Below are 55360 nucleotides of genomic sequence, written 5' to 3' on the forward strand. Positions count from 1 at the left end.
GGTACCTGGGACTGCCCGTCGCCATGGGGGAGGCGGGGTTCACGCCCGCGGAGTTCGGCATGGCGATCGCCGTCAACGGCGTGCTGATCGTCGTGCTCCAACTGCCCGTCACGCGGTTCATCGAGCACCGGGACCCGCGGTACCTGCTCGTCGCCTCGTCCCTGCTGGCGGGGTACGGGTTCGGGCTGACCGCGTTCGCCGATTCGGTCGCCGTCTTCGCGCTCACCGTGTGCGTGTGGACGCTGGCCGAGATCGTCAACGCGCCGACGCAGACGGGGCTGGTCGTCCTGCTTTCCCCGGTGCACGGGCGCGGGCGCTACCAGGGCATGTACACCATGTCCTGGGCGGTCGCCGCCCTCGCCGCGCCGCTGATGTCCGGATTCGTCATCGACCGCTGGGGCGCCGAGTGGCTGTGGGGGATCTGCGCCGTCGTCGGTACGGTCGCCGGCCTCGGGTACGCGCTGCTGATGCGCGGGCTGCCGACGGGGGCGGTCGCGGGGGCGGCTGTCGAGAAGCGGGGCGAGGCGGAGCCCGAGGGGGTTGTCGGTTCGCCGGTGGCCTGAGTGAGTGGGTGCGTGCGGTCGGACGGGCGGCCGTCGAAGACCCCGGCGTCGGTGCCGGGTCGCCGGGGTCTTCGCGCGTGGCTCAGATGCCGAGTTGTCGCGTAGGTGCTGACTCAGCCGCACTGGCACGGGGCGCCCGACTGGCACCCGCAGCCGCAGCCCGAGCCGCAGCCGCAGGCCGCTATCAGGGTGAGGTTCCTGATCTCGGCGGGCTGCTCCGTCTCGCGCTCCTGCGTCGGGTCGTCGGACGTCGTGCCGGGGGTTTCGGCCATGGGTCCCTCCTCTGGGCTGGGGCCTGCGCACACCTCTCACCATGGGATGCCCGGCCCGCCGGCACCGGCAACCGCGCAACAACGGCGCATCGAGGGCCGTGGAGGCTCGTCCGCGCCTCGGACCCGCCCCGCGCACGCCTGCAGTCCCGCGCACGCCGCGTCCCGCGCACGCCGCGTCCCGCGCACGCCGGGTCCCGGGCATGCCGGGTCCCGGGCATGCCGCGTCCCGGGCAGGCCGCGTCCCGCGCACGCCCGCAGCCCCCGATCACGCCCGCCCCGGCCGGGGTCAGGCGCCCTTGTCCCCCGGCACCGTCTGGATCTCCGTCGGGAGGTCCGCCTGGATCTCGTCCGCGTGTTCGCCGGTGACCAGGTAGACCACCCGCTTGGCGACCGAGACCGCGTGGTCGGCGAAGCGCTCGTAGTAGCGGCCCAGCAGCGTGACGTCGACGGCCGTCTCGATGCCGTGCTTCCAGCGGTCGTCCATCAGGTGCTGGAAGAGCGTGCGGTGGAGAAGGTCCATCGCGTCGTCGTCCTGCTCCAGCTGGAGGGCCAGGTCCACGTCCTTGGTGATGATCACCTCGGCCGCCTTCGCCATCAGGCGCTGCGCCAGCTGTCCCATCTCGAGGATCGTCGCGTGCAGATCGCGCGGGACCGCGCGCTCCGGGTAACGCAGCCGCGCGAGCTTCGCCACATGCTGCGCCAGGTCGCCGGAGCGCTCCAGGTCCGCCGACATCCGCAGCGAGGTGACGACTATGCGCAGGTCCGTCGCCACCGGCTGCTGGCGCGCCAGCAGGGCGATGGCCCGGGCCTCCAGGTCGTGCTGGAGTTCGTCGACCTTCTGGTCGGCCTCGATCACGCTCTCCGCCAGCTTCAGATCGGCGTCCAGCATCGCGGTCGTGGCGCGCCCGATCGCCGACCCGACCAGCCGGGCCATCTCCACCAGACCGTCGCCGATCGAATCCAGTTCCTCGTGGTACGCGTCCCGCATCAGGGTTCCTCTCGTGCGTCCGTCCGGGCTTCGTGGGCCCGGGCTCCTGCCCACGCTCCCACGTTGCGTCCGCCACGCGTCCGGTTCCGTCATCCCAAATGAACCATCCCTGGCTCCGAGGTGAACTCTGGGCGACGAGTGTCCGAGCTCGCCCGCCGACGGCTGTGGGCACCGGCCGCCCCATGCCTAACCTGGACGCATGGACGTGAACGCGGCGGTCGCCGCAGTGGCCGCGATCGCCGGAGTGCTCACCGGCGTCATCGCGACGCTCGCGTTCCGCTTCAGTGAGCGCGAACAACGGCGCCCCACGCGCACCTCCCTGCACACCGACCCGGTGCTTCCCCCGGGTGTGGACACCGTGCTGTCCGTGCTGCGCTCGTCCGCCGTCGTCCTGGACGAGGCCGACGGCGTCGTCAAGGCCAGCTCCGCCGCGTACGCCCTCGGACTGGTGCGCGGCGGCAAGCTCACCGTGGAGGCCATGCTGAAGATGGCCCGCGACACCCGGCGCGACGGCGAGATACGCCAGGTCGAGCTGGACCTGCCCCGCCGGGGGACCGGGCGCGGCGAGGCCCTCGCGGTGTCCGCGCGGGTGGCGCCGCTCGGCTCCCGGCTCGTTCTGCTGCTCGTGGAGGACCTCACCGAGGCGCGCCGCATCGAAGCCGTACGACGCGACTTCGTAGCCAACGTCAGCCACGAGCTCAAGACCCCCGTGGGCGCGCTGTCGCTGCTGTCCGAGGCCGTGACGGACGCCTCCGACGACCCCGAGGCCGTGGAGCGCTTCGCCGGGCGGATGCAGGTCGAGGCCACCCGGCTGACCAACCTGGTGCAGGAACTCATCGACCTCTCCCGGGTGCAGAACGACGACCCGCTGGAGGACGCCGAACCCGTCCGCGTCGACGAACTGGTCGCCGAGGCCATCGACCGCTGCCGGCACCAGGCGGGCACCAAGGAGATCACCATGGCCGCGGGAGGCGCCGCCGACCTGCGGGTGTGGGGCAATCGCGGCCAGCTCGCCGCCGCCCTCGGCAACCTCGTCGAGAACGCGGTCAACTACTCGCCCGCCCGCACCCGCGTGGGCATCGCGGCCCGTTCGGTGGCCCAGCCCGGCGGGGACCTGATCGAGATCGCCGTGACCGACCAGGGCATCGGCATCTCCGACAAGGACAAGGAGCGCATCTTCGAGCGCTTCTACCGCGTCGACCCCGCACGCTCCCGTGCCACCGGCGGTACGGGACTGGGCCTCGCGATCGTGAAGCACGTGGCCGCCTCGCACGGCGGGGAAGTCACGGTGTGGAGCGCCGAGGGCCAGGGTTCCACCTTCACCCTGCGGTTGCCGGAGGCCCGAGCGGCCCGCGACCGCGCCCACAGGATGTCCGACCGGGACGACGACACCGACGGCCTCGACGGCGAGGCCCGACGGGCGTCCCACTCACCCCACTCTTCCGATTCAACCGCGTACGAAACGCTTCCCTCCCCGGAGGTCCTTCCGTGACCCGTGTGCTCGTCGTCGAGGACGAGGAGTCCTTCTCCGACGCCCTGTCGTACATGCTCCGCAAGGAGGGCTTCGAGGTCGCCGTCGCGACCACCGGGCCCGATGGACTCGACGAGTTCGAGCGCAATGGCGCCGACCTCGTACTGCTGGACCTGATGCTGCCCGGGCTGCCGGGCACCGAGGTGTGCCGTCAGCTGCGCGGCCGCTCGAATGTTCCCGTCATCATGGTGACGGCGAAGGACAGTGAGATCGACAAGGTTGTCGGCCTGGAGATAGGGGCCGACGACTATGTGACCAAGCCGTTCTCCTCGCGTGAGCTGGTCGCCCGGATCCGGGCGGTGCTGCGGCGGCGCGGGGAGCCGGAGGAGGTGGCGCCGGCGGCGCTGGAGGCGGGGCCGGTGCGGATGGACGTCGACCGGCATGTGGTCACCGTGGGCGGTACGAAGGTGGATCTGCCGCTGAAGGAGTTCGACCTGCTGGAGATGCTGCTGCGGAACGCGGGGCGGGTGCTGACGCGGATGCAGCTGATCGACCGGGTGTGGGGGGCGGACTATGTCGGTGACACCAAGACGCTGGATGTGCATGTGAAGCGGTTGCGGGCGAAGATCGAGCCGGATCCGGGGGCGCCGCGGTATCTGGTGACGGTGCGGGGGCTTGGGTACAAGTTCGAGCCGTAGGCCGGCCTCAGGGGGGTGCGGGTGCGTTGGGGCTGGGACGGGGGTGTTGTGCAGCCCGGCGCCGACGGGGTGCCTCCCCCACTCTCGGCTTCTCCCCCACTCTCGGCTCCTCCCCCACTCTCGGCTTCGCTCGAGCGGGAGGTACCCCCATGAGCGGGAGGTACCCCCATCGCCCACCCGTGCCGCCCTGGGGGCACCTCCCAGGCCCTTCAGGCACTGGGGGAGGCACGGCTGCCCGCAGGCGCGGTGAGTGCCCGCAGCTGCGCGAAAGGGCGGGACCAGGAGGTCCCGCCCTTTGTTGCGTGCCGTCAGCCGTCAGCCGTTGGCCGGGGCGCTGGCGGAGCTGGCGTCGGAGGCGGTGCCGGCGGGGACCTCGGTGTCCGGGGCGTCGGAGGAGGTCGCCTCGTCCGTGTTGCCGGTGGGCTCGTCCGTGCTGCCGGCGGCCGGCTCGTCGGAGGACTCCGCCGTCGGCTCCGTGGACGTCTCCGCGGAGGCGCCCGGCGCCGCCGGGATCTCGCTCGGGCCCCAGCTTGCGAAGAAGCTCTCCGCCGGGTAGACGAACGCCCGCAGGCTCACCTCACCGGTCTCGCTGAAGGTGAAGGTCACCTGCTGCGCGTTGCCGTCCTGGACGGCCTCACGGCTGCTGGGCAGGACGGCCGCGGCGTTGCCCTCGCCGCCCAGGATCAGCGAGCCGCCGGCCGGGACGGTGAGGCTGCCGCCCTCGGCGGGGGACAGCTCGGCGGTCTTGCCGGTGCCGGGGAGGGTGACGGACTCCAGCGTCTGGTCGGTGTCGCCCTGGTTGAAGAGCGTGGCCGAGACGACGGCCGGGCCGGTCGACTCGAGGTCGGGCTGGGTGACGACGATGGCGTTCTGGATCTTGATGTCGCCCACGGTGGTCGCGGCGTTGTCCGGCTGGACCTGCAGGGTCTGGGCGTTGTGGCCGGCCGCGCACGCGGAGAGCGAGGCGATCGAGAACGCGATGGCGGCGGCGGCGAGGGCGCCGCGTCGAAGGCTGCTGCTCACGGCGGCGGCAACTCCTTGACTCTAGCGTTTGGCGACCCGGGTAAAGCCGCCCTAAGTGTCTGTCAGCGGCCTCAGGTTACCGAGCCGTTCCCCCGCGCCCGCACCCGACCCTCCCCATACGGCGCAAGATCGCCTCGGTAGCCCTCATCGCGGCGCGGTTCACCCGGCGGATGACTCATGGGTAAACACGCGTCACTTCCGCCTCCCACTTCCGGGCCATTCCGATGCTCGCGCATTTTCCGTGAACGAATGATCGGCGGCCTGAGAATTGATCACCGGCCCGGATCCTCACACCGTGTGATCAATTCCGGATTCGGCCGGAACCGGGCTCCGCTCACCGAACGGAGTAGCGGAAGTCGAGCATGCAGAACCGGACATATGGGGAGAATCGGCCGCTCGGGCGAGCCTCTCGATGCGTGTGACCGGCCCGATTCACTTGCGCCGGAGAGCGGCTCTCACCTGCGAATACCTGCTTCCGCTAGGCGCCCGAAGCACGTTCCTGTTGCTGTTGTCAAGCCCCGAGAATGGCCCTGACCTGCGAAAACGCCATTCAGATGCCGCCGTATCCGTGTTACCCTGGATAGCCACGGAAGGGGTACCTGTCACATGACGTTTAAGGTTGGCGACACCGTGGTCTATCCCCATCACGGGGCCGCGCTGATCGAGGCTATCGAAACTCGCCAGATCAAAGGCGTGGACAAGACCTACTTGGTGCTGAAGGTCGCCCAGGGTGACCTGACGGTACGTGTGCCAGCGGACAATGCGGAGTTCGTCGGCGTACGTGATGTGGTCGGTCAGGACGGGCTGGACCGGGTCTTCGAGGTGCTGCGCGCACCGTATGCGGAGGAGCCCACGAACTGGTCCCGTCGTTACAAGGCAAATCTCGAGAAGCTCGCCTCGGGCGATGTCATCAAGGTCGCGGAAGTCGTGCGTGACCTGTGGCGTCGTGAGCGGGAGCGTGGTCTTTCCGCCGGTGAGAAGCGCATGCTCGCCAAGGCGCGTCAGATTCTGGTCAGCGAGCTGGCCCTCGCTGAGAACACCAACGAGGACAAGGCCGAGGCCCTGCTCGACGAGGTTCTCGCCTCCTGAGGCACGCCTCCTGAGTCATGGCGTCGCCGGAATGACGGCACCGCTCGCTCGGCGGAGCGCGGCGGCCCGGATTCGGCACCCCGGACTCGGCAGCCGGAACCTCAGTACATCGAAGCACATCGAAATGCCGCGGTGCCCGATGACGTCATGGACGTCGCCGGGCGCTGCGGCATGTTCGTATCCCGACACCGAACGTACGCTGCACTTGCGCCGCGGTGCGGAGTGTGGCATCACTCACGCCCCCACCCCCCGGCGCGCCGGGTCCGGGCCGGCGACTCGACCATGGTCACGGAAAGGGCTGGTCAAGGCGTCACGCCCGGCACTCCCCCCGCTCCCGGAGCAGGGGGTACGCCCAGGCCATACCCACGTAGCCCGAGCACACAAACCTGACAGGAACCGATGACTGACGATCCCCTCCCTCCGCCGTCCCCGACCCCCGCGTCCGGCCGTACGACCGCCCGCACGGCGGCCGTGATCCCGGCCGCCGGCCGGGGGGTGCGCCTCGGTCCGGGCGCCCCGAAGGCGCTGCGCACGCTGGGCGGCACGCCCATGCTCATCCACGCGATCCGCGCGATGGCCGACTCCCGTGCCGTCTCCCTGGTCGTCGTCGTGGCCCCGCCCGACGGCGCGGCCGAGGTCAAGACGCTGCTGGACGCGCACGCGCTGCCCGAGCGCACCGACTTCCTCGTCGTCCCCGGCGGTGAGAGCCGCCAGGAGTCCGTGAAGCTCGGCCTGGACGCGCTGCCCGCCGGATACGACATCGTCCTGGTGCACGACGCGGCCCGCCCGCTGGTCCCGGTGGACACCGTCGACGCCGTCATCGAGGCCGTACGCGACGGGGCGCCCGCCGTCGTCCCGGCGCTGCCGCTCGCCGACACCGTCAAGCAGGTCGAGCCCGCCGCCGGACCCGACGAGCCGGAACCCGTCGTCGCCACACCCGACCGGTCCCTGCTGCGGGCGGTGCAGACCCCGCAGGGCTTCGACCGGGCCACCCTCGTGCGCGCGCACGACACGGTGAAGGACAACGTCACCGACGACGCGAGCATGGTCGAACAGCTCGGCCTCACCGTCGTCACCGTCCCCGGGCATGAAGAGGCCTTCAAGGTCACCCGCCCCCTCGACCTGGTCCTCGCCGAGGCGGTCCTGGCGCGCAGGAGGCTCAACGATGGCTTCTGAGCCACCCGCGCCGTACCCGCTGCCGCAGGTCGGCATCGGCACCGACATCCACGCCTTCGAGGAGGGCCGCGAACTCTGGTGCGCCGGCCTGAAATGGGAGGGCGAGGGCCCCGGGCTCGCCGGGCACTCCGACGCGGACGTCGTCGCGCACGCCGCCTGCAACGCGCTCTTCTCCGCCGCGGGCCTCGGCGACCTGGGGCAGCACTTCGGCACCGGGCGCCCCGAATGGTCCGGCGCCTCGGGCGTGACCCTGCTGACCGAGGCCGCGCGCATCGTCCGCGCGGCCGGCTTCCGCATCGGCAACATCGCCGTCCAGGTCGTCGGCCCCCGCCCGAAGATCGGCAAGCGCCGCGCGGAGGCCCAGAAGCTCCTCTCCGAGGCGGCGGGCGCCCCGGTCTCGGTCTCCGGTGCCACGACGGACGGCCTGGGCTTCCCCGGCAGGAACGAGGGCCTGATGGCAGTGGCGACGGCCCTGGTGGTCCCACAGGGGTGAGCGCCCTTCCCTGAGGGCGCGGGGAACTGCGCGATCGCCCCCCGCCGGGCCCGCGCGTGGACAATCGCCCCCCGCCGGGCCCGCGCGTGGACATGTGTCCCCGAAACAAAGCGGCGCGCACCGCGCACGCCCCCGCGCCTACTACCCTGGTCCCGTGACTATTCGCCTGTACGACACCAGCGCCCGGCAGATCCGTGACTTCACCCCGCTCCGGCAGGGTTGTGTCTCGATCTACCTGTGCGGTGCCACCGTGCAGGCGGCACCCCACATCGGGCACATCCGCTCGGGCCTGAACTTCGACATCATGCGCCGCTGGTTCGAGTACCGCGGCCTGGAGGTGACGTTCATCCGGAACGTCACCGACATCGACGACAAGATCATCGCCAAGTCCGCCGAGCAGAACCGCCCGTGGTGGGCCATCGGCTACGAGAACGAGCGCGCCTTCGGCGACGGCTACCGCGCCCTCGGCTGCCTGCCCCCGACCTACGAGCCGCGCGCCACCGGCCACATCACCGAGATGGTCGAGATGATGCGCGGCCTCATCGAGCGCGGGCACGCCTACGAGGCGGACGGCAACGTGTACTTCGCCGTCACCTCGTTCCCCGGGTACCTGAAGCTGTCCAACCAGGAGCTCGACAACCTGCTCCAGCCCTCCGCCGAGGGCGAGACCGGCAAGCGGGACCCGCGCGACTTCGCGATGTGGAAGGCGGTCAAGCCCGGCGAGCCGAGCTGGGAGACGCCCTGGGGGCGCGGGCGGCCCGGCTGGCACCTGGAGTGCTCGGCGATGGCGCACAAGTACCTCGGCAGCGCCTTCGACATCCACGGCGGCGGACTGGACCTGATCTTCCCGCACCACGAGAACGAGATCGCCCAGGCCCAGGCCTACGGCGACGAGTTCTCCCGGTACTGGGTGCACAACGCCTGGGTCACCATGAGCGGCGAGAAGATGTCGAAGTCGCTCGGCAACAGCGTGCTGGTCAGCGAGATGGTCAAGCGCTGGCGGCCCATCGTGCTGCGCTACTACCTCGGCACCCCGCACTACCGGTCGATGATCGAGTACAGCGAGGAGGCCCTGCGCGAGGCCGAGTCCGCGTTCGCGCGGATCGAGGGCTTCGTGCAGCGCGCGGTGGAGCTCGCCGGCGGCCCGGTCGAGCCCGCCGCCGAGGTGCCGCCCGCGTTCGCCGAGGCGATGGACGACGATCTGGGCGTCCCGCAGGCGCTCGCCGTCGTGCACACCGCCGTCCGGCAGGGCAACAGCGCGCTGGCCGCCGACGACAAGGACGCGGCCGTCGCCCGGCTCGCGGAGATCCGCGCCATGCTCGGCGTGCTCGGTCTCGACCCGCTGGACGGGCAGTGGGCCGGCGAGGGCGACCGCGGCGAGGACCTCCACGGCGTGGTCGACACGCTGGTCCGCATGGTGCTCGACCAGCGGGAGGCCGCCCGGGCGCGCAAGGACTGGGCCACCGCGGACGCCATCCGCGACCAGCTCAACCAGTCCGGTCTGGTCATCGAGGACAGCCCGCAGGGGCCGCGATGGAGCCTCGGCCCGCGCTGAGCGGCCCGGACCTCACCGGCGCCGACCTCGGCGTTCGAAGATCGACTGTGCCGCCCGGGCCTCCGGGCGGCACACTGCACAGACACACGGGCACAGCTCACAGGCACACGGGCACACGTCACTGACGTACGCACACCAGCAGCCGCGTACATCAGCACCGCCCACGACTTCACGGAGACGGATACCTCATGGCCGCGAACAACCGCCGCATGTCCGGCAAGAAGGGCGCGCAGGTCGGCAGTGGCGGCCAGCGGCGCCGGGGCCTGGAAGGCAAGGGGCCCACGCCGCCCGCCGAGATGCGCAAGGGCCACGCCAAGCAGCGGGCCGCCCAGGCGAAGGCGCGCCGCGCCCAGGGCCGCACCCCGCAGCGGCGCGGCGGGGGCCGCTCGACCTCCGAGCTCGTCGTCGGCCGCAACCCGGTCGTCGAGGCGCTGCGCGAGGGCGTGCCCGCGTCCACGCTGTACGTCCAGCAGTTCATCGACAACGACGAGCGGGTGCGCGAGGCGCTCCAGTTCGCGGCCGAGCGCGGCGGCATCAACCTCATGGAGGCGCCGCGCCCCGAGCTCGACCGGATGACCAACGGCCTGAACCACCAGGGTCTGGTCCTCCAGGTCCCGCCGTACGAGTACGCGCACCCCGAGGACCTGGTCGCGGGCGCCCACGACGAGGGGCAGGACCCGCTGATCGTGGCCCTCGACGGGGTGACGGACCCGCGCAACCTCGGCGCGGTCGTCCGGTCGGTGTCGGCGTTCGGCGGGCACGGCGTCGTCGTCCCCGAGCGGCGCGCGGCCGGGATGACCGCCGGCGCGTGGAAGACGTCCGCCGGTACGGCGGCGCGTACGCCGGTCGCGCGCGCCACCAATCTGACGCGCGCGCTGGAGGCGTACAAGAAGGCCGGGATCACGGTCGTCGGCCTGGCCGCGGACGGGGAGGCCGAGCTCGGCGACCTGGACGCGCTGGGCGGGCCGGTCGTCATCGTCGTCGGCAGCGAGGGCAAGGGGCTGTCCCGGCTGGTCGGCGAGACCTGCGACGTGCGGGTGCGGATCCCGATGCCGGGCGGCGCGGAGTCGCTCAACGCCGGTGTCGCGGCGGGCATCGTGCTGTACGAGGCGGCGCGCCGGCGAAGCTGACGGGCCCCAGGTCGGCGGGGCTGACGGGTCGGGTGCGCGGAGCTGACGGGCGGGGTCCGCGGGCCTGAACGGGTGTTCGGGTGTGTCACCCACATGGAGTGTTTCCGGTGGTCCGTACGAGCTTGACGCGGTCCGGACACGCCCGGCCGGTCAAGGCAGTGTCCTAACGGCATGTCACTCGGTTAGATGAGTGTGGACACCAGAACACCCCGCACACCCACGGGGGACCGCTCGTCGGCACTCGACGACGCTCCCGCGCTGAGCATGGTGAAGGTGCCGAGCGATCCGGCGCAGGTCATCGTCAATCACGTCAGCTTCCGCGTGCAGCTGGGCGCCTCGGCGCGGCGTGCCCCCTCGCCGCGGATCGCACGGCACGTCAGCGCCGTCGCGGACACCGCCCGCATCCCCGTCGTCACCAGCGTGGGCACGCCGGGGTCACCCGCCGCCCGCCGCCGGCCGGTCGTCTGGAGCGGCCGGTCCGCACCCGACGACACCGGCGCCCACCGACTGCTCCAGGCCGTGCGGCAGCACGAGGGCGTCCGCCACGCCGACGACCTGTTCACGGACACCGGCGCCACCCGGGTCCTGCCCCGCGCGGACCCCGGGTACGACGACGGCCCGGCCACCCAGACGCTCGAAACCCCGCTGGTCGGCATCCAGCGCCACCCGTCCGACGGGCCCCTGCTGCCCCCGATGCGCACGGTCGGCAGCGCCGACGACGAACCCGGCTACGCCCCGGCGTACGACGACCCGGACCACGACGAGCCCGCCGACGACGCGTTCGCGATCACCGGCCGGCACGGCAGGCGGCACGGCGACGACCCGGCCCGGCACGCGTACTACCCCGGCCGCCGGATGAACCTCGGCGTCGTCCTGCTCCCGCTGCGCGTCTTCCTCGGCGGCATCTCCGTCTACGCCGGGATGAGCAAGCTCTGCGACCCCCTCTACTTCGAGGGGGGCGAGCGCGGCTCCATGGTCAAGTGGCTGCACACCCTGCACCCCTGGGAAGCCGCGGAGCCGCTGCGCCAGTTCGCCCTCGAGCACCCCGTGGGCTCCGGTCTGGCCATCGCCTTCGCCCAGGTCGTCGTGGGTGTCCTGACCGTCCTGGGCTGCTGGCAGCGGGTGGCCGCGGTCGTCGGGGCGGCGCTCTCGGCGGCGCTGCTGGTCACCGTCAGCTGGAAGAGCGTCCCCGCGTACGAGACGCCCGACATCATCTACCTCGCGGCCTGGTCGCCGTTGATCATCGCGGGCGCCCCCGTCTACTCCGTCGACGGGCGCCTCGCGAGCGGGGCCTGGCGCCGGCTCGGCCCCCGCGCGGACATCTGGGACCTGCGGCGCCATGTGCTGCGCCGCGGTGCCCTCATCACCGTCGTGGTGTGCGGGCTGACCATGCTCGTCGGCTCGATGCTCGGCGGCGCGGTCCGGGACGCCGACCGCGTGGTCGTCCCCGAGCCCGGCGAGGCCCCGCGCAACGAACTCCCGGGGTCGCCGCTGCCGAAGGAGTCGGGTGCGCGTCCGAAGGAGAGGGGGACCCCGTCCGCCTCCAGCTCGCCCACGCAGGGCGCCACTTCGGGGTCGGGCCCGGCGAGCCCCACCGCCGGCGCCACCACGCCCGGGGCGACCCAGGGCGCCGGGGCCGTCACCGGCGCGCCCAGCCAGACCCAGGGCACCGCGGGACAGGCCCCGCCCCAGCAGTCCTCCCCGGCGGGCCAGGCACCCAGCACCACCTCCGGGCCCACCTCGGGCGGCGGCGGAGCGTCCGGCGGCAGCGGCGGCACCCCGAGCGACAGCAGCGGCGGCTCCACGGGGAGGCCGGGCCTCGTGGGCGGGCTGCTGGGGTAGGGGACGCCATCCGCGTACGGCCACGGGGTCCCGCATGGTGCTGTCGGCCGTGCGGGACCCCGTTTGTGCCGTGCCCTACGTCCGGCCTGCGGCCGTCACGTCCCGCTCGTGCGGGTGGCGCGCTGGCGCAGGGCGATCCGGTTGCCGTCCGGGTCGACGGCTCGATGCGCACCCCGAACGGGTAGTCCTCCGGCTCGGGCTGATCGAAGGTCACCCCGCGGTCCCGCCACACCGCGAAGTCCTTGCGCAGGTCGTCCGATTCGAGGAACACCGTGCCGAGCGCCGTGCCCGGTCCCTCACCGGCCCGCTGTCCGGCGGCCGCCGCGCGCGGCCACAGAATGAGTTCCAGGGCACTGCCCGGGACGGCCACCGTGAGGAAGCGTCCGTCGGGGCCCGGATGGTCGACGCGCTTCTCCAGGCCGAGCCGGTCCGTGTAGAACCTCAGCGCCCGGTCCTGGTCGGTCACATTGATCGTCACGTACATGACGTCGGTCAGCATCGTGCGGTCCCTTCCCGTCATCCGTCCGACGCGACGGTGCCGCCGCGTCGTGTCACTGACGGACGGGGCACGGACGATGTGACGGACGGGCGGGGGGACGGCTGGACGGGCGGGCGGAGGCCGGGATCAGCGGCTCTGCGCCGTGAGTTCCTTGGCCGCCTCCGTGAGGTCCTTCGCGGTGTCGATCGCCCGCCAGTACGAGCCCTGGGGGATCGGGAACCCGGCAAGGCGCCGTTCCCGTGCGAGATGCGGGAACGTGGTGCGCTCGTGGTCGCCGCGCTCCGGGAGCAGGCCGGCGAACTCGGGGGAGAAGACGTACACGCCCGCGTTGATCTCGAACGGCGACGGCGGGGCCTCGATGAAGTCGGTGATGTGGCCGAAACCGTCGGTGCGCACCGCGCCCCACGGGAGGCGCGGCCGGGCCAGGGCGACGGTCGCGACGGCGTCCCGCTCGGTGTGGAAGTCGGCCATGTCCCGCAGCGAGAAACGGGTCCAGATGTCGCCGTTGGTGGCGTACCAGGGCCGGTCCGGGTGCGGGAGGTGCGCGGCGGCGTACTTCAGTCCGCCGCCCCGGCCGAGGGGTTCCGTCTCGACGACGGTGGTGACGGAGACGGGGAGGTCGGCGGTCTCCAGCCACTTCTGCAGCACCTCGGCGAGGTGGCCGCAGGAGACGACGACGTCGGTGACGCCCTCCTCGGCGAGCCAGGTGAGCTGGTGGCCGATGATCGGGGTTCCGGTACCGGGGATCTCGACCATCGGCTTGGGACGGTCGTCGGTGTACGGGCGGAGCCGGGAGCCCTGGCCGCCGGCCAGGACGACGGCTTGCGTGGGGCGGGTGGCGGCGCGCGGGTCGGTCATGGGCCGCACTTTACGCGGCGCCGGCGTGGCGGGTGACGGTGGCCGGCCTGGGCTTTGTGGTCCTCGGTGGTGGTGTGGGCCGGGGGGCGCAGCGCAGCCCGGCGCTTGCGGGGCGCCTCCCCCCACTCTCGGCTTCGCTCGAGCGGGAGGTACCCCCATCGCCTACCCGTGCCGCCCTGGGGGTACCTCCCAGGCCCTGAAGGCTCTGGGGGAGGCACGACTGCCCGCAGCGGGGTTGGCCTACCTGGCGGCCGTTACTACGCCGGCTGCGAAGGATGTGTCGCAGACGGGGCGGGCGTAGGACTGGGCCTTGGTGGGGCCGTAGACGCGGACCGCGGCCCTGCCCAGGGAGCGGGCGATGGAGGCGCAGTGCTTCGCCAGGGACGGGCGGTCGTTCACGGCCTGCTGGAGCTGGGTGAGCGCCACGCCCGGGTTCTCCTTGTGGAGTTGGACGAGCAGCTTCTCGCGCAGCACCTCCTGCGGCGCGCGTGCGCCGGCCCGCGACGAGGCGCCGGAGGCGGAGGTGTCGGCGGCGGAGGTGTCGGCGGCGGTGAGCACCGGGCTCGTGGGAGCTCCCGACCAGTCGACCCGTGCGACGGCGAGGGTCCCGGAGAGCACCAGGACGACGGGCAGGACGAGGGCGAGGGAGCGGCCGATCCGACGGGCGGGGCCCCGGCCGCGTCGCGTCTGAGGGGTAGTGGAGTGCTTCACGCGAGTGAGGGTAGCGTCCGGTAGCGACGAGGAAACATTCCGTCACCGTTACGGGGGACAAGGAACCCCGGATTCCGCACGGCGCGTTGACGAGTGCGCCGGAAATACCCGTTGTGCCGGGGTATTTGTCGACAACGTGGGCAACGGGAAGGGCCCCGCAGTGTGCTGCGGGGCCCTTTCGGGTTCCGTGTCCGTCGCTGGGGGCGGCTCGGCTCAGTCGGAGAGGCGGGCGCCGGTGGAGGTGGAGAACACGTGGGTCTCGCCCGAGCGCGGCACGACGTGGAGCTCGCTGCCCTTCTCCGGCACGTCACGGCCGCCGACGCGGATCACGACGTCCTTGGCCTCGCCGCCGACCTGCGCGGTGCCGTACACGAACGCGTCGGAGCCCAGCTCCTCCACGACGTTGACGGTGACCGCGACGCCCTGGTCGGAGTCGGCGCCGGCCACGTCGAAGTGCTCGGGGCGGACGCCCACGGTGACGGTCTTGTCGCTGGTCGCGGTGAGCGCGTCGCGCTGCACCGGCACCACCGAGTTGCCGAACTTCACGCCGCCGTCGGTGATCGGGACCTCGATCAGGTTCATGGCGGGGGAGCCGATGAAGCCGGCGACGAAGAGGTTCGCGGGCTTGTCGTACATGTTGCGCGGGGTGTCGACCTGCTGGAGCAGACCGTCCTTGAGGACCGCCACGCGGTCGCCCATGGTGAGGGCCTCGACCTGGTCGTGGGTGACGTAGACCGTGGTGATGCCCAGGCGGCGCTGGAGCGAGGCGATCTGCGTACGGGTGGACACACGGAGCTTGGCGTCCAGGTTGGACAGCGGCTCGTCCATGAGGAACACCTGCGGCTCACGCACGATGGCGCGGCCCATCGCGACACGCTGGCGCTGACCACCGGACAGAGCCTTCGGCTTGCGGTCCAGGTACTCGGTGAGGTCGAGGATCTTCGCGGCCTCCTCGACCTTCTTGCGGATCTCCGCCTTGTTGACGCCGGCGATCTTCAGGGCGAAGCCCATGTTGTCGGCGACCGACATGTGCGGGTAGAGCGCGTAGTTCTGGAACACCATGGCGATGTCCCGGTCCTTCGGCGGCAGGTGGGTGACGTCGCGGTCACCGATGCGGATGGCGCCGCCGTTGACGTCCTCGAGTCCCGCGAGCATGCGCAGGGAGGTGGACTTGCCGCAGCCGGACGGGCCGACGAGGACGAGGAACTCGCCGTCCGCGATCTCGATGTCCAGGGCGTCGACGGCGGGCTTGGTGGAGCCGGGGTAGACCCGGGTCGCCTTGTCGAACGTGACAGTGGCCATGGTGAATGGTCCCCTTCTACCGGCAGGAACGTGCCGGACGATCCGAGTAGGAAGGTGCCACGACGGTTGTTCCGTTGTGGTGTGGTCCACATGAGTGAACTGGCTCAGGACGCTACCTGGCGTTCACCTGGTCTGTCAGTAGTTCCAGGGGGTGAATTTCGCGGAAACATTCGATCCGGTGGATGACCATTCGGTTTCGTGGCCGTCACCGCTCGCTCGCGTAGCGGTCCGCCAGCACCGCCACCGCCGCCGCGACCGCCTGCCGCAGGTTCGCCGGGCCGAGCACCTCCGCGTCGACGCCGAGCCGCAGCAGATCGCCCGTCGCCACCGCCTCCGACTCCACATCCACCTCCACTTCCACCCAGCCCTCCCCGTCCGGCGGCCCCGCGTCCGCCAGGGCCCGCGCTCCCGCCGCCCCGAACTGCATCGGCAGCAGCTTCTGCCCGCGCGGTGACAGCCGCAGCCGGGCGGTGCCGTGCCGCGTCGCCGCCTCCATCCGGCGGGCGGACTCGGTCCAGTAGGCGGCCAGGTCGAACCCGGCGGGCCGGGTGAACCCCTCGCCGGTCTCCGCCACCGACTGGAACCGCGACACCCGGTAGGCGCGTACGGAGTCCTCCGCCAGCGCCACCAGGTACCAGATGCCCCCCTTCAGCACGAGCCCCAGCGGGCCCACCTCCCGGTGCACCTCGCCGCGCCAGCGCCGGTAATGGGTCCGCAGCACCCGCTGCTCCCACACCGCCCGCGCGATCGGCTCCAGATGCGGTACGGGGTCGGCGTCCCGGAACCACGCCGGGGCGTCCAGGTGGAAGCGCTCGCGCACCCGCCGCGCCTGCCCGGCCAGTCCGCCCGGCAGGGCCGCCTCGACCTTCAGCTGGGCACTCGCCAGCACAGCGCCGAGCCCCAGATCCCTGGCCGGCCCCGGCAGCCCCGCCAGGACCAGCGAACCGGCCTCCGCGTCCGTCAGCCCGGTCAGCCGGGTCCGGTAGCCCTCCATCAGGCGGTAGCCGCCCTCGGGCCCGCGGTCGGCCCGCACCGGCACCCCGGCGGCGCCGAGCGCGTCGATGTCCCGGTAGACGGTGCGGACCGACACCTCCAGCTCCGCCGCCAGCTCGGGGGCGGTCATCCGGCCGCGGTTCTGCAGCAGGAGGAGCAGGGAGAGAAGCCGGTCGGCACGCATGGGGCCATTGTCCCGCCGTACCTGACAGAAGATGTCAGGTACGGCCGCGACAGTGGCGGGACGCGCCCGTTCACCCGGGCCGACGCGCCGTTCACCTCGGAAGGGACACCACTTTCATGCCCACCACCACCGCCACCACCACCGGACACTTCACCTTCGCGGACTGGAAGGAGTCCGCCGTCACCGCGGAGGACACCTTCCCCCGGCTCGCGCACGCCACGGTCACCAACGCCTTCTCGGGCGGCATCGAGGCCGAGGCCACCACCTGCGACTACACGGTCGCCTACCTCACCGGGACGACCGGCGCCTTCGCCGGCATGGAACTCCTCACCGGCCGCGTCGACGGCCGCGCGGGCACCTTCGCCCTCGAGGAGCGCGGCCGCTTCACGAGCGACGGCACCGTCCACTGCACCTTCGAGGTCGTGGAAGGATCCGGCACCGGGGAGCTCGCGGGCCTGCGCGGCACGGGCGGCTTCACCTACCGGCACGGCGAGACGAAGGTGCCGTACACCTTCGAGTACGCGGTGGACTGACGGACGGGGCCCGGCCCCACAAGTGCGTGGCTCGGCGAAACCGCCACTGTGTACAGTGGACCAGCCTTCGCGCGCGCCGCGCGGTGCCTCCTTAGCTCAGCTGGCCAGAGCAACGCACTTGTAATGCGTAGGTCGTCGGTTCGAATCCGACAGGGGGCTCACTGTCTGACCTGCGGGTTCCTTCGGGAGCCCGCAGTGTTGTTTCCAGGACAGTTGCACTCCCAGTTGCGATGGAGACGCGCAGCTGCGTGTGCCCGAGCAGCTTCATCACCGATCGGCCGTTCGTCGGGCTGGCAGAGCACCAGGTCGTGTTCCTCCCACAGCCCTTCTGGCACGGCTTCGGGCAGCCCCGCTTGTAGCTCTTGACCGCGTGCAGGCCGCGTCGAAGGCGGAACGCCGGGCGATCCTCGCCGTCGCCGAACGGTACGGTGACGACTCCCTGCACCGGGCCGTCCTTCAGCACGCCACCGAGAGCGGTGACCTCGACCTCGTCTCCGACTGGGCAGCCCGCACGCACCAGGTCGCGGACTGGGCAGGGGAGCGGCACCAGCTGTCCAACAACACCGGCCGGGGGCCCGGTACCTGGTCCGGATGGAAGCTCAAGGACTTCCACACCCCGCCGGTGCCGCCCGAGGTGGCCGCAGCCGTCACTGCCTGACCCGAGCCAGGCCCCCGTCGGCCGGGCTTCACTGGAGAGGCGGGCAGTCGATGCCCGCCCCTTTACTGCTCCTCGGGCGGCCGGTTGTACGACGCCAGCGTGGCCTTGTCCGTCGACGTATCCAGGAGACGGAGCTCCCACGGGCCGGTGTTGACGTCGAAGTCCTTGCCGAACCCCACCCACTTCCCGGCCATCCGCCGGCCGGTGGGCTCGGCGAGCATCTGGAGCGCGCCGAAGTACCGGGCGCCGCGGTAGTAGCCCTCGCTCGCCGTTTGCTCCGCGGCGGGCGTGTACCGCCGGACCCGACCACGGTCAGGCCGATCGCCCGCCGGTCGACGCGTCCGGCGAGGGCGGCCCGGAGCATGAGGATTCCTCCGGCGACGATGAACAGGTCCAGGGTGGTGGGCCAGGCCCATGCGCGGACTTCCTTGCCGTCCATGCCGTGGGCGAGGGCGACCTCGGCGAGGTGCGTATAGGACAGGCAGAACACGGCTGCGGTGAGCGCGACGATAGCCAGGCCCGCCGCGATGGCGAGCCCTCGGGTGGGGTTCGTCTTCACTGGTCCTCCCCGACGGCGGTGGGAGACAGCCTCGGGCCAGGCGCAGGTATCGGCGCCCGGCCGCGACGTAGCGGCGGCGCGGTTTGCCGACTTCCGGATCCCGGTCGGTAGGTATCTCCACATCCTTCTGCCGTTGGGGCCAGCCCTACCAGAAGTTCCAGCTGTTCATCTTGGAACGTGTCTGTGAGCGGTCTGCGAGGAACGCCTGCGCGAGCGGCAGCACGTACGGTGTCCAGCCAGCCCTGCGACCGCCGCCGCGGAGCACTTCCTCGGGCGGGATTTACCGTTGCCGCGCGGTCGCTACCCCGGGGTGCCGCGCAGGCGGCGGGCGATTTCGAGGTCGTTGTCGTCCAGGGGGCGGCCCTCCTCGGTCTCCCAGAGGCAGTTCTGCAGCAGGCGCCCGTATGTCCACGCGCGCGCCCGCGCGCGGTCGAGGCCCAGGACGTCCGTCATGGCGTCGAAGCGCCAGCGGACGTCCTCGGCGTCGAAGTTGTTGGCCAGGGCGGGCCAGAGGTCGAAGCCGGGGTCGCCGGCCAGGGGCTTGGGGTCGATGGCGAGCCAGGGGGCGCGGTCGGCGGCGAGGACGTTCTCGTCGTGCAGGTCCCAGTGGAGCAGCCGGTCGCCGGGCTCGTCGGCGACCTCGCGTACGGCGGCCGCGCAGTCGGCGACGAGGCGGCGGGCAGCCGGGTCCGGTATGCGCGGCAGCGCGCGGGGGGTGCGCTCCAGCATGGACGCGGTCATGTCGCTCAGGCGGCGCATGCCCTCGGGTGCCGGGGTGGTGTGGAGGTGGGCGAGGAGGCGGGCGATCACCAGGACGCCCTCGTGCACGTCGGGCTGGTGCGCGAGCATCCGGGAGGCGTCGAGGCGTTCCAGGAGCATGGTGCCGGTGGGTTCGTCGTGGTCGAGGAGCCGGACCGCTCCGTCGCCGTTCCACAGGCGCAGGGCGGTCGGCTCGCCCTCGCTCTCGTGGTCGCGGATCTGGAGCTTCAGCACCGCCGGTGTGCCGTCCGCGCGGTCGACCGGGAGGACCAGGGCGCTCACGCCGTGCATGGGCGCCCCGGTGACGCGCAGCTCCCAGCGGTCCAGGAACCGCGCGGCCAGATCCGGCAGCGCGGCGATGAAGGCCCGGCCGGCCTCCTTGTTGTACTTCTCCTGGGTGGCGGCGAGTTCCGCGGGGACGTCGATCACGTCTCGCACGGTAGTGGCGTACGGGGCCGGGGGCCCGTGGATTTCCCGGGGGCGACAGGGCCCTAGTCAGGGCTCCAGGACGACCTTTCCCGTCGTTGCCCTGTTCTCCAGGGCCCGGTGGGCGGCGGCGGCCTCGGCGAGCGGGAAGCGCTGCACGGCGGGGGTGAGCCGGCCGGCGGCGGCCTCGGCGAGGGCACGCAGTTCGAGGGTGCGCACGGGGTCGGGGCCGCCTGCCTTGCGCATCATCTCGGCGCCGAGGACATTGACCGAGACGCCCTCGACGAGGTACGGGCGGTCGCTCTCGATGCCCTCGGCCGACCAGCCGAAGACGATGTGCCGGCCGCCGGGCGCGAGCAGACCGACCACCGCGCGGGCGACGTCGCCGCCCACACCGTCGTAGACGACGGTGACCTTGCCGCGCAGGTCCTCGAGCCGGTCGGTCCAGCCGGGGGCCGTGTAGTCGACGGCGAGGCCGGCGCCGCCCGCCGCCACGCGGGCCGTCTTCGCGGGGCCTCCGGCCAGTCCGACGACGGTGGCGCCGGCGTTCCTGGCGTACTGCACGAGGAGCGTGCCGATGCCGCCGGCCGCCGCCGGGACGACGATCACGTCACCGGGGCCGGGTTCGGCGAACCGCACGATCCCCATCGCCGTACGCCCCGTGCCGATCATGGCGACGGCCTGGGCGAAGTCCAGCCGCTCGGGGATCTCGTGCAGCCGGCCGGTGCCGGTGACGGCCAGCTCGGCGTAGCCCCCGGGCACGAAGCCGAGGTGGGCCACCACACGGCGGCCGAGCAGATCCCGGGGTGCGCCCTCGCCGACCGCGTCGACGACGCCGGCGACCTCGCGGCCGGGGATGGTGGGCAGCGTGGCCGGCGCCGGGCCGGGGCCCCGCATGCCCCGGCGCAGGGCGGCGTCCAGGAGATGGACACCGGCCGCCCGGACGGCGATGCGGACCTGGTCCGGGCCCGGCCGAGGGTCCTCGGTCTCCTCGTAGGTGAGGTTCTCGGCCGGGCCGAAGGCGTGCAGACGGATGGCGTGCATGGCTCCCCCAGGGGTCGGTGGCCGGTGCGCGGTCTCGGGTGCGGCAACCGGGGGCGGCGCCGGTGTGCGCGCCGCCACGATCCCCACGGTGCGACCTCAAGCATGCTTGAGGTCAAGTGCGTTCCGGCCGAGGGCGAGCGAGACGGCCGTCAGGGCGCTGTTGAAGGACACCTCCGAGAGCACGCCGGGGGCGGCGACCTGGTCACCGGCGAGGTAGACGCCGTCCCCGCGGTCGACGGCGGGCCGGTCGCGCCAGCTGGTGCCGGGCAGGTCGACGGCGCCGGTACGGCCGTTCGCCACCGCCTGCCGCCGCCAGGTGACCCGCTCCCGCCAGCCCTCGTAGGCCAGGTCCAGCAGCTCCTCCGCGCGGGCGGTGCCGTCCGCCTTGGACTCGCCCGGACCGATGGGGATCTGGCCCTGGATCAGCTGCTCCCCGGCCGGGGCGAGGGTGCGGTCCTGGGCGGTGAACCGCTCCAGCCAGCCCGGCGCGTCGAGGTCGGACACGGCGAACGCGTCGCCGCGCCGGGTGCGCAGGGCCAGGTCGACCAGGACGGTACGGCCGCTCGGCCAGGTCAGCGAGGGGTCGCCGAGGAGCCGGCGGGCGGCGTCCAGGGAGGTGGCCACGACCACGGGGGTGTCGGTGGGCACCGTGTCGACGCGGGACAGCGTCTCCATCCGCACGCCCAGGTTCCACGCGCGGGCGGCCATCCGGTCGATGAGGCCGCCCCAGCCGCCGCGCGGGTAGTGGGCCTCCGGGGGCAGCCTGGTGGCGCGGCGCAGGCGCTCCTGCACGAACGCGGCGGACAGGGAGCCCGGGTCGTGGTGGAACAGCGCGACCGCCGCGTAGTGGGCGGCCGCCCGTGCGCCCTCCTCGCCGGCGATCCCGGTGGCCCAGGTGAGGAAGTCGGTGTCGACGGGGGCGCGCGCGACGCCGCGGCGCAGCAGCTTCAGCATCGCGAAGGGCGGGGTACGGCGCAGGGCTCCCCGGTGGCGCAGGCGCAGCCGGGCCGCCTCCAGGGGCGGGAGCGGGGCGAGCGGGCCGATGAGGCCGCGTTGCCGCAGCCAGGCCCAGTGCGGGCCGCCGTTGTAGAGGGCGTGCGGTCCCTCGTTCGTCCGGTAGGGGCCCTCGGCGGTGCGGGCGCGGCCGCCCAGCGTGTGGTGGGCCTCGTGGACGGTGACCTTCGCGCCCGCCTCTGCCGCGGTGATGGCCGCGGTGAGTCCGGCGAAGCCGCCGCCGATGACGGTGATGCGGTGCATGTCCGGTGGTCTCCCTCGGTCGGTCGGTTCCGGCTGTGTGGATGAGACGGAGCGAGGGCCCCGGAATGTGACATGCGCGGGGTTTTCGCAGGTCAGGGGAATTGTCAGTGGCGGGGTGCAGCATGGGGCCATGGTGCGGAGAGCGGCAGGCGGACCGGGGGTGAAGGCGGCGCGGCGCCCGGAGCTGCGGCTGCCCGCGCTGGAGCGGTACGAGGGGGGTGGGCTGGAGCCGGACGGGGACTACGACGGCGTGGAGTTCCGGGAGACGGACCTCGCGGGGGAGGACGGCGGCGGGGCGCGCTTCATGGACTGCGCCCTGAGGGAGTGCGTCCTGGACGAGACACGGCTGTCCCGGGCGCGGCTGCTGGACTCGGTGCTGTCCGGGGTACGGGGCGTGGGCACGGACCTCGCGGAGGCGACCCTGCGCGATGTGGAGCTGACCGACGCGCGGCTCGGGGGGACGCAGCTGCATGGGGCGGGGCTGGAGCGGGTGCTGGTCCGCGGCGGCAAGCTCGACTTCCTGAATCTGCGCGGGTCGCGGCTGAAGGACGTGGTCTTCGAGGGCTGTGTCCTGGTCGAGCCGGACTTCGGCGGGGCGCGGCTGGAGCGCGTGGAGTTCGTGGACTGCACGCTGAAGGGCGCGGACCTCTCGGGCGCCACGCTGAAGGACGTGGACCTGCGGGGCGCGGCGTCCCTGGAGATCGCGCGGGGCGTGGACCGGCTGTCGGGGGCGGTCATCAGCACGGCCCAGCTGCTCGACCTGGCGCCCGCACTGGCGGGGGAGCTGGGGATCCGCGTGGAGGGGTGAGGCGGGGGTGCTCGGTGCGCCCGGCGCGGCTGTCCCGTCAGCTCATGCGCCGGGGCGGAGGCCCGCGGCCGCGGGGCGCGATCCGCGCTGGAGGGGGTGCGCCGGCTGGGTCCTGTGCCGCGTGGGCGAGGGGGCGTTCCGTGCGGTGGCGGGGGTAGTCCCCCGGGGCTGCCGGGTCAGGCCTTGGGGGAGGCGGTGCCGCGCGAGGTGTGGAGGGGGCCGTCGGCGCCGGGGGGTGGCTGGGTCCTGTGCCGCGTGGGCGGGAGGGCGGCCGCGCGGTTGGGGGCCCGGGGCTGCGTGGGGCCTGGGGAGTGGGTGCCGTGCCTGGTGTGGAGGTGGTGGGTGACGCCGAGGGGCCGATCGCGGAGGGGGCGGTCGGTGTCATGGGACAGGGGCGGCGGGGCCGGGAGCGTCCGGCGCTGCTGCCGTGACGCCCGCGGTGCCGTGTGCGGGAGCGTGGCTCCCCGGGAGGGCCGTGGGCGGTCGGTGTCAGGGGATGCGGGGGAAGCCGGCCTGCAAGGTCCAGATGGCCGGGTTCTCGGCGAGCGCGTCGTGGAGGTCGGTCAGGTCGGCGAGGAGGTCGTGGAGGAAGTCGCGGGCCTCGCGGCGCAGCTCCGTGTGGGAGAAGGTCAGCGGTGGTTCGGAGGCGGGCAGCCACTCCGCCTCGATGTCCACCCAGCCGAACCGGCGCTCGAACAGCAGCCGGTCGGTGGACTCGGTGAAGTCCAGCTCCGCGCGCTGCGGCCGAGCGGCGCGCGAGCCGGCCGGGTCCCGGTCGACACGCTCCACGATGTCGCACAGTGCCCACGCGAAGTCGAGCACCGGCACCCATCCCCAGGCTGTGGACAGCTCCCGGTCCGACTCGGTGTCGGCGAGGTAGACGTCACCGCAGAACAGGTCGTGGCGCAGGGCGTGGACGTCCGCGCGGCGGTAGTCGGTCTGCGGCGGGTCGGGGAAGCGGTTGGAGAGGGCGTAGCCGATGTCGAGCACGTGGGTGATGGTGTCACGGCGCCGCGCACCGGCCCCTCATAGGATCCCGACGTGCGCCTTTTCCGCCTCCGCCCGGCCGCTCGCACCGTAGCCGCCGCCCTGCTCGCGGTGTCGGCGGCCGGGTGCGTGAGCGGCTCCGGGCCCGGTGCCGACCGCACCGGCGGGACCGGCGCGGGCGACCCGTACTTCCCGAAGTCCGGCAACGGCGGCTACGACGTCACCCACTACGCCCTCGACCTCGCCTACGAGCCACGCGCCCGTCGGCTCACCGGCACCGCGACGATCGACGCCCGCGCGACGCAGGACCTCGCCGCGCTGAACCTCGACCTCCAGGGGCTCGACGTCGAGGAGGTCACCGTCGGCGGCACGGAGGCGCGGTGGAGCCGTGAGGGCCAGGAGCTGACCGTCCGCCCGCGTGACGCGCTCGACCGGGACCAGCGGTTCCGCGTCGTCGTCCGCTACTCCGGCACCCCGGAGACCGTCACCGACCCGGACGGCTCCGAGGAGGGCTGGCTGCCCACCGCCGACGGCGCGCTGGCCCTGGGGCAGCCGACGGGCTCCATGGCCTGGTTCCCGGGCAACCACCACCCCTCCGACAAGGCGACGTACAGCATCACGGTCACGGTCCCGAAGGGACTGCGGGCGGTGTCCAACGGGGAGCTCGTGGGCGAGGAGACCAGGGGCGGCCGTACGGCGTACCGGTGGCGGGTCGGGGAGCCGATGGCGAGCTATCTCGCCACCGTCGCGATCGGCGAGTACGAGACCGAGCGCACCCGGACCCCCGACGGGCTGCCCGTGTACACGGCCGTCGACCCCGCACAGGCGGCGGCGAGCCGCGCGGTCCTGAAGCGGATCCCCGAGGTCGTGGCGTGGGGAGAGCGGATCTTCGGTCCGTACCCCTTCGCCTCCGCGGGCGCGGTCGTCGACCGCCCGGAGGACGTCGGATACGCCCTGGAGACCCAGAACCGGCCCGTCTTCCCCGGCGCCCCCGACATCCTGCTGCTGGTCCATGAGATCGCCCACCAGTGGTACGGCAACTCCGTGACCCCGCGGACCTGGCGGGACATGTGGCTCAACGAGGGCTTCGCGACGTACGCGCACTGGCTGTGGCAGGAGGACCACGGCGGCGACACCGCGCAGGAGACCTTCGACCTGCTGTACGCCGGCTCGTACTTCCCGGACGCGGAGAGCAACGAGGCGCTGTGGGCCTTCCCGCCGGCCGAGCCGCCGGACGCGGCGAACATCTCCGCGACGCCCGTGTACTGGCGCGGCGCGATGGTCCTGCACCGGATCCGGCGGACGGTGGGCGACGACGCCTTCTTCGACCTGCTGCGCGGCTGGGCGCGGACACACCGTCACGGCACCGCGGACACCGCCGGTTTCACGGCGTACGTGGAGAAGTCGGCGCCGGACAAGGACTTCGGCCGGATCTGGGAGGACTGGCTCTACGGGGAGGGTCGTCCGGACCGGGAGTGAGCCACCCCTGCGCCCGTGCGCCCGTGCGCCCGCGCTCCCGCGCTCAGCGGGCTCCCGTGCCTCAGGACGCGGGCCGCCGTCGGTGAGCCGTTTGCGCGGAACCGCGCAGGGGCGGCCGAGCCGGTGGTCGGCCCGGTGGCCGATGGGGGTGTAGCCGAGGACGGTCCGGAAGGCGAGCGCCTTCGGATTGTTGTCCAGCACGGCGAGACGCCGTCCGTGGCCCCGGCCGTGCAGCCGCGCATCCACCATCAGCAGCCCGATCCAGGGGTCCGGGTCGGCCGGGTCCGGGAAGTCGCCGCTCAGGGCGTGGAAGTCCCGGTTGGACGCGTACAGGGCGGTGATCTCGGTCAGCAGCGGTCCGGGGAGGCCGCGGTCCGGGGTGGGCGGCAGGGGGTCGAGGATCACCGGGGCGACGTATAGCGCGGGCGTGCCGGAGCCCCGGCCGGTGTGCAGTCGGCCGGGGCTCCGTCATGCGGGCGGGATCCGTCAGACGCTCACGCCGAAGTCCTGGGCGATGCCCACGAGGCCCGAGGCGTAGCCCTGGCCGACCGCGCGGAACTTCCACTCCGCGCCGTTGCGGTACAGCTCGCCGAAGACCATGGCGGTCTCGGTGGCCGCGTCCTCCGAGAGGTCGTAGCGGGCGATCTCGGCGCCGCCGGCCTGGTTGACGACGCGGATGTACGCGTTGCGCACCTGGCCGAAGTTCTGCGAACGGTTCTCGGCGTCGTAGATGGAGACCGGGAAGACGATCTTGTCGATGTCGGCCGGGAGGGCGGCCAGGTTGACGTTGATCGCCTCGTCGTCGCCCTCGCCCTCACCCGTGCGGTTGTCACCGGTGTGGACGATGGAGTTGTCCGGGGTCTGCTTGTTGTTGAAGAACACGAAGTGCGCGTCCGAGTAGACCTTGCCCTCCGTGTTGACCGCGATCGCCGAGGCGTCGAGGTCGAAGTCCGTGCCGGTGGTGGTGCGGACGTCCCAGCCGAGGCCCACGGTGACGGCGGTCAGGCCCGGAGCCTCCTTGGTGAGCGAGACGTTGCCACCCTTGGACAGGCTTACAGCCATTGTTGGGAGTCCCTTCCCTCGTTTACGTACGGCTAGAAGCTACAGCTATCACCTTGAACGCCGAGAGGGGTGTGAGAGGTTCCATCTCGCTTTACTTTCTTTACCCGAGGCGATCGGGATCCGGGCCGACGCCCGGTGATCCGCAGACCGGATACCGGGATATTGGGATGACGTGACACCGCTGGACGCGGGAACCTGTACGGCATGTCCGGTCCCCATGTCATCCGCGGCTCCGTCTCCCTGCCCGAGTCCGAGCTCATGTGGCGTTTCTCGCGGTCGTCCGGGCCCGGCGGACAGCACGTCAACACCAGCGACTCCCAGGTCGAACTGCGTTTCGATCTCGCACGCACCGAGGCGCTGCCCGAGGTGTGGAAGGAGCGGGCCCTCGAGCGGCTGGCCGGGCGCCTGAGCAACGGAGTGATCACCGTCCGCGCCTCGGAGCACCGGTCGCAGTGGCGCAACCGTGAGGCGGCCGCGGTGCGCCTGGCGGCGCTGCTCGCGGAGGCGACCGCGCCGCCGCCGAAGCCGCGCCGGCCCACGCGGGTGCCGCGCGGGATCAATGAGCGGCGGCTGCGGGAGAAGAAGCAGCGGGCCGAGACGAAGCGGGGGCGCTCCGCGCGGGGGTGGGGGTGACGGGGGTTCCTGTCCCCGGTGACCCGTGCGCAGGGGCTGGGCCGGAGGTCCGGGGGTGAGGGTCGTGGGTGCCTGCGGATCCGTGGGGGCCGGTCGCGCAGTTCCCCGCGCCCCTGGGGGTTGCTCGGACGCCGGCGTGGAAATCCCCTGGTTCAAAAGGGATTTCGGGACCGTCGGAGAAATATTCGGCCGGTGTTCAGCCCAACTGCCGGTAACGGCCCCGGAAATACGTCAGCGGACCGCCCTCCGCGCTCGGTACGCGGGCGGTGATCACGCGGCCGATCACCAGGGTGTGGTCCCCGGCCGGCACCCGCTGCTCGGTACGGCACTCCAGCGTCGCCAGCGCGCCGCCCACCAGCGGGGCCCCGCTGTACTCGCCGCGCCGGTAGGGGATGTCCGCGAACAGCAGGCGGTCGCTGACCCTGCCCTTCATCGAGAAGCGGCCCGCGATGTGGCGCTGGCTCTCGGAGAGCACGGACACCGCCCACAGCGGCTGCTCCTCGAGCAGGTCGTCCATGCGGGAGCCGTTGCGCAGGCTGACCAGCACCAAGGGCGGGTCCAGGGAGACCGAGAGGAACGCCGTCGCGGTCATGCCGACGTCCTCGCCGGCCGGGGCCCCGGGATCGTCCGGGTCCAGCGGCGGCTCCTGCGCGGTCACCAGGACCACGCCGGCGGCCAGTCTGGACATGGCTGCGCGGAACTCGTCGTTGCTCACCCCCTCAGCATGCCGGGCGGGGGGCGGAACGGAGTGCGTGGCCGGTGCGGCAGGAGAGTTCAGCACACAGGAACGCTAGTCTCCGCCCCACGGGCACCGCATCGGGCCATGGCCCGAGCCGGGACTTAGGACCAGGGCCCGATCCCCGCGGAGCCGTGCCCGGTCCGCGCCCGGTCCGGGGTGCGGACGGTGGGCAACCGCCGCAAAAGACGTGTTCGGCGAAAACGCGGGGAAACCACGGAAAGACCACGCAATTGTTCACGTTTAGCTGTGACTTGAGTCACAAGGGGCAGGAATTGTTGACCCTGTGTACCGAGTGAGCAGCGCGCTGTGATTCAGTGGCGGGGAAGCTGGTAGGACGATACGCCGAAGAGAACCCTTGATTCACTCCGAGGTCTCGGGGGGAGGGCGAGGATGGAGACCGAGTCGGAACCCTACGTCCGTCTTGCGTCGCTGCGGCAACTCCACCGGGCCATGGCCGACATGAACACGGCACGAAGCCTGGCGGACACGTTGCAGACGGTCGCCGACGGCGTCGTGGGCGCCCTCGGGTACGAGCTGGCGTGCGTCAACCTCGTACGCCCCGACGGTGATCTCGTGGTCGCCGCCCTGGCCGGGAACTCCGCCGCCGAGGCCCTCATCACCGGCCGGACCGGCTCCCGCGCGTCCTGGGAGCGCCGCCTGAACATGGGCGAGCGCTGGGGCGACCTGATCTTCATATCGCACACCGAGGGCTGGGTCCTCGACGACGACGACGTCCCCCAGTGGTACACCGACGGGCCCGCGCCCCGCTTCGAGGACGAGTGGCACCCCTCCGACCGGCTCTTCGCCCCGATGTACGCGCCCGGCCCGCAGGGCGGCGGCACCTCCGGCGAACTGGTCGGCGTGCTCTCCGTGGACCGCCCGCGCAACGGCCGCCGGCCCGGCGCCTGGGGCCGCGAGGCCCTCCAGATGTACGCCTTCCAGGCCGCCATCGCGATCAGCAACGCGCGCCTGCGGGCCAACATGCAGCGCGCCCTGGTCCGCCTGGAGCGCGAGCAGCAGGCGCTGCGGGCCAGTGAGGAGAGCTTCCGGCAGGCCTTCGAGTACGCCCCCTCCGGCATGGCGATCGCCGAGATGGGCGGCGACCAGCACGGCCGCATCCTGCGCACCAACGACGCCCTGTGCCGCCTGCTCGGCCGGCACGCCTCCGCGATGCGCCGCTACTCCTTCTCCGACCTGGTCCACCCCGAGGACATCGGCACGCTGCTGCGCACCTCCGCCGAGGGCGGCCGGGCCGAGCTGCGCCTCGCCCGCCGCGACGGCACGTACGTCTGGGTCTCCCTGCGCAACTCCGTGGTCGCCGACGCCGCCGACGGCCCCCGCTTCCTGCTCACCCACGTCGAGGACATCGAGGAGCGCAAACGCCGCGAGCTCCAGCTCGCCCACCGCGCCTCCCACGACTCGCTCACCGGGCTGCCGAACTCCGCCGAGCTGCGGGCCCGGCTCTCCTCCCGGCTGTGCCGGCAGCAGCCGCAACAGGCGCCGCCCGCCGACGTCGAGTCGATGGACCCCTTCGAGTCCTTCGACTCCCACGACGCCGCCTACGGCCCGCCCGCCTTCGACCGGGGGCACGACTTCGACTTCCCGCCGGGCCCCGACGGGGGCTTCGACCACCATGTGCACACCGTCGCGCCGGCCGCGGAGTTCGACGACGGCACCAAGGGGCTCGCGGTGCTCTTCTGCGACCTCGACGGCTTCAAGTCGATCAACGACCGGTTCGGGCACAACGCGGGCGACGCCGTGCTCATCGAGGTCGCCCGCCGGCTCAGCAACGGCGTACGGGACGGTGACACCGTTGCCAGGCTCGGCGGCGACGAGTTCGTGATCCTCGCCGACGGGCTGGGCCGGGCCGACGCCCAGGACCTCGCCGTACGGCTGCGCAACGAGATCATCCAGCCCATCCGGGCCGAGGGGCGGGCCGTGCGGGTGGGCGCCAGCTTCGGCATCGGATGGGCACATTGCGGGATGACCGCGGACGAAGTGCTGAAGTCCGCCGACGAACGGATGTACGTCGAGAAACGATCTCGTCCCAAACAGCACCGGCGGGCGGGATGAAGCGCAGGTCAGCGAGTTGATGCGGTCCGGGTCACCCGTTCGGGTCATGGGGAGCGGGTAGGCTCGCCTTCGCCACCCACGTACCGCACCCGATCCGCAGCTAGGAGCACCAAGGGATGACGCCCGGCAACAACGGCGCGAGCACGCCCGAGGACGACGACCCGTTCGGCTACCTCTACGCCGACGGCCAGGCCAACGGGGCCCAGCCGCCGTCCGGGGGCTACGGCTACCCGAACTCGGTCAACCGGGTGCGGCCGGTCGGGACCCGGCAGTACGGCCAGCAGACCCCCGCTCCGCAGGCACCGCCGCAGCAGGGTGCCTACGGGCAGCCGAACGCCCACTACGCGGCGCCGGAGACCCTTCCCGGCGGCGCGTCCGCGGCGCACTCCCCGCAGCCGTCGCACGGCGGTGGCGGCCGGGGCGGCCGGGGCGGCGGCCCGAACACCAAGGGCCTCCTCATCGGCGCGATCGCCGTGGTGGCGGCCGTGGTGATCGGCATCAGCGTGGCCATGATCGGTGGCGATGACGACGACAAGGGCGGCGATGAGGCGGGCGCGAGCCCGACCCAGAGCCAGGACGAGGGCAAGCCGAGCGCGTCGGCGAGCGAGGGCGGCGACGAAGAAGAGCAGGCCGAACTCCCGACCATCGACGCGAAGGCGCTCCGCTTGGACGGGGGCGCGGTCACGGCCTCCGAATTCGAGGGCGCGAAGGCCGACGGCGGTGTGTATGTGACCGGCTTCAACAAGGTCGGGGCGAAGGTCACCTGGACCGTCAACGGCATGCAGGAAGGCACCTACCGGCTCTACGTCGGCTATGGCATCCCGGGTGAGGACGCCGACGCGACCGTGGTGGTCAACGGCAAGCCGGCGACCCGCCCGCTGAACATGAAGAACTTCGGCGGGACGCCCAAGGGGGACTGGGAAAAGGGCTGGCAGACCACCTGGGCCAATGTGAACCTGACCGACGGCACGAACACCATCGAGTTGACCTGCAACGACGGCAACAAGTGCAACGCGGTCCTCGACCAGTTCTGGCTCGAAGAGGAAACAGGCTCCTAGGCCGCGTTCGTTTCTCTCGTCACCCTTACGTCCGGCAGCAGGTCCTCGTAGGCCGTGTGGTCGAATTCGCCGGCGGCCGGGGTCAGGACCGTGGCCGCCGACAGGGCGACCGCGCGGGACAGACGGGCCGGCCAGGGCTGGTGTTCGACCAGGGCCGAGAGGATGCCCGCGACCGCCGAGTCGCCGGCGCCCGTCGGGTTGCCGCGGAGGTGGACCGGCGGGGCGGCGCGCCAGCGGGCGTCCGGGGTGGCCGCGAGGAGACCGTCCGGGCCCAGGGAGGCCACCACCGTGCCGGCGCCCCTGCGACGGGCGTCCTGGGTGGCGCGCAACGGGTCGTGGGAGCCGGTGAGTTCGGCCAGCTCTTCGGTGTTGGGCTTGAGGACGTCGGGACGGCCGGCCACCCCGCGGCGCAGCGCCGCGCCGCTGGTGTCGAGGAGGGTCGGGACCCCGGCCGCGCGTGCCGTGCGGATCAGGCCCGCGTACGCGCCCACCGGGACGCCCGGGGGCAGGCTGCCGCACAGGGCCACCGCCGAGGCGGCGGCCAGCAGGTCCTCGTACACCTCCTGGAACGCCGACCACTCGGCGTGGGTGATGTCCGGGCCGGGCTCGTTGAGCTGGGTGGTGGTGCCGGAGCGCTCGTCGACCACCGCGACGGTGCGCCGGGTGGTGCCGGAGACGGGGACCAGCGCGTCCGTCAGCCGCGGGACCTCGCTGAGCCGGTCGCGCAGGATCCGTCCCGTCGTACCGCCGGAGAAGCCGGTGACCGTCACCTCGTGGCCGAGGGCGGCCAGCACCCGGGCCACGTTGACGCCCTTGCCGCCGGGGCGTTCGGTCACCTCGGAGACCCGGTGGGAGGCCCCCGTCCGCAGGGACGGTACGCGATAGGTGACGTCGAGAGCGGTGTTCAGCGTGACCGTCAGTATCACCGGGCCGACCTTCCCCTTGTCCGTGCGCCTGCCGTGTGTCCCGGGGACACGATCATGCCAAACGGACGGCGGTCGGCCCACCCCTCTCACCGGCCACGATTCGGTGACGGCGGACGGATCGGCCCGGTTTCAGCCCAGCCGGGGATCGACCACCCACTCGCCCCGGCGCATCACGCCCACCAGGTCGAAGCCGGAGTCGAGAACCACCAGGTCGGCGTGCTTGCCGGGTTCCAGGGAGCCGATCCGGTCGTCCAGGCCGAGCAGCCGCGCCGGGTTGGCGGAGATCGCCGCGACGACGTCCTCGACGGGCAGCCCGTCCACCGTCACCGCCCGCTTGAAGGCGCGGTCCAGGGTGAGCGTGGAGCCGGCGATCGAACCGCCCTCCACCAGCCGGGCCACACCGTCCGCGACCTCGACCTCCATCGGGCCCAGCATGTAGCGGCCGTCGCCGAAACCGGCCGCGTCCATCGCGTCGGTGATGAAGGCGACCCGCCGTGCGCCCGCGTGGTGGAAGGCCAGCTGGAGCGCGGCCGGATGCAGATGGGTGCCGTCGTTGATCAGCTCGACGGTGACCCGCTCGTCCTCCAGCAGGGCGGCGATCGGGCCCGGCGCGCGGTGGCCGAGCGGGGGCATCGCGTTGAAGAGGTGGGTGGCGACGGTCGCGCCCGCGTCGATGGCGGCGACGGTCTGCTCGTAGGTGGCGTCGGTGTGTCCGACGGCCGCGATCACCCCGTGCTCGACGAGCAGCCGCACGGAGTCCGGGCCACCCGGCAGCTCGGTGGCCAGCGTCATCATCCTCGCCTGCCCGTGCGCGGCGTCGAGCAGCTTGCGCACCTCGGCCGGGTCGGGGTCGCGCAGCAGCGCCTCGTTGTGCGCGCCTTTGCGGCAGGGGGAGATGAACGGCCCCTCGAAGTGGATGCCGGCGATGTCGCCCTGCTCGGCCAGTTCCGCGAGCATCCCGGCGTGCCGGGCGAGGAAGTCCAGGTCACCGGTGACGGCGGAGGCGACCACCGTGGTGGTGCCGTGCAGGCGGTGGGTGCGGACGCCCTTGAGCACGTCCTCGGCGGTGCCGCCGGCGAAGGACGCCCCGCCGCCGCCGTGGTTGTGGAGGTCGACGAACCCCGGGACCAGCCAGTGGCCGGACAGATCGGCGGTTTCGGCGTCGTCGGGTGCCATGGCGGCGATCCGCGTGCCCTCGACGATCACGCGTCCGTCGTCCACGGTCCCGGTGGGCAGGACCACCCGGGCACCGGTGAGAACCTTGGTGGGGGCCATCAGGTGGTTACCTCCGAGGGGTACGAGGGGTCAGTGGTGTCGATCAGGTCCCAGGCGAGGAGTCCCGCGCCCAGGCATCCGGCGGTGTCCCCGAGGGCCGCGGGGACCAGGGACGGCAGCTTCTGGAAGGTCACCCGCCGCCGGACGGCCTCCCGCAGGGGTGTGAACAAGGTTTCCCCCGCCTCGGCGAGCCCGCCACCGACGATCAGCGTGCGCGGGTCCAGCAGGGTGAGCGCGGTGACCAGTCCGTCGGCGAGCGCGTCCACCGCGTCCTGCCACACCTGACGGGCCCGCGCGTCCCCGGACTCGACGGCCTTGGCGCAGTCGGCGGCGTCCGCGTCCGGGTCCCCGCAGGCGGCCGCCCATGCCTCGCTCACGGCGGAGGCGGACGCGAACCGCTCCAGACAGCCGCGCTGCCCGCACGGGCAGGGAGTCCCCCCGGGCCGTACGACGATGTGGCCGATCTCGCCCGCGAAACCGTGCGCGCCGGCCTCGACCCGGCCGTCGATGCCGATGGCGCCCGCGATGCCGGTGCCCAGCGGCACGAACAGGAAGCGGTCGGTGCCCCGGCCCGCCCCGATGCGGCCCTCGGCGAGTCCGCCGGTGCGCACGTCGTGGCCGAGGGCGACGGGGATGCCGCCGAGGCGCTGCGCGAGTAGGGCGCGCAGCGGGACGTCGCGCCAGCCGAGGTTCGCCGCGTAGACGGCGACTCCCTCGGCCTCGTCGACGATTCCGGGGACGGCGACACCGGCGGCCGAGGCGGGTACGCCGTGCCGGCGGACGCCGTGGGCGCGCAGTTCCGCCGCGAAGTCGAGGATGTCCGCGACGACCGCGTCCGCGCCGCGCTCCCGGCCGGTGGGCCGGCGGGCCTGGTGCAGCAGCTCCCCGTCCGCCCCGACCAGGGCGGCCTTCATCCCGGTGCCGCCCACGTCGAGGGCGATGACATGTTTCACGGGAAACAGTGTGGACCGGGGACCCGCAAGAGGTCTAGTCCACTCACGTGGTGTAGACCTTATTCCGACTATCGAAAAATCTCGGACGGCGCGAGGCGTCGGGACAGGGGCAAGGCACGTGCAGCGGCGGGTCGGGACAAGGGCGATCGCGGTGGTGTCCGCGCTGGGACTGGCAGGAGTCCTCGGCGGATGCGGCACCGGGGAGGGATCGTCGGACGTCACCCTGAGACTCGTGGCCGCGGACTACGGCACGAGCGAGGCCGACAGCTCCGAGAAGTACTGGGCCGATCTGGTCGAGGCCTACGAGTCCGACCACCCCGGCGTGCGGATCGACGTCACCGTCCACTCCTGGAACGACGTCGACCGCGAGGTCAAGGAGATGGTCGACGCCGGTGACCCGCCGGACATGGCGCAGATCGGCGCGTACGCCGACTACGCGGCCCAGGGCAAGCTGTACAAGGCCGGCGACCTGCTCTCGATACCCGTCCAGGCGGACTTCCTCTCCCAGCTCTCCACCGCGGGCGAGGTCAACAGCGTGCAGTACGGCATGCCGTTCGCCGCGTCCACGCGTGTGCTCTTCTACAACAAGAAGCTGTTCGCCGAGGCCGGGCTCACCCCGCCCAAGACGTGGGACGAACTCGCCGCCGACGCCGAGGCGCTCGAGGAGCGGGGGGTCAAGTACCCGTACGCGCTGCCGCTCGGCCCGGAGGAGGCGCAGGCCGAGACCATGCAGTGGCTGCTCAGCGGCGACGGCGGCTACACCGACCTCGCGGGCACCTACGGCATCGACTCCACGGAGAACGTCGAGACCTTCAGCTGGCTGCGCGACGAACTGGTCGGCAAGGGCCTCACCGGCCCCGTCGCGCCCGGCGAACTGGACCGCGCCAAGGCCTTCGAGGCGTTCGCCGCCGGGGACGTCGGCATGCTCAACGGGCATCCCTCGCTGATGGAGATGGCCCGCGAGAAGGGCGTGGAGTACGGCATGGTGCCGACGCCCGGCGCCGACGGCGAGAGCTCCGCCACGCTCGGCGTCGCCGACTGGATGATGGCCTTCAAGAAGAACGGCCACCGCGACGAGGTCGGCGACTTCCTCGACTTCGTCTACAGCGAGCAGAACGTGCTCGGCTTCTCCCGCGAGTACAACCTGCTGCCGGTCACCGGCTCCGCGTCCCGCGCGATGGCCGCGTCCGACAAGGACAAGGACCTCAAGCCGTTCCTCGACCAGCTGCCGGCCTCGGAGCTCTACCCGGTCGGCAACACCTCCTGGGCGGCGGTCAACGCGGCGATCAAGAAGCACATCGGCAAGGCGGTCGAGCCGGGCGGCAGCCCCGCCGGCGTCCTGGGCACGCTCCAGGCGACGGCCACGCGCGCGGAGAGCGCGCAGTAGCGTCTCTGATCAGCTGAGCGAACCCCGTGCGAACCGTGGGGTCCGTTGTGGGTTCTGTCCACCTGGGCGGGGAAGCGTGAGCGTGGAGGTGGAACCCCGCGCCGAGTGCTGCTCCGCGTGGCCGGTGCCGGCTGGTGGTGGGTGTGCTGATCGTGGTCACGCTCTGGTGCCGGTGGGCTGCGCGGGGCAGCCGTGTCCGGTCCGTCGGTGCGTGTCCCTCCGGACGCCGGCCGACGCGGCCAGAGGGCCGTGCCGGGGAGGGAACCCCATGTCGCCTGGGCGTGAGGCGGTTGGTTCGTGGCCGGGTCGGTCCGGTCTTGGACCGGTCCGACCGGCTGGTCTTCGGGACCGTCGTGATGACGGCCTTGGCCTCCATCGCGTCGACCACGGCGCGGATCACCAGCGTGCCGCTGGTGCGCTCGACGACGGTCTTGGCCTGGTGGGCGAGGCCGCGGGCGGCGATCCGTCGCCAGGCTCCTTGGTCCCGGTCGCCCTGCCAGCCGCAGCCGGGGCAGATGGCCCACTTCCATCGGCGACGCATTACCGCAGATCCCGAAGGAAGGCGTTAATCTGCGGCACATGGAGCAGGGGGACGAGCACGACGAGGCGGCCATCGGTGGTGGCGGGCTGGCGGGGCGCGAGCGGGACATCCTCGCGTTGGAACGGCGGGGCTTCACGGGGCCCGGTGTGAAGGAGCGCGCGATCCGTGAGGAGCTGGGCCTGGCGCCGGTCCGCTACTACCAGCTGCTCAACGCGCTCCTGGACGACCCCCGCGCCCTGGCCCACGACCCGGTCACGGTCAACCGCCTGCGCCGCGTCCGCGAGGCCCGCCGCTCGGAACGCTGACCGCCCCCGCCGCCCCTTCCCGTCCCGAACCTGGGCTGCGCCCCCAGACCCCCTTGTCGGCCCTCCGGGCCTCGTCCTCAAACGCCGGACGGGCTGACTTCCAGCCCCTCCGGCGCTTGAGGAGCGGGGGTCCGGGGCGAGAGACCGTCAGGGCATCCGGTCCGCCAGGGACCGCAGGAGGCGTACGACGCCGGCGGGGCCCTCCGTCACCACGTCCGCGCGTTCGCGGAGTTCCGTGACCTCCTCGCTGCCGCTGCAGACCAGCAGCCCGGGTGTGCCCGCCGCGCGGAGTTTGTCGACGGCCGTGTACGCGGCGAGGTCGCCGAGGTCGTCGCCGGCGTAGAGGACCGACTCCGCGCCGATCTCCCGGGCGTACTCCATCAGGGCGACGCCCTTGTCCATGCCCGGCGGGCGCAGCTCCAGGACCATGCGGCCGGGCTCGACGACGAGACCGTGGCGGGTGGCGAGGTCGGCGAGGGGCTCGCGCAGCGCCTCGAACGCGGCCTGCGGATCGGTGGCCCTGCGGGTGTGCACGGCCACCGCGCGGCCCTTCTCCTCGATCCACGTGCCCCGCCAGGCGCCGATCCGGTCCAGCAGCCCCGGCAGCTCCGCGCGGGCGGAGGCGACACCGGGATGCGGGGCGGGCGCGGTGACGGTGCCGGTGACGGCGTCCCAGCGCTCGGCGCCGTAGTGGCCGAGGACGACGAGGTGCTCCAGGCCGGGCACGCCCGCGAAGCCTCCGTTGCGGACCGCGACCCCCGCCGGCCGGCCCGTGACGACCGCGACCGAGGCCACCTTCGGGGCGAGCGCGGCGAGCGCGGGCACCGCCTCGGGGTGTGCGCGGGCCTGCTCGGGATCGGCCACGATCGGGGCGAGCGTCCCGTCGAAGTCGATCCCGATCAGTGCCTTCCGGGGGCGGGAGAGGAGCGCGTCCAGTCCCTCCCGGCCGGCCTGCGTGGCGGGCGTGGGCAGAGCATTCGGGTCCGTGGAATCCGTATGGCTGGCCATACGCCCAACCTATCCACGGTCGGCCGGTCGCACGCCTGCGCGACCGGCCATACCGGTCAGTGGGACGCCGCAGCGCCGCGCAGCGCCTCCAGCTGGTCCAGGAACCAGCGGGCCGGGGGGAGCGCCGTCGCCGAGGCCACCAGGCGCTTGGTGCGGTCGGTGCGGTCGGCGGGGCTCATCGTCAGCGCCTCGTGCAGGGCGCGGGCGGTTTCCACGACGTCGTAGGGGTTGACCGTGATCGCGTCCTCGCCCAGCTCCTCGTGGGCGCCCGCCTCCCGCGACAGCACCAGCGCGCAGCCCGCGTCGGAGACGACCGGGACCTCCTTGGCGACCAGGTTCATGCCGTCGCGGATGGGGTTGACCAGGGCCACGTCCGCCAGCCGGTACGCGGCCAGCGAGCGCGCGAAGTCGTCCTTCACATGGAGGACGACCGGCCGCCAGCCGGGCGTGCCGTAGCGCGCGTTGATGTCCTCGGCGAGCCACTGCACCTCGGCGGTGTAGTCGCGGTAGACGGCGAGGTCCTGCCGGGAGGGGTAGGCGAACGCGACGTGCACCACGCGCTCGCGCCACTCGGGGCGGTCGTCCAGGAGCTGCCGGTACGCCAGCAGGCCCCGCACGATGTTCTTCGACAGCTCGGTGCGGTCGACCCGGACGATGGTCCGGCGCCCCTCGCCGATCTCCTCCCGGAGTGCCGCCATCCGCTCGTCGACGTCGGCCTCGTGGGAGCGGGCGCGCAGGAAGTCCGCGTCGGCGCCCAGCCCGTGCACGCCGATCCGGGTGTCGCCGAGCCCGCCCGCGAAGCGCTCGCAGCACGCGGTGAACGCGTCCGCCCAGCGCCGGGTGAGGAAGCCCAGCCGGTCGGCGCCGAGCATCCCGCGCAGCACCTGGCGCGCGATGTCGTCGGGCAGCATCGCGAAGTACTCCGGCGGCGCCCACGGCGTGTGCGAGAAGTGCGCGATGCGCAGGTCCGGGCGGAGTTCCCGGAGCATGCCGGGGACGAGGGTCAGGTGGTAGTCCTGGACCAGCACCGCCGCGCCCTGCGCCGCCTCCTCGGCCAGCGCCTCGGCGAACGCGCGGTTGTAGGCCTCGTACGAGGCCCACCGGCGGCGGAACTCCGCGTCGAAGACCGGCTCCAGCGGCGTCTGGTACAGCATGTGGTGCACGAACCACAGCACCGAGTTGGCGATCCCGTTGTACGCGTCCGCGTGCACGTCCGCCGGGATGTCCAGCATCCGTACGCCGTCCTCGCCGGCCCCGCGCCGCACGGCCTCGCGGTCGCCGTCGGACAGCGCCGAGCACACCCACAGCGCCCCCGCCTCCGGCCCGATCGCCGACAGCCCGGACACCAGTCCGCCGCCGCCCCGTTTGGCCCGCAGCGAGCCGTCCTCTCCCACCTCGTACGACACCGGTCCCCGGTTGGAGGCGACCAGCACCTGAGCAGCTCCGAAGCTTGCAGCCATACGCCACAACCTAGCCCGGCACCCTGAACCTCAAACGTGCCGGTGCGTCACCTCGGTGGCGATGTGGTCACGCGGGTTGTGTAGAAGTTGTGAACGATACGAGGATGCGTGGTGCACATTTCAACATCAGGGGGGTGGGCGCCATGCCCATACGCATGCCGATACGCGTGCGCGCACGCAGGTTCGCCGGCACGACGGCACTGATCGCGGCCTCCGCGCTGGCCCTGGCCGGCTGCGGCGACGGAGGCACGGGCACGGAGGGCGCGGACGACCGGCCCGCGGCGGTCACGACGACGCCCGGCAGCAGCCCCGCACCCGAGCTGTCCGCCACCACCGAGGCGCCGGACCCGACGCCCACGCCGGACCTCGTCACGTTGCCGGACCACACCGGCGACCGCGTCGGGGCGGCCATCCGCGCGGCCGAGAAGGCGGGGCTCGGCTACACCGTCCGCCTGGAGGGCACCGGGAAGCGGGCTTCGTCCTGGGGCAGCGGAGAGACGGTCTGCGAGCAGAGCGGCGGCTCCGGCGGCGTGACGTTCACCGTCCCGCGCGACGGCCGCGACTGCGACGGCCGGCTGCTGCACACCCCGAAGCCCACCCCGACGCCGGAGCCGCCGCAGACCCGGGACGCGGGCGGGAGCGGGGGCACCGGGGGCGGTACCGGCGACGGTACGGGCACCTGCGAACTCACCAGCCCGGCGGGCAACTGCTATGCCGACGGCCAGTTCTGCGCCAAGAAGCACCGCGGACTGAGCACGCACGGCCGCGGCGGCGAGTACCTGACCTGCGCACTGGACTCCGGCGGCATCTGGCGCTGGTCGGACGGCGTGGCCGGCTGACCTGCCGGCCGGTCGGCGGGCCGACCGGTGGCGGGAAAGGGGGTCAGGCCACTCTGCGGGCCCGGTACTCCGCGATCTCCGCCATCGGCGGCCGCTCCTCCGTGTCGACGGAGTACGTCCGGGGTTCGAAGGTGGCGCCGGTCCGCTCGAACTGGGTCAGGGACGGCCGGAGCATCTGGCCCCGGGCCAGCCGCAGCTGCGCGGTGCGGTAGATCGCGGCGGCCATGCGGCCGAGGGCGTGGCCGTCCTGGTGCCGGTGCTTGCGCACCCCGACGTCGACCTGGGCCAGCGCGTCCAGGCCCACCAGGTGCAGGGCGTCGACCAGCATGCCGAGCTCGACGCCGTAGCCCACCGGGAACGGGAGCTGTTCGAGCAGGGTGCGGCGGGCCGCGTACTCGCCGCCCAGCGGCTGGACGAAGCCGGCCAGCTGGGGCCAGTGCATGTTCAGCAGCGGGCGGGCCATCAGCTCCGTCACCCGGCCGCCCTGGCCGGCCGCGACCGTGCCGGGGGCGGGTCCGCCGGGCACCGTGAGCGGACGGTCGTACATGGCCTTGACCAGCTGCACGCCGGGCTCGGTGAGCAGCGGGCCGACGATGCCGGAGACGAAGTCGGAGGAGAACTCCCTGAGGTCGGCGTCGACGAAGCACACGATGTCGCCCCGGGTGACCAGCAGCGACCGCCACAGCACCTCGCCCTTGCCGGGCACCGCCGGCAGCCGGGGCAGGATCTCGTCGCGGTGCACCACCGTCGCGCCGGCGGCCGCCGCCTCCTCGGCCGTGCGGTCGGTCGAGCCCGAGTCGACCACCACGACCTCGTCGACCAGCGGGACCCGGAGCATCAGATCGTGCCGGACCGCCGAGACGATCGCGCCGACCGTCGTCTCCTCGTTCAGCGCGGGCAGCACCACGCTCACCGTCTGGCCCGTGGCACGCTTCGCCGCCAGGATCCGGTGGAGCGGTCGGTCGGCCACGGACCACGAGCGCTCGGTCAGCCAGCGCTCGACTTCTTCCAGCACGCTCCCGGCTCCTCACTGGCCTCGTGATCCATCTCGCGGTTCGGACGGACTGTCTCCACCTTCCAGGCCTTCGGTTACAGTCTTGAACAACGCCGATGACCATCGCATGCCGGGGTCGTCGCGCGGACAACTGAACACCGCTCATCCAGAGGGGCAGAGGGATACGGCCCGATGAAGCCCCGGCAACCCTCCAGTCGGTTCTTGTCACAGGGACGTGGCGAGGCTCCCGGCTAGGGAAGGTGCCAAATCCGTCTCACGGCGAGATGCGTCGTGAGGAAGATGAGGAGAAAGGGCCTCGCCTCACATGGCTGTGCAGACTGTCGCAAGCACCACCGACTCCGCCGCCGCGAACTCCGTCGACCTCGGCCCCGCCGCCGCGCTGTCCTGCCGCGAATGCGGTCACCGCGTGCCGCTCGGCCCGGTCTTCGCCTGCGAGGAGTGTTTCGGCCCGCTGGAGATCGCCTACGACTTCTCGGCCTACGACACCGAGGAGCTCCGGGGGCGCATCGAAGCGGGCCCCGCGAACATCTGGCGCTACGCGCCGCTGCTGCCCGTCCCGGCGGACGTGGCGACCAAGCCGAACCTGAACCCCGGCTGGACCAAGCTCGTCCAGGCCGACAACCTCGCCCGCGAGCTGGGCGTCACCGGCGGCCTGTACATCAAGGACGACTCCGGCAACCCGACGCACTCCTTCAAGGACCGCGTCGTGGCCCAGGCCCTCGAGGCCGCGCGCGCCTTCGGCTTCACCACCCTGTCCTGCTCCTCGACCGGCAACCTGGCCGGCGCGGTCGGCGCCGCCGCCGCCCGCGCGGGGCTGCGCTCCTGCGTGTTCATCCCGCACGACCTGGAGCAGGGCAAGGTCGTCATGGCCGCCGTCTACGGCGGGGAGCTCGTCGGCATCGAGGGCAACTACGACGACGTGAACCGTTTCTGCTCCGAGCTGATCGGCGACCCGGCCGGCGAGGGCTGGGGCTTCGTCAACGTCAACCTGCGGCCGTACTACGCGGAGGGGTCCAAGACCCTCGCGTACGAGATCTGCGAGCAGCTGGGATGGCGGCTGCCCGACCAGATCGTCGTGCCGATCGCCTCCGGCTCGCAGCTCACGAAGATCGACAAGGGGCTTCAGGAGCTGATCAGGCTCGGGCTCGTCGAGGACCGGCCGTACAAGATCTTCGGCGCCCAGGCGGAGGGCTGTTCGCCGGTGTCCACCGCGTACAAGGCCGGGCACGACGTCGTACGTCCGCAGAAGCCGGACACGATCGCCAAGTCGCTGGCGATCGGGAACCCGGCGGACGGGCCGTACGTCCTGGACATCGCGCGGCGCACGGGCGGTGCGGTGGAGGACGTCACCGACGAGCAGATCGTCGAGGCGATCAAGACGCTCGCGCGGACCGAGGGGATCTTCGCGGAGACCGCGGGGGGCGTCACGGTCGGCGTGACGAAGAAGCTCCTCGGGAGCGGTGTGCTCGACCCGTCCCTGACCACGGTCGTGCTGAACACGGGTGATGGTCTGAAGACGCTGGACGCGGTGGCCGGCACGGGGCTGACGGCGACGATCCGTCCGAGCCTGGAGTCGTTCCGTGAAGCCGGGCTTGTCTGAGTTGTTCGGCTTGTCTGAGTTTTTCGTCTGCGGGGCTGTTGGCACCTGACCGGAGGTTTCAAAAGTGAGCGTTACTGTTCGGATCCCTACCATCTTGCGCACCTACACCGGCGGCAAGGCCGAGGTGACCGCCGAGGGGGCCACCCTCGGGGAGGTCATCTCCGATCTGGAGAAGAACCACACGGGCATCGCCGCCCGGGTCCTGGACGACCAGGGCAAGCTGCGGCGGTTCGTCAACGTCTACGTGAACGACGACGACGTGCGGTTCGAGCAGGGGCTGGAGACGGCCACCCCGGACGGCGCCGGTGTGTCGATCATCCCGGCGGTGGCCGGCGGCTGATCATTACCTTCGGTAATGACGGTGACCGAACGTAGGGGAACCTGCCCCTTCCGTAAGAGATGCGGAGGGGGCAATTCCGTGGGGTTGAACGCGGTAGGGTTGGGGAACGCGCTCCTGATCCACTGATCGAGCACCCTGAATTTCTGCCGCACGCCCGACTGGAAGTAGCCAAAGTCTGGGCCCTTCTCGCGGCATTTGTGCCGATTGTCCGGCCCGACTTGCCCTGAATTCAGACGAATTCTCGCCACATTCCGGACCGGCGGCGTCCAGATTTCTCGTCCGATTGACCTGTTGCAGACGGCAGTTGGACAGATACATTCAGCCGCGGTCGACGCGTTCCGGCGCACGCCCCCAACCGTTGGGGGGTGAGGTCTGACCCGGATCCGCGAAGTGTGGATCTGTGCAAGGGCCAGTAATAGGGGAGTTAGGCATGGCTCAGGGCACCGTCAAGTGGTTCAACGCGGAGAAGGGGTACGGCTTCATCGCGGTCGACGGTGGTGCGGATGTTTTCGTCCACTACAGCGCGATTCAGATGGACGGCTACCGCACCCTCGAAGAAGGCCAGCGGGTCGAGTTCGAGATCTCGCAGGGCCAGAAGGGCCCGCAGGCCGACATGGTTCGTGTCAGCGCCTGAACGCGCTACCGGCCGCTAGAATCTTCTGCCGGTGAAGGGCCCGTCCCCCTCGGGGTGCGGGCCCTTCACCATGCCCTTCACCATGCCCTTCACCATGCCCGCCCTCGCCGCTCCGCGCCGTCCGCGCGCGGCTGAGCGCTCCCGTGTGCGCCCCCTGGGCGCTTGCGCCCACCCGTCACCCGACCGCCACCCCACGACGAGCCCGCTTCGCGGGCGCGCCTTGCACTCGGGTGGGTCGAGTGCTAATCATTGGCGTTAGCACTCTGATGGTGAGAGTGACAACGAGGACCGGGTCGGTGAGGCCCGCGGGCCGTGTGGGGCAAGGAACCACGGGGCCGGCGAGCCGTCCGTCGCGGGCGCGGGCGCGGTCCGAAGGAATCACCCCCAGTCCTGGAGGGACCACTTCACATGGCCAAGATCATCGCGTTCGACGAGGAGGCGCGGCGCGGCCTCGAGCGCGGCATGAACCAGCTCGCGGACGCCGTGAAGGTGACGCTCGGCCCCAAGGGCCGCAACGTCGTCCTCGAGAAGAAGTGGGGCGCCCCCACGATCACCAACGATGGTGTCTCCATCGCCAAGGAGATCGAGCTCGAGGACGCGTACGAGAAGATCGGCGCCGAGCTGGTCAAGGAAGTCGCCAAGAAGACGGACGACGTCGCCGGTGACGGTACGACCACCGCGACCGTGCTCGCCCAGGCCCTGGTCAAGGAGGGCCTGCGCAACGTTGCCGCCGGTGCCAACCCGATGGCCCTGAAGCGCGGTATCGAGAAGGCCGTCGAGGCCGTCTCCGCCGCCCTGCTGGAGCAGGCCAAGGACGTCGAGACCAAGGAGCAGATCGCCTCCACGGCCTCCATCTCCGCCGCCGACACCCAGATCGGCGAGCTCATCGCCGAGGCCATGGACAAGGTCGGCAAGGAAGGCGTCATCACCGTCGAGGAGTCCCAGACCTTCGGTCTGGAGCTGGAGCTCACCGAGGGTATGCGCTTCGACAAGGGCTACATCTCGGCGTACTTCGCCACCGACATGGAGCGTATGGAGGCCGTCCTCGACGACCCGTACATCCTGATCGCGAACTCCAAGATCTCCAACGTCAAGGACCTGCTCCCGCTCCTGGAGAAGGTCATGCAGTCGGGCAAGCCGCTGCTGATCATCGCCGAGGACGTCGAGGGCGAGGCCCTGTCGACCCTGGTCGTCAACAAGATCCGCGGCACCTTCAAGTCCGTCGCCGTCAAGGCCCCGGGCTTCGGTGACCGCCGCAAGGCCATGCTCGGCGACATCGCGATCCTCACGGGCGGCGAGGTCATCTCCGAGGAGGTCGGCCTCAAGCTGGAGAACGCCACGCTCGACCTGCTCGGCAAGGCCCGCAAGGTCGTCATCACCAAGGACGAGACCACCATCGTCGACGGTGCCGGCTCCGCGGACCAGGTCCAGGGCCGCGTGAACCAGATCCGCGCCGAGATCGAGAACAGCGACTCGGACTACGACCGCGAGAAGCTGCAGGAGCGCCTGGCGAAGCTCGCCGGCGGTGTCGCGGTCATCAAGGCCGGTGCCGCCACCGAGGTGGAGCTCAAGGAGCGCAAGCACCGCATCGAGGACGCCGTGCGCAACGCCAAGGCGGCCGTCGAGGAGGGCATCGTCGCCGGTGGCGGCGTGGCCCTGCTCCAGGCCACCCAGGTCTTCGAGAAGCTGGAGCTCGAGGGCGACGAGGCGACCGGCGCCAACGCCGTGCGCATCGCGCTCGAGGCCCCGCTGAAGCAGATCGCCGTCAACGCCGGCCTCGAGGGCGGTGTCGTGGTGGAGAAGGTGCGCAACCTGACCCCGGGCCACGGCCTGAACGCCGCGACCGGCGAGTACGTCGACCTGGTCAAGGAAGGCATCATCGACCCGGCGAAGGTGACCCGTTCCGCGCTGCAGAACGCCGCCTCCATCGCCGCGCTGTTCCTGACCACCGAGGCCGTCATCGCCGACAAGCCGGAGAAGGCCGCCGCGCCGGCCGGCGGCGGCATGCCGGGCGGTGACATGGACTTCTGATCCTCCCCGAGGATCGGATCCGTCCGTCGCGTGACCGAGGGCGGCACCCCCTGCTTCGGCAGGGGGTGCCGCCCTCGCGCCGTTCGGGGACGGCTCAGAGATTGCCCATCGGCTCGATGTCCACCCTGACCGGGGTGCCCCAGACGCGCAGCACCTCGTAGTCGGTGAACTCGTGCACGATCCGGTACGCCATGGCGGGCCGTGATCCTCGCCGCTGTGCCGCGATGAACAGCTCCGCCTCGCGCCGGTCCCTGCGCGGTGTCCCGCACAGCTGCCACGCCTGGCCGTTCCACGCCTCCGGCAGCCACCGCTGCTGCGGCTGCGGCCGGTCGCCGCGCACCCCGTACCGGGACGGCGCGGGCTCGGCGGGCCGGGGCTGCGGGGCGGGGCCGTTGAACTCGGCGCGGCGGGCGGCGCGGCGCCGGGTCTCGCAGAGCAGGCACAGGTCCGGGGCGCTCTCGTCGACCGGGCCCGTGGGGTGCTCGGCGCAGCGCGTGCTGGGCGCGGCCGTGGTGACGCTCTCCTCCAGCAGGTCCAGGGCGCGCCGCAGATCGTTCTTCACTTCGTGCAGCCGGGCGTCCGGCGTGTCGGCGGACAGCGCCTCGCCGTGCTCCCCGAGCACACGCAGGGCGCGGCCCAGGGCGGTGAGCTGCGCGTGGTTCATGATGCGTCTCCGGGTCGGGTCCCCCCAGTATCCGCCGCCCGCCGGGGGACGGGACACCGCCCTACGCGCCGAAGCCCGCCTCGGCCAGCGCGGCGCGCAGGTGGCCGTCGGACTCGGTCAGGAGGCGGGCGGCCGTGGGGCCGTCGATGTCGGCCAGGATGACCAGGATCGCGGGTTTGACCTCGCCGTCCGTGGCGGTCAGGGCACGCTCGACGACGTCGTCCGCCGCGCCCGTCGCCTGGGCGACGATACGGCGGGAGCGGGCGCGCAGCTTCTCGTTGGAGGCGCGGACGTCGACCATCAGGTTCCCGTACGTCTTGCCCAGCCGGATCATCGTGATCGTCGACAGCATGTTCAGCACCAGCTTCTGTGCCGTACCGGCCTTGAGGCGGGTGGAGCCGGTGAGGAACTCCGGGCCGACGACGACCTCGATGCCGTGCTCGGCCGCGGCGGCCAGCGCGCTGCCCCGGTTGCAGGCCAGGCCCACGGTGAGGGCGCCCCGGGCGCGGGCGTGGGTGACGGCGCCGATGGCGTAGGGGGTGCGGCCGGAGGCGGAGATGCCGACCACCGTGTCGTCGGGGGTCAGCTTCAGTGCGGCCAGGTCGGCCTCGGCCAGCTCGGGGGAGTCCTCGGCGCCCTCGACGGAGGTGACCATGGCGCCGGGGCCGCCCGCGATCAGGCCGACGACCCGCTCGGGGGCGGTGTTGAAGGTCGGCGGGCACTCGGAGGCGTCCAGCACGCCCAGCCGGCCGGCGGTGCCCGCGCCCGCGTGGATGAGCCGGCCGCCGCGGGCCATCCGCTCGGCGACGGCGTCGATGGCGGCGGCGATCGCCGGTACCTGCTCGGCGACGGCACCGGCCACGGTGGCGTCCTCGCGGTTCATCAGGCGCGCGATCTCGAGGGTCGGCAGCCGGTCGACGTCCGCCAGTTCCGGCCGGAACGCCTCGGTGGTCAGCGTCTCCAACTGGGCGCGCAGGTCGCGGTGGTGGGAGGTGGAAGTCATGGCGGATCTTTCAGGTTCGGGGTCGGGCAGCCTGCCTCGGGGCGCGGGGCTGTGCCGGTCTACGGTCCCTTGCGGGGCGCCCGGTGCCGGTGCGCCAGCGCCTCGTACGACGCGGCCAGCGCCGGCGCCGCCGCCTCGTAGGTCCGCTGCGCGACCCCCACGAACAGGCAGTCCACGACCAGCAGTTGTCCCGTCCGGGAGGACATCGCGGCGGGCCGCAGCTCGCTCTCCCGGGCCGTGGAGGTGGTCAGGACGTGGTCGGCGTACTGCGTGACGGGGCCGTCCGGGCGGCCGGTGACCGCCACCGTCGTCGCCCCGTGCTCGAAGGCCACCCGGAGCGGTTCCACGACGTCGCCGGTCGTCCCGGAGTGGGTGATGGCGATCGCCACGTCGCCCGGGCGGAGCTGCACCGCGTTGGTGACCGCGAGGTGCGGGTCGCTGTGGGCGTGCGCCAACAGGCCTATGCGCAGCAGCTTCTGGATGAGGTCCTGGGCGACGAGACCCGACGCGCCCACCCCGTACACATCGGTGCGCCGGGCGCCGGCCAGGGCGGTCACGGCGGCGGCGAGCTGCACGGTGTCGAGACCGGCCGCGGTGTCGGCGAGGGTCTGCTGCTCGTCGTAGGCGAGTTTGGCCACGACGTCGGCTATGGGGTCGTCCACCGCGATGTCCGTGGTGATGGCGGGCGCGCGCCCGGACTGCTGCTGGGCGGCGAGACCGGCCAGCGCCAGACGCAGGTCGCGGTAGCCGGGGTAGCCGAGCAGCCGGGCGGTGCGGACGACGGTGGCCTCGCTGGTGCCGGTGAGCTCGGCGAGGCCGGTGACCGTGAGGGCGGCGCAGCCGGCCGGGTCGTCGGCGACGGCTTCGGCGACCCGCTGCATGGAACGCGTCATCGACGGCGCCAGCGTGCGCACCTTCGCCGCGAGGGCGGCGGGCGCGGGCGGGGCCGGTGCGGTGCCACCCGCACCACCCGCGAAAGTTTCCTTCAGGTCATTGGTCACACAGTGAAAGATATTTTCGCTGCGGCCTCGCGGTCAAGAGTGCGCACAATAGGGACATGGATCCCGAGCCCCACGGCGAACCCGGCACCCGACCGGTCGGCCCCCTGGAACAAGCGTTGCACGCCGCGCGCGCCCTCGTGCTCGCCGACCTGGTCGCCCACGAGGTCGCCGAGGCGGACGTGGTGTCCATGGTGGAGGACTCCGTGGCGCACCGGCGCTGGTGGGTCGAGCAGTGGCCGGACGGGGTCGCCTTCCTCCCTGGCCTGGTCGCCCAGGACGTCCAGGACGCCCTCCTGGAGCGGTACGGGCGCTGGCCCCTGTGCCCGGTGTGCGGCACCGGCGACCCGCACGCGCTGGAGGTGGAGCCGGAGCTCGGCCCCGACCCGCACTGGGTCTGCCACAAGGCGGGCGTGAAGGTCGCCTCGGTGGGCTCGCTGGGCGGGGCGATGCCCTCGTGACCGTGTACATCGACCCGCCCACCTGGCCCGGCCACGGTCTGCTCTGGTCCCACCTCGTCAGCGACCTCTCCTACGCCGAACTGCACGCCTTCGCCCACCGTCTGGGCGTCTCCCGCCGTGCCTTCGAACGCGACCACTACGACATCCCCGGGCACCGGTACGCCGACGCGGTGCGCGCGGGGGCCGTCGAGGTGAGCAGCCGCCAGGTGGTGGTGCTGCTGCACGGGGCGGGGCTGCGGCGGCGCAAACGGGCGGCTCAGCGGCGCAGTTCGTAGGAGATCTGCCCCACGTCCTCGGAGACCCGGGTGAAGCCGGCCCGGGTGACGACGTTCTGCGAGGGCACGTTCTCGTGGTCGACGACGGCGGCCACGGTCCGCACGCCGTCCTGCTCCAGCGCCCAGCGCGACAGGGTGCGCAGCGCCTCGGTGGCGTAGCCGTGGCCACGGGCGCCCACCACGAGGTCGTAGCCGATCTCGACCCGGCCGTCGCCGTCCGGGACCCCGTGGAAGCCCATCGCGCCGACCGCCAGGTCGTCCTCGCGCCTCACCAGCGCGTACATGCCCCACTCCGGGTGGAACACGCCCTCCTCGTACTGCTTGACCATGATCCCGGCGCCCTCGCGGGTGCCGTCGGCCGCGGCCCCGCCGACCCACGCGAAGCCGCCGTCGCCCGCCAGGGACAGATCGGCGGCGGCCGCCGGGGTGACACCCTCCAGGGCCAGCCGCTCCGAACGGAGCACCGGGTTGTTGCTCCACCGCCAGGCGGTGACCGGCTCCCGCCCCGGCAGATCGCCGCGCCCGGTCGCCCACAGCAGCGTTTGCCACGGTGTGGGACCCGGCTTGACCTGCGGGAAGATCCGGGTGAGCACGAAGGAGGCCAGCTCGGCGGGCGGTTCGTAGTCGATCCCCATCCCCTCGGCGATGTCGTACGTGTGCAGCAGCACCTCGGCCACGCCCATCGCGGCGAAGCCCTCACGGTTGGCGTGCCGGAAGGGAAACGGGTGGAAGGCGCGGACCGCGCGCGGGGTGGTGCGGACCGCGGCGGCGAGCAGGGCGCCGGTCGCGGTGATCACCTGGAGGGTGCCGGCGTTGTCGGCGGGGTCCAGGCCGTCCTCGGCGCCGTCGATGGTGATCATGAAGGGCGTGTACGCGTCCTGCGTGCGCCCGGCGAGCTGTCCCGCGTACGCGATGAGGTCGCTCGCGATGTGCGCCGCCGTCCTCCGGCAGCTCCATTCCAGCCGCCCCGCCCTGACCTCCGTCCAGTCCCGGTCGGTGACCGCCCCCAGCGCCGCCACGCAGTCCGCGACGGCTTCCTCCACCTGTTCCGCTCCTGAAGCATGCATGCCGGGCAGGCTAGGCGGGCGGTGCGGACGCGGTCGACAGCATTTCCAGTTCGCCGCGCAGGTTGTGGCGGGCGGTGGCCTCCCAGTGCTCCCGCCCGTACGGCGTGCGGAACAGGCGGGGCAGGGCGAGCAGCTGCCGCAGCACGTCGGCGCGGCCCGCGCGGAAGGCGTCGTTCGGCACGAAGTGGTACTCCTCGCGCACGGCGGCGGTGTAGGCGGCGTACGCCGACGGCGGCGCCGCGAGGATCGCCAGGTCGGCGTCGCACAGCACCTGACCGTCGCGGTCGTCGCCGGCCGGGTCGTGCGTGACGGTGAGCCGCACCAGCCGGGCCACCTCGGCGGTCGCCTCCGCCGGCACTCCGGCCTCGGGGAGCGCCCGCTCCGCGAGCCGCGCGGACCGCTCCTCGTTCTCCGACCGCTCCGGCAGGTACACGGCGTCGTGGAACCAGGCCGCCAGCCGTACGACGTCCGGGTCCTCGGCGTGCTCCGCCAGCGTGTCGACATGGTCGAGGACGGCCGTGAGGTGGGTGAGCGTGTGGTAGTGCCGCTGCGGTTCCTGCCACCGCCCGAGCAGGTTGTCGGCGTACGGCAGCGGATCGGGCCCGCCGCCGGGACCGCGGGCCCCTTCCAGGGCACGGACGAAACGGGCGCGGAGGGCTTCTGTGTCGGCCATGGGTTCATTGTCCTCGGCCGGTACCGGCCGCCTCGGCCACCGGAGTCCGCCGCCGCACTAGCGTGGACCGTATGACGACTCCTGCGGATGTGCGGAATGTACGGGACCCGGAGTTGCCCGGGCGGCTGCTGACGGTGGAGCGGGACGCGCTGGTGCCGTTGCTGCGGGCGCGGGACGACGGGGATTTCGAACTGCCGGTGGTGGCGTGCCCGGGGTGGACGGTGCGGGGAGTGCTGGCGCACTGCTCGTCGGCGCTGTCACGGGTGCTGGAGGGGCGGTTCGAGGAGGGGGTGTTCTCGCCCGACAGCAATGAGCGCGACATCGCCGAGCGGGCCGAGTGGACGAACGCCCGGATCGTGGACGAGCTGGAGCGGGGGATGGCCGAGGCCGGCCCGCTGATCGCCGAGGCGGGCGGCGTGCTGGACGTGCTCGCGCTGGGCGAGTGGGTGCACGCCGGGGATGTACGGGCCGCGCTGGGGGAGCCGGGCGCGTACGCGGGTGCGGGGCTGCCGTACGCGCTGAACCTGCTGGCGCAGGTGACCGGGCGGCAGGGGCATCTTCCGCTCCACGCCGATCTCGACGACGCCGACGAGCCGCTGCGGCTGGGCGACACCTCGGGGCAGCGCCCCCCGGCCCGCTACATCGGCGACGGGCCGACGCTGGTGCGGCTGTACGCGGGGCGCCCGGTGGACGGGGTGTCGTACGAGCTGGCCGGGGCGGAGGCGGCGGAGCTGAACATTTTCGGCCGCTGAGCGGTGGGAGCCCGGGCGGGGGACCGGCGGACGGTAGGCTGGAATGGACTAGACCTGTCGTCGCCGTCCGATGCCGAGGAATGGGGCCCCATGAGCAAGCGTGCAGTGCTGGAGGTGATCGCCCTCGACGTCGAGGACGCGGTGGCCGCGCAGGCCGGAGGCGCGGACCGCCTCGAGCTGGTCACCGACATGGCGGCGGACGGGCTGACGCCGGCTCCCGCCACCGTCGCGGAGATCCGGGCGGCCGTGGACATCCCGGTGCGGGTGATGCTGCGGCTGGCGGACGGGTTCGCCGCGGGGGACGTCGGGCGGCTGGTCGCCGCGGCGTACGACCTGCGGGAGGCCGGGGCGGAGGAGTTCGTCCTCGGCTTCCTCGACGCCGACGGGGGCGTGGATCTGGACGCGGTGGAGCGGGTCGCCGGTGCGCTGGAGGGGTGCCGGTGGACGTTCCACCGCGCGATCGACCGGGCCGCCGACCGGGATGCGTTGCGCAAGCAGCTCGCGGATGTGGCGGGGCTGGACACGTATCTGACGGCCGGGGCGGCGGAGGGGGTCGACGCGGGGCTGTCGACGCTGGTCGCGGAGGCGGGGCGGCGGGGGGAGCAGGGGTATCGGCAGGAGTTGTTGGTGGGGGGCGGGTTGCGGTTGGAGCATGTGGCGGAGCTGAGGCGGGCGGGGATCGAGGCGTTTCATATTGGTGGGGCGGCGCGGGTTCGGGGGTGGGACGGGCCCGTGTCGGCTGCGGCCGTGGCCGAGTGGCGGGGGGTGCTGGGGGGCTGAGCCGGTGGGCCGGCGCGTTGGGCTGAGCGGGGGGGGGTGTTGCGCAGCCCGGCGCCAGCGGGGTGCCTCCCCCACTCTCGGCTGCGCTCGAGCGGGAGGTACCCCCACCGCCCACCCGTGCCGCCCTGGGGGTACCTCCCAGGCCCTTGAGGCTCTGGGGGAGGCACGACTGCCCGCAGGCTGCGCGGCGCGACTGCCCGCAGCTATGTCAGCTGGGGTGGCAAAGGGGCCGTGTGGGTCACGATGAGGCCTGAGACGGCTCGGGTGAGGGTGACGTAGAGGCGGCGGAGGCCGGTGCGTTCGTCGGGTTCGGACCGCACCACGGCGGTGGGCTCGTCCAGGAGGACGTAGTCGTACTCCAGGCCCTTCGCCAGGGAGGCCGGGACCAGGGTCAGGCGGGTGGTCCGGGTGGTCTCCTCGCCCGGGGCGACGTAGGTGAGGTGCGCGGCCGTCAGCGCTTCGGCGAGTTCCGGGATGCGGGCGTCCGCCGCGATCAGGCCCACCGAGCCCTCGTTGCCCAGGAGTTCGCGGCACGCGGCCACCACGTCGTCCGGGCCGCTGGACGGGCGGATCTCGAAGAAGCCCGGGTTCTCACGGATCGACGCCACCGGCGTCAGCCCCGGCGCGATGTGCGGCAGGAGCCGGGAGGCATAGGTGATGACGTCCGTGGGCACGCGGAAACCGGCCGTCAGCTCCTCGATCACCGCGTCCTGTTTGCCCAGGTGACGCAGGGCCTCCTGCCAACTCCGCGTCGCCCAGGGCGTGGTGCCCTGGGCCAGGTCGCCGAGGACCGTCGCCGAACCGGTCGTGCAGCGCCGGCCCACCGCCCTGTACTGCATGGGGGACAGATCCTGCGCCTCGTCGAGCACCACGTGCCCGAGCGAGTGCGTGCGCTGGATCAGGTCGGCCGCCTCGTCGATCAGCACCGCGTCCGCCGCCGACCACTTCGCCGACTTCACCGAGCGGACGGGCTTCGCCCACAGGATCGTCTTCTGCTCCTGCTCGTCGAGCAGACCCTCCGCGTGCTCCGCCAGGAACTCCGCGTCGCTCAGCAGCCGCAGCACCAGCTTCGCAGGGTCGACGGCCGGCCAGACCGTCTTCACCGCCGCCTTCACCGCCGCGTTGCGGGCCACCGCGTCCTGGACCCGGTCGTCCGGTGCCTCGCCCGCCCGCTCCATCAGCACCAGCACGGCGTGCGCGATGCGCTGCGGGAGGGCGTCGCGGGCGGCGCCGTAGCGGATGTCGCGGTCCAGCAACTGCTGGACGATCTCCTCCAGTTCGTACGCCGGGATCCGCCAGCGGCGGGAGCCGCGCACGACCACGACCGGCTCCACGGGCATGGTGACGTGGGAGTACAGGGCCCTGCGCAGGACCTCGGCCATCCGCGCGTCGCCCTTGACCACCGCCGCCGCCGCGTCGTCCGTCCCGCGCACCTCCACGTGCGCCACCAGGTCGTCCACCGTGGCCTGCGCGACGGCCAGCTCGCCCAGCGCGGGCAGCACCTGCTCGATGTAGTGCAGGAAGGACCGGTTCGGGCCGACGACCAGAGTGCCGGTGCGGGCCAGCCGCTCGCGGTGGGCGTAGAGGAGGTAGGCGACCCGGTGCAGGCCGACGGCCGTCTTCCCGGTACCGGGCCCTCCCTGTACACAGACGCTGCCGGACAGACCCGACCGTACGATCTCGTCCTGCTCCGGCTGGATCGTCGCGACGATGTCCCGCATCGGGCCCACGCGCGGACGCTCGATCTCCTGCTGGAGGAGCTTGCTGGTGGTGGCCGCCTCCGTGGGGTCGGACAGGTGCTCGTTCTCGTACGCGGTGAGGTCACCGCCGGTGTAGCCGAAGCGGCGGCGCAGCCCGATGTCCATCGGGTCCTTCTTGGACGCCCGGTAGAACGGCTGCGACACCGGCGCACGCCAGTCGATCACCATCGGGTCGCCGTCCGCGTCGTGCACATGACGCCGTCCGATGTAGAAGCGCTCACCGTCCGCACCCTCGGCCTGTTCCGCGCCGGGGGAGTGCAGGTAGTCGAGGCGGCCGAAGAACAGCGGGGTGTCGCTGAGGTCGGCCAGCGCCTTGATGCGCTCCTCGATCTGGTGCTGAAGGACGGCCGCGTTGACCCAGTTCGCGGTGACATCGCTGATGTCGAGGGCCTCGACGTCCTCACGCATCGCGCGGAGCGCGGAACGCGACGCGGAGAGGTGGGCGCGCTCTCGGGCGAGGGGGCCGTCCGCGGCTTCGTGCGCGGGCTCGGCCACGGGGTCGTGCGCGGATTCGGGTACGGGGTCGTGCGCGGGTTCGTCTACCGGCGTGGACGCGGACAAGGGGGTGCCTCCGGGACCTGCTGCTGGGTGGCTGCGTCGTACCGGCCGGTTTCCGTCCGGGCGGTGGCTCTCCGTGAGGGAGGCGGGCAAGAGCGGAGAGTCTAGGACACGGGGGCGGTGGGGGCCAAACGATTTACGCGCCGGTCGGGGTGTCCGACCGGGGGCGCGGTCAGCTCGTACGCGTCTGGTCGTCCGCTTCCCGTACGACGGTCCCGGCGCCCGGCCGCCGGGCCGGTTCCGTGGTCAGCGAGGCGAGGAGGGCGAGCCGGTCGGCGGCCTCGCTCCCCGGTTCGGCGTGGTAGACCGCGAGCGACAGGACTTCGGGGCCGTCGATGTCCATCTTCGACATGGTGAGGTCCATCCGGCCGACCTGGGGATGGTCGATCCCGATCGGCCCGTTGCCCGTCTGCCGCACGTCGTGGCGCGCCCACACCTGCCGGAACTCCTCGCTGGCCAGCGACAGTTCCCCCACGAGCCGGACCACCCGCGGGTCGTCGACGTCCGACCCGAGCCGCCTGCGGAACGCGGCGACACACCGGGCCGCCGTGTCCTTCCAGTCCGTGTGCAGCGCCTGCTCGGCGGGGTCGAGGAAGAACGACCGCAGCCGGTTCTCCCCCACCCGGATGCCCGGGGCGAGGGCGGTGGCGAGCGCGTTGGCCGCGACCACGTCGAGGGACCGGTCCGTCACGAAGGCCGGCAGCCCGATCGTCTCGAGCAGCTGTGCCGTGGCCGGCGGAACCGCCCGCCGCCGGGAGCGGCGCCGGGCGCGGGGGCGCGGCGCGGCGAGCTGGTGCAGGTAGCTCGTGGCGGTGTCGTCGAGCTGGAGCACCCTGGCGAGCGCGTCGAGGACCTGCGTCGACGGATTGCGGTCGCGGCCCTGCTCGAGGCGCAGGTAGTAGTCGGAGCTGATGCCGGCGAGCATCGCGACTTCCTCGCGGCGCAGCCCCGCCACCCGGCGTATGCCGTGCGTCGGCAGCCCGATGTCCTCGGGCGTCACCAGTTCACGGCGGGCCCGGAGGTAGTCACCGAGCAGGTTCTCCTCAGGCATGTCCTCCATGCTAGGCGCACCGGGACGGCCGTCCCTGGTCCTGTCACTCCCAGGATCGGCGGGGGACTGGGTGCGGGGGCGG

53 protein-coding genes, 1 tRNA gene, 3 pseudogenes and 1 riboswitch (1 of these 58 running past the window's edge) are annotated in these 55360 nt (G+C 72.5%); of the genes and pseudogenes, 28 read left to right on the forward strand and 29 right to left on the reverse strand.

From position 1 onward, the window contains the following. Positions 1 to 563 carry the 3' portion of an MDR family MFS transporter gene (locus AC5L3C_RS20325; protein WP_493650204.1) on the forward strand. Its footprint begins 718 nt before the window's first position, so the window shows 563 of its 1281 coding nt (coding positions 719-1281); its start codon lies beyond the left edge, outside the window; it ends in the stop codon at positions 561 to 563. A 113-nt stretch (positions 564 to 676) separates the two neighbouring features. Here the strand turns inward: AC5L3C_RS20325 and AC5L3C_RS20330 are convergent, their stop codons facing one another. Continuing rightward, positions 677 to 835, reverse strand: a complete 159-nt coding sequence (locus AC5L3C_RS20330) for a hypothetical protein (RefSeq protein ID WP_164555686.1) — start codon at positions 833 to 835, stop codon at positions 677 to 679. A 286-nt stretch (positions 836 to 1121) separates the two neighbouring features. Beyond that, the gene (gene phoU, locus AC5L3C_RS20335; RefSeq protein WP_125505620.1) at positions 1122 to 1823 is read right to left on the reverse strand and encodes a phosphate signaling complex protein PhoU; all 702 of its coding nucleotides are present in this window, start codon (positions 1821 to 1823) and stop codon (positions 1122 to 1124) included. A gap of 199 nt (positions 1824 to 2022) precedes the next feature. Here phoU and phoR point away from each other — a divergent pair, with 199 nt between their 5' ends. Both phoR and phoP read left to right on the forward strand, forming a co-directional pair. Continuing rightward, positions 2023 to 3315 (forward strand): two-component system sensor histidine kinase PhoR, encoded by a 1293-nt coding sequence (gene phoR / locus AC5L3C_RS20340; protein WP_493650205.1) that lies wholly within the window; start codon positions 2023 to 2025, stop codon positions 3313 to 3315. Further along, positions 3312 to 3992, forward strand: a complete 681-nt coding sequence (gene phoP, locus AC5L3C_RS20345; RefSeq protein ID WP_030829297.1) for a two-component system response regulator PhoP — start codon at positions 3312 to 3314, stop codon at positions 3990 to 3992. Before phoR ends, phoP begins: the two co-directional genes overlap by 4 nt. Positions 3993 to 4307: 315 nt before the next feature. Here the strand turns inward: phoP and AC5L3C_RS20350 are convergent, their stop codons facing one another. Beyond that, positions 4308 to 5015 carry a copper chaperone PCu(A)C domain-containing protein gene (locus AC5L3C_RS20350; RefSeq protein ID WP_493650206.1) on the reverse strand — a complete coding sequence of 236 codons (708 nt, stop codon included), beginning with the start codon at positions 5013 to 5015 and terminating at the stop codon, positions 4308 to 4310. Positions 5016 to 5621: 606 nt separating this feature from the next. Between AC5L3C_RS20350 and AC5L3C_RS20355 the strand changes: the two genes are divergently transcribed. The 6 genes from AC5L3C_RS20355 to AC5L3C_RS20380 all read left to right on the forward strand — a co-directional run bounded on the left by AC5L3C_RS20355 (position 5622) and on the right by AC5L3C_RS20380 (position 12300). After that, positions 5622 to 6104, forward strand: coding sequence for a CarD family transcriptional regulator (locus AC5L3C_RS20355; RefSeq protein WP_003953493.1), 483 nt, complete (start codon positions 5622 to 5624; stop codon positions 6102 to 6104). A gap of 399 nt (positions 6105 to 6503) precedes the next feature. Continuing rightward, a complete protein-coding gene (gene ispD, locus AC5L3C_RS20360) occupies positions 6504 to 7280 on the forward strand; it encodes a 2-C-methyl-D-erythritol 4-phosphate cytidylyltransferase (RefSeq protein ID WP_493650207.1) in 777 nt (258 codons plus the stop codon). Next, complete coding sequence (gene ispF, locus AC5L3C_RS20365) at positions 7270 to 7773, forward strand: 2-C-methyl-D-erythritol 2,4-cyclodiphosphate synthase (RefSeq protein ID WP_493650208.1); 504 nt, start codon at positions 7270 to 7272, stop codon at positions 7771 to 7773. Before ispD ends, ispF begins: the two co-directional genes overlap by 11 nt. A gap of 154 nt (positions 7774 to 7927) precedes the next feature. Beyond that, on the forward strand, positions 7928 to 9328 hold the full coding sequence (gene cysS / locus AC5L3C_RS20370; RefSeq protein ID WP_493650209.1) for a cysteine--tRNA ligase: 1401 nt from the start codon (positions 7928 to 7930) through the stop codon (positions 9326 to 9328). Positions 9329 to 9516: 188 nt separating this feature from the next. Continuing rightward, positions 9517 to 10458 (forward strand): 23S rRNA (guanosine(2251)-2'-O)-methyltransferase RlmB, encoded by a 942-nt coding sequence (gene rlmB, locus AC5L3C_RS20375; RefSeq protein WP_493650210.1) that lies wholly within the window; start codon positions 9517 to 9519, stop codon positions 10456 to 10458. Positions 10459 to 10644: 186 nt separating this feature from the next. Then, entirely contained in the window at positions 10645 to 12300 is a 1656-nt protein-coding gene (locus AC5L3C_RS20380) for a DoxX family membrane protein (RefSeq protein WP_493650211.1), read from the forward strand. A 235-nt stretch (positions 12301 to 12535) separates the two neighbouring features. Here AC5L3C_RS20380 and AC5L3C_RS20385 read toward each other — a convergent pair. The 5 genes and pseudogenes from AC5L3C_RS20385 to AC5L3C_RS20405 all read right to left on the reverse strand — a co-directional run. Next, positions 12536 to 12820, reverse strand: a pseudogene (locus tag AC5L3C_RS20385) (VOC family protein); the annotation flags it as partial. Between the two features lie 105 nt (positions 12821 to 12925). Then, entirely contained in the window at positions 12926 to 13657 is a 732-nt protein-coding gene (locus AC5L3C_RS20390; protein ID WP_493650212.1) for a nucleotidyltransferase family protein, read from the reverse strand. 240 nt (positions 13658 to 13897) lie between these two features. Continuing rightward, complete coding sequence (locus tag AC5L3C_RS20395) at positions 13898 to 14368, reverse strand: hypothetical protein (RefSeq protein ID WP_493650213.1); 471 nt, start codon at positions 14366 to 14368, stop codon at positions 13898 to 13900. Positions 14369 to 14581: 213 nt separating this feature from the next. After that, a complete protein-coding gene (locus tag AC5L3C_RS20400; RefSeq protein ID WP_493650214.1) occupies positions 14582 to 15670 on the reverse strand; it encodes an ABC transporter ATP-binding protein in 1089 nt (362 codons plus the stop codon). A 205-nt stretch (positions 15671 to 15875) separates the two neighbouring features. After that, on the reverse strand, positions 15876 to 16847 hold the full coding sequence (locus AC5L3C_RS20405; RefSeq protein WP_493650215.1) for a helix-turn-helix transcriptional regulator: 972 nt from the start codon (positions 16845 to 16847) through the stop codon (positions 15876 to 15878). 116 nt (positions 16848 to 16963) lie between these two features. On the opposite strand from AC5L3C_RS20405, the gene AC5L3C_RS20410 reads away from it, so the two are divergent. The 3 genes from AC5L3C_RS20410 to AC5L3C_RS20420 all read left to right on the forward strand — a co-directional run bounded on the left by AC5L3C_RS20410 (position 16964) and on the right by AC5L3C_RS20420 (position 18038). Then, positions 16964 to 17380: a DUF3224 domain-containing protein gene (locus AC5L3C_RS20410; protein WP_493650216.1), complete on the forward strand. Its 417-nt coding sequence runs from the start codon at positions 16964 to 16966 to the stop codon at positions 17378 to 17380. Positions 17381 to 17465: 85 nt separating this feature from the next. Further along, positions 17466 to 17539, forward strand: a tRNA-Thr gene (locus AC5L3C_RS20415). 211 nt (positions 17540 to 17750) lie between these two features. After that, positions 17751 to 18038 carry a hypothetical protein gene (locus AC5L3C_RS20420; RefSeq protein ID WP_493650217.1) on the forward strand — a complete coding sequence of 96 codons (288 nt, stop codon included), beginning with the start codon at positions 17751 to 17753 and terminating at the stop codon, positions 18036 to 18038. A 62-nt stretch (positions 18039 to 18100) separates the two neighbouring features. On the opposite strand, the pseudogene AC5L3C_RS20425 reads toward AC5L3C_RS20420, so the two are convergent. The 5 genes and pseudogenes from AC5L3C_RS20425 to AC5L3C_RS20445 form a co-directional block, all read right to left on the reverse strand. Further along, positions 18101 to 18316 (reverse strand): annotated as a pseudogene (locus AC5L3C_RS20425) (XRE family transcriptional regulator); the annotation flags it as partial. A 56-nt stretch (positions 18317 to 18372) separates the two neighbouring features. Further along, positions 18373 to 18720: pseudogene (locus tag AC5L3C_RS20430) on the reverse strand (DUF2637 domain-containing protein); the annotation flags it as partial. Positions 18721 to 18897: 177 nt separating this feature from the next. After that, a complete protein-coding gene (locus AC5L3C_RS20435) occupies positions 18898 to 19794 on the reverse strand; it encodes an aminoglycoside phosphotransferase family protein (protein WP_493650218.1) in 897 nt (298 codons plus the stop codon). Positions 19795 to 19851: 57 nt separating this feature from the next. Beyond that, on the reverse strand, positions 19852 to 20826 hold the full coding sequence (locus AC5L3C_RS20440) for a zinc-binding dehydrogenase (protein ID WP_493650219.1): 975 nt from the start codon (positions 20824 to 20826) through the stop codon (positions 19852 to 19854). A 96-nt stretch (positions 20827 to 20922) separates the two neighbouring features. Continuing rightward, on the reverse strand, positions 20923 to 22083 hold the full coding sequence (locus tag AC5L3C_RS20445) for an NAD(P)-binding protein (protein WP_493650220.1): 1161 nt from the start codon (positions 22081 to 22083) through the stop codon (positions 20923 to 20925). A 130-nt stretch (positions 22084 to 22213) separates the two neighbouring features. On the opposite strand from AC5L3C_RS20445, the gene AC5L3C_RS20450 reads away from it, so the two are divergent. Then, entirely contained in the window at positions 22214 to 22891 is a 678-nt protein-coding gene (locus tag AC5L3C_RS20450) for a pentapeptide repeat-containing protein (protein WP_493650221.1), read from the forward strand. Positions 22892 to 23380: 489 nt separating this feature from the next. Here AC5L3C_RS20450 and AC5L3C_RS20455 read toward each other — a convergent pair whose 3' ends face one another. Further along, the gene (locus AC5L3C_RS20455; RefSeq protein WP_493650222.1) at positions 23381 to 23881 is read right to left on the reverse strand and encodes a hypothetical protein; all 501 of its coding nucleotides are present in this window, start codon (positions 23879 to 23881) and stop codon (positions 23381 to 23383) included. 51 nt (positions 23882 to 23932) lie between these two features. On the opposite strand from AC5L3C_RS20455, the gene AC5L3C_RS20460 reads away from it, so the two are divergent. Beyond that, positions 23933 to 25357 carry a M1 family metallopeptidase gene (locus AC5L3C_RS20460; RefSeq protein ID WP_493650223.1) on the forward strand — a complete coding sequence of 475 codons (1425 nt, stop codon included), beginning with the start codon at positions 23933 to 23935 and terminating at the stop codon, positions 25355 to 25357. 486 nt (positions 25358 to 25843) lie between these two features. On the opposite strand, the gene AC5L3C_RS20465 is transcribed toward AC5L3C_RS20460, so the two are convergent. Then, positions 25844 to 26419, reverse strand: coding sequence for a TerD family protein (locus AC5L3C_RS20465; protein WP_493650224.1), 576 nt, complete (start codon positions 26417 to 26419; stop codon positions 25844 to 25846). A gap of 195 nt (positions 26420 to 26614) precedes the next feature. Between AC5L3C_RS20465 and arfB the strand changes: the two genes are divergently transcribed. Further along, a complete protein-coding gene (gene arfB, locus AC5L3C_RS20470) occupies positions 26615 to 27052 on the forward strand; it encodes an alternative ribosome rescue aminoacyl-tRNA hydrolase ArfB (RefSeq protein WP_493653948.1) in 438 nt (145 codons plus the stop codon). Between the two features lie 196 nt (positions 27053 to 27248). On the opposite strand, the gene AC5L3C_RS20475 is transcribed toward arfB, so the two are convergent. After that, entirely contained in the window at positions 27249 to 27833 is a 585-nt protein-coding gene (locus AC5L3C_RS20475; protein WP_493650225.1) for a flavin reductase family protein, read from the reverse strand. A gap of 348 nt (positions 27834 to 28181) precedes the next feature. Here AC5L3C_RS20475 and cdgB point away from each other — a divergent pair, with 348 nt between their 5' ends. Both cdgB and AC5L3C_RS20485 read left to right on the forward strand, forming a co-directional pair. Continuing rightward, on the forward strand, positions 28182 to 29864 hold the full coding sequence (gene cdgB, locus AC5L3C_RS20480) for a diguanylate cyclase CdgB (protein ID WP_125505644.1): 1683 nt from the start codon (positions 28182 to 28184) through the stop codon (positions 29862 to 29864). Between the two features lie 116 nt (positions 29865 to 29980). Beyond that, entirely contained in the window at positions 29981 to 30922 is a 942-nt protein-coding gene (locus AC5L3C_RS20485; RefSeq protein WP_493650226.1) for a carbohydrate-binding protein, read from the forward strand. Here the strand turns inward: AC5L3C_RS20485 and AC5L3C_RS20490 are convergent. The 3 genes from AC5L3C_RS20490 to AC5L3C_RS20500 form a co-directional block, all read right to left on the reverse strand. Then, complete coding sequence (locus AC5L3C_RS20490; RefSeq protein ID WP_493650227.1) at positions 30919 to 31848, reverse strand: 1-phosphofructokinase family hexose kinase; 930 nt, start codon at positions 31846 to 31848, stop codon at positions 30919 to 30921. The two genes, AC5L3C_RS20485 and AC5L3C_RS20490, sit on opposite strands and share 4 nt — an antisense overlap. Positions 31849 to 31977: 129 nt before the next feature. Next, positions 31978 to 33123: an N-acetylglucosamine-6-phosphate deacetylase gene (nagA, locus tag AC5L3C_RS20495; RefSeq protein WP_493650228.1), complete on the reverse strand. Its 1146-nt coding sequence runs from the start codon at positions 33121 to 33123 to the stop codon at positions 31978 to 31980. Beyond that, entirely contained in the window at positions 33123 to 34076 is a 954-nt protein-coding gene (locus tag AC5L3C_RS20500; RefSeq protein WP_493650229.1) for an ROK family protein, read from the reverse strand. The genes nagA and AC5L3C_RS20500 overlap by 1 nt, the downstream gene beginning before the upstream one ends. Before the next feature lie 118 nt (positions 34077 to 34194). Between AC5L3C_RS20500 and AC5L3C_RS20505 the strand changes: the two genes are divergently transcribed. Continuing rightward, positions 34195 to 35463, forward strand: coding sequence for an extracellular solute-binding protein (locus tag AC5L3C_RS20505; RefSeq protein WP_493650230.1), 1269 nt, complete (start codon positions 34195 to 34197; stop codon positions 35461 to 35463). Positions 35464 to 36042: 579 nt separating this feature from the next. Continuing rightward, positions 36043 to 36309: a DUF3263 domain-containing protein gene (locus tag AC5L3C_RS20510; protein ID WP_493650231.1), complete on the forward strand. Its 267-nt coding sequence runs from the start codon at positions 36043 to 36045 to the stop codon at positions 36307 to 36309. A gap of 147 nt (positions 36310 to 36456) precedes the next feature. Here AC5L3C_RS20510 and otsB read toward each other — a convergent pair whose 3' ends face one another. Further along, positions 36457 to 37317 carry a trehalose-phosphatase gene (otsB, locus tag AC5L3C_RS20515; RefSeq protein WP_493650232.1) on the reverse strand — a complete coding sequence of 287 codons (861 nt, stop codon included), beginning with the start codon at positions 37315 to 37317 and terminating at the stop codon, positions 36457 to 36459. 56 nt (positions 37318 to 37373) lie between these two features. Further along, positions 37374 to 38777 (reverse strand): alpha,alpha-trehalose-phosphate synthase (UDP-forming), encoded by a 1404-nt coding sequence (locus AC5L3C_RS20520; RefSeq protein ID WP_493650233.1) that lies wholly within the window; start codon positions 38775 to 38777, stop codon positions 37374 to 37376. Positions 38778 to 38932: 155 nt separating this feature from the next. Here AC5L3C_RS20520 and AC5L3C_RS20525 point away from each other — a divergent pair, with 155 nt between their 5' ends. Continuing rightward, positions 38933 to 39616, forward strand: a complete 684-nt coding sequence (locus AC5L3C_RS20525; RefSeq protein ID WP_493653950.1) for a hypothetical protein — start codon at positions 38933 to 38935, stop codon at positions 39614 to 39616. Positions 39617 to 39659: 43 nt separating this feature from the next. Here AC5L3C_RS20525 and AC5L3C_RS20530 read toward each other — a convergent pair whose 3' ends face one another. Then, positions 39660 to 40631: a glucosyl-3-phosphoglycerate synthase gene (locus AC5L3C_RS20530; protein ID WP_493650234.1), complete on the reverse strand. Its 972-nt coding sequence runs from the start codon at positions 40629 to 40631 to the stop codon at positions 39660 to 39662. Positions 40632 to 40769: 138 nt separating this feature from the next. Beyond that, positions 40770 to 40917, forward strand: a riboswitch (SAM riboswitch). 18 nt (positions 40918 to 40935) lie between these two features. Between AC5L3C_RS20530 and thrC the strand changes: the two genes are divergently transcribed. From thrC to groL, 4 genes are all read left to right on the forward strand, one after another. After that, positions 40936 to 42231, forward strand: a complete 1296-nt coding sequence (gene thrC, locus AC5L3C_RS20535; protein WP_493650235.1) for a threonine synthase — start codon at positions 40936 to 40938, stop codon at positions 42229 to 42231. Positions 42232 to 42295: 64 nt separating this feature from the next. Beyond that, positions 42296 to 42571 (forward strand): ubiquitin-like small modifier protein 1, encoded by a 276-nt coding sequence (locus tag AC5L3C_RS20540; protein ID WP_125505655.1) that lies wholly within the window; start codon positions 42296 to 42298, stop codon positions 42569 to 42571. Positions 42572 to 43001: 430 nt separating this feature from the next. Next, complete coding sequence (locus AC5L3C_RS20545; RefSeq protein WP_010035953.1) at positions 43002 to 43205, forward strand: cold-shock protein; 204 nt, start codon at positions 43002 to 43004, stop codon at positions 43203 to 43205. Between the two features lie 408 nt (positions 43206 to 43613). Next, entirely contained in the window at positions 43614 to 45236 is a 1623-nt protein-coding gene (gene groL / locus AC5L3C_RS20550) for a chaperonin GroEL (RefSeq protein WP_493650236.1), read from the forward strand. Positions 45237 to 45330: 94 nt separating this feature from the next. Here the strand turns inward: groL and AC5L3C_RS20555 are convergent, their stop codons facing one another. The 3 genes from AC5L3C_RS20555 to AC5L3C_RS20565 form a co-directional block, all read right to left on the reverse strand. Next, a complete protein-coding gene (locus tag AC5L3C_RS20555; protein WP_493650237.1) occupies positions 45331 to 45900 on the reverse strand; it encodes a hypothetical protein in 570 nt (189 codons plus the stop codon). A gap of 61 nt (positions 45901 to 45961) precedes the next feature. After that, entirely contained in the window at positions 45962 to 46903 is a 942-nt protein-coding gene (murQ, locus tag AC5L3C_RS20560) for an N-acetylmuramic acid 6-phosphate etherase (RefSeq protein ID WP_493650238.1), read from the reverse strand. A 59-nt stretch (positions 46904 to 46962) separates the two neighbouring features. Beyond that, positions 46963 to 47904 carry a MurR/RpiR family transcriptional regulator gene (locus AC5L3C_RS20565; RefSeq protein ID WP_493650239.1) on the reverse strand — a complete coding sequence of 314 codons (942 nt, stop codon included), beginning with the start codon at positions 47902 to 47904 and terminating at the stop codon, positions 46963 to 46965. 56 nt (positions 47905 to 47960) lie between these two features. Here AC5L3C_RS20565 and AC5L3C_RS20570 point away from each other — a divergent pair, with 56 nt between their 5' ends. Together AC5L3C_RS20570 and AC5L3C_RS20575 are read left to right on the forward strand one after the other, a co-directional pair. Continuing rightward, a complete protein-coding gene (locus AC5L3C_RS20570) occupies positions 47961 to 48362 on the forward strand; it encodes a DUF8819 family protein (protein ID WP_493650240.1) in 402 nt (133 codons plus the stop codon). Continuing rightward, positions 48359 to 48637: a DUF4031 domain-containing protein gene (locus tag AC5L3C_RS20575; protein ID WP_493650241.1), complete on the forward strand. Its 279-nt coding sequence runs from the start codon at positions 48359 to 48361 to the stop codon at positions 48635 to 48637. The genes AC5L3C_RS20570 and AC5L3C_RS20575 overlap by 4 nt, the downstream gene beginning before the upstream one ends. On the opposite strand, the gene AC5L3C_RS20580 is transcribed toward AC5L3C_RS20575, so the two are convergent. Beyond that, positions 48619 to 49680: a GNAT family N-acetyltransferase gene (locus tag AC5L3C_RS20580; protein ID WP_493653952.1), complete on the reverse strand. Its 1062-nt coding sequence runs from the start codon at positions 49678 to 49680 to the stop codon at positions 48619 to 48621. The two genes, AC5L3C_RS20575 and AC5L3C_RS20580, sit on opposite strands and share 19 nt — an antisense overlap. 34 nt (positions 49681 to 49714) lie before the next feature. Next, on the reverse strand, positions 49715 to 50377 hold the full coding sequence (locus AC5L3C_RS20585; RefSeq protein ID WP_493650242.1) for an HD domain-containing protein: 663 nt from the start codon (positions 50375 to 50377) through the stop codon (positions 49715 to 49717). Positions 50378 to 50448: 71 nt separating this feature from the next. Between AC5L3C_RS20585 and AC5L3C_RS20590 the strand changes: the two genes are divergently transcribed. Continuing rightward, positions 50449 to 51129, forward strand: coding sequence for a maleylpyruvate isomerase family mycothiol-dependent enzyme (locus AC5L3C_RS20590; protein WP_493650243.1), 681 nt, complete (start codon positions 50449 to 50451; stop codon positions 51127 to 51129). Positions 51130 to 51219: 90 nt separating this feature from the next. Beyond that, positions 51220 to 51909, forward strand: coding sequence for a copper homeostasis protein CutC (locus AC5L3C_RS20595; protein ID WP_493650244.1), 690 nt, complete (start codon positions 51220 to 51222; stop codon positions 51907 to 51909). Positions 51910 to 52112: 203 nt separating this feature from the next. Here the strand turns inward: AC5L3C_RS20595 and AC5L3C_RS20600 are convergent, their stop codons facing one another. Then, positions 52113 to 54164, reverse strand: coding sequence for a HelD family protein (locus AC5L3C_RS20600; protein ID WP_125510295.1), 2052 nt, complete (start codon positions 54162 to 54164; stop codon positions 52113 to 52115). A gap of 235 nt (positions 54165 to 54399) precedes the next feature. Continuing rightward, complete coding sequence (locus AC5L3C_RS20605; protein ID WP_125505665.1) at positions 54400 to 55287, reverse strand: helix-turn-helix domain-containing protein; 888 nt, start codon at positions 55285 to 55287, stop codon at positions 54400 to 54402. Between the last annotated feature and the right edge of the window lie 73 nt (positions 55288 to 55360).

The organism is Streptomyces speibonae (assembly GCF_984686075.1).

Bases quoted from the DNA above. Each gene is read 5' to 3' on its own strand.
- AC5L3C_RS20330 (WP_164555686.1), bottom strand. From the start codon at position 835: ATGGCCGAAACCCCCGGCACGACGTCCGACGACCCGACGCAGGAGCGC.
- phoU (WP_125505620.1), bottom strand. From the start codon at position 1,823: ATGCGGGACGCGTACCACGAGGAACTGGATTCGATCGGCGACGGTCTG.
- phoR (WP_493650205.1), top strand. From the start codon at position 2,023: ATGGACGTGAACGCGGCGGTCGCCGCAGTGGCCGCGATCGCCGGAGTG.
- AC5L3C_RS20355 (WP_003953493.1), top strand. From the start codon at position 5,622: ATGACGTTTAAGGTTGGCGACACCGTGGTCTATCCCCATCACGGGGCC.
- ispD (WP_493650207.1), top strand. From the start codon at position 6,504: ATGACTGACGATCCCCTCCCTCCGCCGTCCCCGACCCCCGCGTCCGGC.
- ispF (WP_493650208.1), top strand. From the start codon at position 7,270: ATGGCTTCTGAGCCACCCGCGCCGTACCCGCTGCCGCAGGTCGGCATC.
- rlmB (WP_493650210.1), top strand. From the start codon at position 9,517: ATGGCCGCGAACAACCGCCGCATGTCCGGCAAGAAGGGCGCGCAGGTC.
- AC5L3C_RS20380 (WP_493650211.1), top strand. From the start codon at position 10,645: ATGAGTGTGGACACCAGAACACCCCGCACACCCACGGGGGACCGCTCG.
- AC5L3C_RS20390 (WP_493650212.1), bottom strand. From the start codon at position 13,657: ATGACCGACCCGCGCGCCGCCACCCGCCCCACGCAAGCCGTCGTCCTG.
- AC5L3C_RS20400 (WP_493650214.1), bottom strand. From the start codon at position 15,670: ATGGCCACTGTCACGTTCGACAAGGCGACCCGGGTCTACCCCGGCTCC.
- AC5L3C_RS20405 (WP_493650215.1), bottom strand. From the start codon at position 16,847: ATGCGTGCCGACCGGCTTCTCTCCCTGCTCCTCCTGCTGCAGAACCGC.
- AC5L3C_RS20410 (WP_493650216.1), top strand. From the start codon at position 16,964: ATGCCCACCACCACCGCCACCACCACCGGACACTTCACCTTCGCGGAC.
- AC5L3C_RS20440 (WP_493650219.1), bottom strand. From the start codon at position 20,826: ATGCACGCCATCCGTCTGCACGCCTTCGGCCCGGCCGAGAACCTCACC.
- AC5L3C_RS20445 (WP_493650220.1), bottom strand. From the start codon at position 22,083: ATGCACCGCATCACCGTCATCGGCGGCGGCTTCGCCGGACTCACCGCG.
- AC5L3C_RS20450 (WP_493650221.1), top strand. From the start codon at position 22,214: ATGGTGCGGAGAGCGGCAGGCGGACCGGGGGTGAAGGCGGCGCGGCGC.
- AC5L3C_RS20465 (WP_493650224.1), bottom strand. From the start codon at position 26,419: ATGGCTGTAAGCCTGTCCAAGGGTGGCAACGTCTCGCTCACCAAGGAG.
- cdgB (WP_125505644.1), top strand. From the start codon at position 28,182: ATGGAGACCGAGTCGGAACCCTACGTCCGTCTTGCGTCGCTGCGGCAA.
- AC5L3C_RS20485 (WP_493650226.1), top strand. From the start codon at position 29,981: ATGACGCCCGGCAACAACGGCGCGAGCACGCCCGAGGACGACGACCCG.
- nagA (WP_493650228.1), bottom strand. From the start codon at position 33,123: ATGGCCCCCACCAAGGTTCTCACCGGTGCCCGGGTGGTCCTGCCCACC.
- AC5L3C_RS20510 (WP_493650231.1), top strand. From the start codon at position 36,043: ATGGAGCAGGGGGACGAGCACGACGAGGCGGCCATCGGTGGTGGCGGG.
- otsB (WP_493650232.1), bottom strand. From the start codon at position 37,317: ATGGCCAGCCATACGGATTCCACGGACCCGAATGCTCTGCCCACGCCC.
- AC5L3C_RS20520 (WP_493650233.1), bottom strand. From the start codon at position 38,777: ATGGCTGCAAGCTTCGGAGCTGCTCAGGTGCTGGTCGCCTCCAACCGG.
- AC5L3C_RS20525 (WP_493653950.1), top strand. From the start codon at position 38,933: ATGCCGATACGCGTGCGCGCACGCAGGTTCGCCGGCACGACGGCACTG.
- thrC (WP_493650235.1), top strand. From the start codon at position 40,936: ATGGCTGTGCAGACTGTCGCAAGCACCACCGACTCCGCCGCCGCGAAC.
- AC5L3C_RS20545 (WP_010035953.1), top strand. From the start codon at position 43,002: ATGGCTCAGGGCACCGTCAAGTGGTTCAACGCGGAGAAGGGGTACGGC.
- groL (WP_493650236.1), top strand. From the start codon at position 43,614: ATGGCCAAGATCATCGCGTTCGACGAGGAGGCGCGGCGCGGCCTCGAG.
- AC5L3C_RS20555 (WP_493650237.1), bottom strand. From the start codon at position 45,900: ATGAACCACGCGCAGCTCACCGCCCTGGGCCGCGCCCTGCGTGTGCTC.
- murQ (WP_493650238.1), bottom strand. From the start codon at position 46,903: ATGACTTCCACCTCCCACCACCGCGACCTGCGCGCCCAGTTGGAGACG.
- AC5L3C_RS20570 (WP_493650240.1), top strand. From the start codon at position 47,961: ATGGATCCCGAGCCCCACGGCGAACCCGGCACCCGACCGGTCGGCCCC.
- AC5L3C_RS20585 (WP_493650242.1), bottom strand. From the start codon at position 50,377: ATGGCCGACACAGAAGCCCTCCGCGCCCGTTTCGTCCGTGCCCTGGAA.
- AC5L3C_RS20590 (WP_493650243.1), top strand. From the start codon at position 50,449: ATGACGACTCCTGCGGATGTGCGGAATGTACGGGACCCGGAGTTGCCC.
- AC5L3C_RS20595 (WP_493650244.1), top strand. From the start codon at position 51,220: ATGAGCAAGCGTGCAGTGCTGGAGGTGATCGCCCTCGACGTCGAGGAC.
- AC5L3C_RS20605 (WP_125505665.1), bottom strand. From the start codon at position 55,287: ATGGAGGACATGCCTGAGGAGAACCTGCTCGGTGACTACCTCCGGGCC.